51 protein-coding genes (1 of these 51 only partly in view) are annotated in these 56,235 nt (G+C 63.7%); 24 read left to right on the top strand and 27 right to left on the bottom strand.

The window, feature by feature from the left end:
• Both FJ948_RS27345 and FJ948_RS27340 read left to right on the top strand, forming a co-directional pair.
• Positions 1-632 carry the 3' portion of an alpha/beta hydrolase fold domain-containing protein gene (locus FJ948_RS27345; RefSeq protein ID WP_210242292.1) on the top strand. The gene continues 286 nt to the left of window position 1, outside the view, so 632 of the gene's 918 nt are visible here — the last part of the coding sequence; the start codon falls outside the window, past its left edge; the stop codon is at positions 630-632.
• 144 nt (positions 633-776) lie between these two features.
• Positions 777-1,979, top strand: a complete 1,203-nt coding sequence (locus FJ948_RS27340; RefSeq protein WP_140709960.1) for an MFS transporter — start codon at positions 777-779, stop codon at positions 1,977-1,979.
• 50 nt (positions 1,980-2,029) lie between these two features.
• Here the strand turns inward: FJ948_RS27340 and FJ948_RS27335 are convergent, their stop codons facing one another.
• Positions 2,030-4,036, bottom strand: a complete 2,007-nt coding sequence (locus FJ948_RS27335) for an EAL domain-containing protein (protein WP_140709958.1) — start codon at positions 4,034-4,036, stop codon at positions 2,030-2,032.
• Positions 4,037-4,330: 294 nt separating this feature from the next.
• Here FJ948_RS27335 and FJ948_RS27330 point away from each other — a divergent pair, with 294 nt between their 5' ends.
• A complete protein-coding gene (locus FJ948_RS27330; RefSeq protein WP_140709956.1) occupies positions 4,331-5,365 on the top strand; it encodes a class I SAM-dependent methyltransferase in 1,035 nt (344 codons plus the stop codon).
• 81 nt (positions 5,366-5,446) lie between these two features.
• On the opposite strand, the gene FJ948_RS27325 is transcribed toward FJ948_RS27330, so the two are convergent.
• Together FJ948_RS27325 and FJ948_RS27320 are read right to left on the bottom strand one after the other, a co-directional pair.
• Complete coding sequence (locus tag FJ948_RS27325) at positions 5,447-5,740, bottom strand: HlyU family transcriptional regulator (protein ID WP_140709954.1); 294 nt, start codon at positions 5,738-5,740, stop codon at positions 5,447-5,449.
• A gap of 43 nt (positions 5,741-5,783) precedes the next feature.
• Positions 5,784-6,425 carry a TetR/AcrR family transcriptional regulator gene (locus FJ948_RS27320; RefSeq protein ID WP_140709952.1) on the bottom strand — a complete coding sequence of 214 codons (642 nt, stop codon included), beginning with the start codon at positions 6,423-6,425 and terminating at the stop codon, positions 5,784-5,786.
• A 177-nt stretch (positions 6,426-6,602) separates the two neighbouring features.
• Between FJ948_RS27320 and FJ948_RS27315 the strand changes: the two genes are divergently transcribed.
• Positions 6,603-7,280, top strand: a complete 678-nt coding sequence (locus tag FJ948_RS27315) for a PspA/IM30 family protein (protein ID WP_140709950.1) — start codon at positions 6,603-6,605, stop codon at positions 7,278-7,280.
• A 64-nt stretch (positions 7,281-7,344) separates the two neighbouring features.
• Positions 7,345-7,605 carry a YiaA/YiaB family inner membrane protein gene (locus FJ948_RS27310; RefSeq protein ID WP_135898198.1) on the top strand — a complete coding sequence of 87 codons (261 nt, stop codon included), beginning with the start codon at positions 7,345-7,347 and terminating at the stop codon, positions 7,603-7,605.
• 336 nt (positions 7,606-7,941) lie between these two features.
• On the opposite strand, the gene FJ948_RS27305 is transcribed toward FJ948_RS27310, so the two are convergent.
• A complete protein-coding gene (locus FJ948_RS27305; protein WP_140709948.1) occupies positions 7,942-8,640 on the bottom strand; it encodes a PadR family transcriptional regulator in 699 nt (232 codons plus the stop codon).
• Between the two features lie 272 nt (positions 8,641-8,912).
• Here FJ948_RS27305 and FJ948_RS27300 point away from each other — a divergent pair, with 272 nt between their 5' ends.
• Positions 8,913-9,170 (top strand): DUF2798 domain-containing protein, encoded by a 258-nt coding sequence (locus FJ948_RS27300; protein ID WP_140709946.1) that lies wholly within the window; start codon positions 8,913-8,915, stop codon positions 9,168-9,170.
• A 49-nt stretch (positions 9,171-9,219) separates the two neighbouring features.
• On the opposite strand, the gene FJ948_RS27295 is transcribed toward FJ948_RS27300, so the two are convergent.
• From FJ948_RS27295 to FJ948_RS27285, 3 genes are all read right to left on the bottom strand, one after another.
• Entirely contained in the window at positions 9,220-9,588 is a 369-nt protein-coding gene (locus FJ948_RS27295; protein WP_140709944.1) for a DCC1-like thiol-disulfide oxidoreductase family protein, read from the bottom strand.
• 20 nt (positions 9,589-9,608) lie between these two features.
• Positions 9,609-9,872, bottom strand: coding sequence for a DUF333 domain-containing protein (locus FJ948_RS27290; RefSeq protein ID WP_140709942.1), 264 nt, complete (start codon positions 9,870-9,872; stop codon positions 9,609-9,611).
• A gap of 85 nt (positions 9,873-9,957) precedes the next feature.
• Positions 9,958-10,251 (bottom strand): GYD domain-containing protein, encoded by a 294-nt coding sequence (locus FJ948_RS27285; RefSeq protein ID WP_140709940.1) that lies wholly within the window; start codon positions 10,249-10,251, stop codon positions 9,958-9,960.
• A gap of 269 nt (positions 10,252-10,520) precedes the next feature.
• Between FJ948_RS27285 and FJ948_RS27280 the strand changes: the two genes are divergently transcribed.
• A complete protein-coding gene (locus tag FJ948_RS27280) occupies positions 10,521-11,579 on the top strand; it encodes a TauD/TfdA family dioxygenase (RefSeq protein ID WP_140709938.1) in 1,059 nt (352 codons plus the stop codon).
• 59 nt (positions 11,580-11,638) lie between these two features.
• Here the strand turns inward: FJ948_RS27280 and rpoD are convergent, their stop codons facing one another.
• From rpoD to FJ948_RS27255, 5 genes are all read right to left on the bottom strand, one after another.
• On the bottom strand, positions 11,639-13,663 hold the full coding sequence (gene rpoD, locus FJ948_RS27275; RefSeq protein ID WP_140709936.1) for an RNA polymerase sigma factor RpoD: 2,025 nt from the start codon (positions 13,661-13,663) through the stop codon (positions 11,639-11,641).
• Between the two features lie 425 nt (positions 13,664-14,088).
• Positions 14,089-16,023, bottom strand: a complete 1,935-nt coding sequence (dnaG, locus tag FJ948_RS27270) for a DNA primase (RefSeq protein ID WP_140709934.1) — start codon at positions 16,021-16,023, stop codon at positions 14,089-14,091.
• Positions 16,024-16,149: 126 nt separating this feature from the next.
• Positions 16,150-16,437 (bottom strand): HigA family addiction module antitoxin, encoded by a 288-nt coding sequence (locus tag FJ948_RS27265; protein WP_140710041.1) that lies wholly within the window; start codon positions 16,435-16,437, stop codon positions 16,150-16,152.
• Between the two features lie 18 nt (positions 16,438-16,455).
• The gene (locus tag FJ948_RS27260; RefSeq protein ID WP_140710039.1) at positions 16,456-16,734 is read right to left on the bottom strand and encodes a type II toxin-antitoxin system RelE/ParE family toxin; all 279 of its coding nucleotides are present in this window, start codon (positions 16,732-16,734) and stop codon (positions 16,456-16,458) included.
• Positions 16,735-16,888: 154 nt separating this feature from the next.
• On the bottom strand, positions 16,889-17,257 hold the full coding sequence (locus FJ948_RS27255; RefSeq protein ID WP_140709932.1) for an RcnB family protein: 369 nt from the start codon (positions 17,255-17,257) through the stop codon (positions 16,889-16,891).
• 362 nt (positions 17,258-17,619) lie between these two features.
• Here FJ948_RS27255 and FJ948_RS27250 point away from each other — a divergent pair, with 362 nt between their 5' ends.
• Together FJ948_RS27250 and FJ948_RS27245 are read left to right on the top strand one after the other, a co-directional pair.
• On the top strand, positions 17,620-19,284 hold the full coding sequence (locus FJ948_RS27250; RefSeq protein WP_140709930.1) for a Na/Pi cotransporter family protein: 1,665 nt from the start codon (positions 17,620-17,622) through the stop codon (positions 19,282-19,284).
• 150 nt (positions 19,285-19,434) lie between these two features.
• Positions 19,435-20,616, top strand: coding sequence for an MFS transporter (locus FJ948_RS27245; protein ID WP_140709928.1), 1,182 nt, complete (start codon positions 19,435-19,437; stop codon positions 20,614-20,616).
• A 75-nt stretch (positions 20,617-20,691) separates the two neighbouring features.
• Here the strand turns inward: FJ948_RS27245 and FJ948_RS27240 are convergent, their stop codons facing one another.
• Together FJ948_RS27240 and FJ948_RS27235 are read right to left on the bottom strand one after the other, a co-directional pair.
• Positions 20,692-21,249 carry a GNAT family N-acetyltransferase gene (locus FJ948_RS27240; protein WP_140709926.1) on the bottom strand — a complete coding sequence of 186 codons (558 nt, stop codon included), beginning with the start codon at positions 21,247-21,249 and terminating at the stop codon, positions 20,692-20,694.
• A 51-nt stretch (positions 21,250-21,300) separates the two neighbouring features.
• Positions 21,301-22,011, bottom strand: a complete 711-nt coding sequence (locus FJ948_RS27235) for a DNA helicase (RefSeq protein ID WP_140709924.1) — start codon at positions 22,009-22,011, stop codon at positions 21,301-21,303.
• Positions 22,012-22,409: 398 nt separating this feature from the next.
• Here FJ948_RS27235 and FJ948_RS27230 point away from each other — a divergent pair, with 398 nt between their 5' ends.
• Positions 22,410-23,393: a hypothetical protein gene (locus FJ948_RS27230; protein ID WP_140709922.1), complete on the top strand. Its 984-nt coding sequence runs from the start codon at positions 22,410-22,412 to the stop codon at positions 23,391-23,393.
• 22 nt (positions 23,394-23,415) lie between these two features.
• On the opposite strand, the gene FJ948_RS27225 is transcribed toward FJ948_RS27230, so the two are convergent.
• Positions 23,416-24,207, bottom strand: a complete 792-nt coding sequence (locus FJ948_RS27225; RefSeq protein ID WP_140709920.1) for an alpha/beta fold hydrolase — start codon at positions 24,205-24,207, stop codon at positions 23,416-23,418.
• Positions 24,208-24,306: 99 nt separating this feature from the next.
• Between FJ948_RS27225 and FJ948_RS27220 the strand changes: the two genes are divergently transcribed.
• The gene (locus FJ948_RS27220; RefSeq protein WP_140709918.1) at positions 24,307-25,224 is read left to right on the top strand and encodes a LysR family transcriptional regulator; all 918 of its coding nucleotides are present in this window, start codon (positions 24,307-24,309) and stop codon (positions 25,222-25,224) included.
• A gap of 64 nt (positions 25,225-25,288) precedes the next feature.
• Here the strand turns inward: FJ948_RS27220 and FJ948_RS27215 are convergent, their stop codons facing one another.
• Positions 25,289-25,738 carry a GatB/YqeY domain-containing protein gene (locus FJ948_RS27215; protein WP_023781512.1) on the bottom strand — a complete coding sequence of 150 codons (450 nt, stop codon included), beginning with the start codon at positions 25,736-25,738 and terminating at the stop codon, positions 25,289-25,291.
• A gap of 277 nt (positions 25,739-26,015) precedes the next feature.
• Between FJ948_RS27215 and carA the strand changes: the two genes are divergently transcribed.
• Positions 26,016-27,233 carry a glutamine-hydrolyzing carbamoyl-phosphate synthase small subunit gene (carA, locus tag FJ948_RS27210; RefSeq protein ID WP_140709916.1) on the top strand — a complete coding sequence of 406 codons (1,218 nt, stop codon included), beginning with the start codon at positions 26,016-26,018 and terminating at the stop codon, positions 27,231-27,233.
• A 322-nt stretch (positions 27,234-27,555) separates the two neighbouring features.
• Here the strand turns inward: carA and FJ948_RS27205 are convergent, their stop codons facing one another.
• Complete coding sequence (locus tag FJ948_RS27205; RefSeq protein WP_140709914.1) at positions 27,556-28,821, bottom strand: TCR/Tet family MFS transporter; 1,266 nt, start codon at positions 28,819-28,821, stop codon at positions 27,556-27,558.
• A 153-nt stretch (positions 28,822-28,974) separates the two neighbouring features.
• A complete protein-coding gene (locus FJ948_RS27200) occupies positions 28,975-29,901 on the bottom strand; it encodes a neutral zinc metallopeptidase (RefSeq protein ID WP_140709912.1) in 927 nt (308 codons plus the stop codon).
• Between the two features lie 190 nt (positions 29,902-30,091).
• Between FJ948_RS27200 and FJ948_RS27195 the strand changes: the two genes are divergently transcribed.
• Both FJ948_RS27195 and FJ948_RS27190 read left to right on the top strand, forming a co-directional pair.
• Complete coding sequence (locus FJ948_RS27195; RefSeq protein WP_140709910.1) at positions 30,092-32,176, top strand: hypothetical protein; 2,085 nt, start codon at positions 30,092-30,094, stop codon at positions 32,174-32,176.
• A 92-nt stretch (positions 32,177-32,268) separates the two neighbouring features.
• Positions 32,269-33,159: a polysaccharide deacetylase family protein gene (locus tag FJ948_RS27190; RefSeq protein WP_140709907.1), complete on the top strand. Its 891-nt coding sequence runs from the start codon at positions 32,269-32,271 to the stop codon at positions 33,157-33,159.
• Between the two features lie 7 nt (positions 33,160-33,166).
• Here FJ948_RS27190 and FJ948_RS27185 read toward each other — a convergent pair whose 3' ends face one another.
• A complete protein-coding gene (locus tag FJ948_RS27185; RefSeq protein WP_140709905.1) occupies positions 33,167-33,355 on the bottom strand; it encodes a hypothetical protein in 189 nt (62 codons plus the stop codon).
• A gap of 104 nt (positions 33,356-33,459) precedes the next feature.
• Positions 33,460-33,909, bottom strand: coding sequence for a manganese-binding transcriptional regulator MntR (mntR, locus tag FJ948_RS27180; protein WP_140709903.1), 450 nt, complete (start codon positions 33,907-33,909; stop codon positions 33,460-33,462).
• A 220-nt stretch (positions 33,910-34,129) separates the two neighbouring features.
• Between mntR and FJ948_RS27175 the strand changes: the two genes are divergently transcribed.
• The 3 genes from FJ948_RS27175 (at position 34,130) to FJ948_RS27165 (ending at position 37,156) form a co-directional block, all read left to right on the top strand.
• On the top strand, positions 34,130-35,494 hold the full coding sequence (locus FJ948_RS27175) for an Nramp family divalent metal transporter (protein ID WP_140709901.1): 1,365 nt from the start codon (positions 34,130-34,132) through the stop codon (positions 35,492-35,494).
• 54 nt (positions 35,495-35,548) lie between these two features.
• Positions 35,549-36,391: a protein-L-isoaspartate O-methyltransferase gene (locus FJ948_RS27170; RefSeq protein WP_140709899.1), complete on the top strand. Its 843-nt coding sequence runs from the start codon at positions 35,549-35,551 to the stop codon at positions 36,389-36,391.
• A gap of 114 nt (positions 36,392-36,505) precedes the next feature.
• Positions 36,506-37,156: a dihydrofolate reductase family protein gene (locus FJ948_RS27165; protein WP_140709897.1), complete on the top strand. Its 651-nt coding sequence runs from the start codon at positions 36,506-36,508 to the stop codon at positions 37,154-37,156.
• Positions 37,157-37,398: 242 nt separating this feature from the next.
• Here FJ948_RS27165 and FJ948_RS27155 read toward each other — a convergent pair whose 3' ends face one another.
• Positions 37,399-38,268, bottom strand: a complete 870-nt coding sequence (locus FJ948_RS27155; RefSeq protein ID WP_140709895.1) for a LysR substrate-binding domain-containing protein — start codon at positions 38,266-38,268, stop codon at positions 37,399-37,401.
• 91 nt (positions 38,269-38,359) lie between these two features.
• Between FJ948_RS27155 and FJ948_RS27150 the strand changes: the two genes are divergently transcribed.
• Entirely contained in the window at positions 38,360-38,959 is a 600-nt protein-coding gene (locus FJ948_RS27150) for a LysE family translocator (RefSeq protein ID WP_140709893.1), read from the top strand.
• Positions 38,960-39,384: 425 nt separating this feature from the next.
• Here the strand turns inward: FJ948_RS27150 and FJ948_RS27145 are convergent, their stop codons facing one another.
• The gene (locus FJ948_RS27145) at positions 39,385-40,179 is read right to left on the bottom strand and encodes an SDR family oxidoreductase (protein ID WP_140709891.1); all 795 of its coding nucleotides are present in this window, start codon (positions 40,177-40,179) and stop codon (positions 39,385-39,387) included.
• A gap of 183 nt (positions 40,180-40,362) precedes the next feature.
• On the opposite strand from FJ948_RS27145, the gene FJ948_RS27140 reads away from it, so the two are divergent.
• On the top strand, positions 40,363-40,827 hold the full coding sequence (locus FJ948_RS27140; protein WP_140709889.1) for a MarR family winged helix-turn-helix transcriptional regulator: 465 nt from the start codon (positions 40,363-40,365) through the stop codon (positions 40,825-40,827).
• Between the two features lie 46 nt (positions 40,828-40,873).
• On the opposite strand, the gene FJ948_RS27135 is transcribed toward FJ948_RS27140, so the two are convergent.
• The gene (locus FJ948_RS27135) at positions 40,874-42,052 is read right to left on the bottom strand and encodes an MFS transporter (protein WP_140709887.1); all 1,179 of its coding nucleotides are present in this window, start codon (positions 42,050-42,052) and stop codon (positions 40,874-40,876) included.
• Between the two features lie 195 nt (positions 42,053-42,247).
• Between FJ948_RS27135 and FJ948_RS27130 the strand changes: the two genes are divergently transcribed.
• From FJ948_RS27130 to carB, 5 genes are all read left to right on the top strand, one after another.
• Complete coding sequence (locus FJ948_RS27130; RefSeq protein WP_140709885.1) at positions 42,248-42,604, top strand: helix-turn-helix transcriptional regulator; 357 nt, start codon at positions 42,248-42,250, stop codon at positions 42,602-42,604.
• Positions 42,605-42,719: 115 nt separating this feature from the next.
• Positions 42,720-46,520, top strand: a complete 3,801-nt coding sequence (locus tag FJ948_RS27125; RefSeq protein WP_140709883.1) for a caspase domain-containing protein — start codon at positions 42,720-42,722, stop codon at positions 46,518-46,520.
• A gap of 136 nt (positions 46,521-46,656) precedes the next feature.
• Positions 46,657-47,415, top strand: a complete 759-nt coding sequence (locus tag FJ948_RS27120; RefSeq protein WP_140709881.1) for a metallophosphoesterase family protein — start codon at positions 46,657-46,659, stop codon at positions 47,413-47,415.
• 220 nt (positions 47,416-47,635) lie between these two features.
• The gene (locus FJ948_RS30970) at positions 47,636-48,766 is read left to right on the top strand and encodes an SH3 domain-containing protein (RefSeq protein WP_281405380.1); all 1,131 of its coding nucleotides are present in this window, start codon (positions 47,636-47,638) and stop codon (positions 48,764-48,766) included.
• Between the two features lie 207 nt (positions 48,767-48,973).
• Complete coding sequence (carB, locus tag FJ948_RS27110) at positions 48,974-52,465, top strand: carbamoyl-phosphate synthase large subunit (RefSeq protein ID WP_140709877.1); 3,492 nt, start codon at positions 48,974-48,976, stop codon at positions 52,463-52,465.
• 94 nt (positions 52,466-52,559) lie between these two features.
• Here carB and FJ948_RS27105 read toward each other — a convergent pair whose 3' ends face one another.
• The 4 genes from FJ948_RS27105 to FJ948_RS27090 all read right to left on the bottom strand — a co-directional run bounded on the left by FJ948_RS27105 (position 52,560) and on the right by FJ948_RS27090 (position 55,928).
• Positions 52,560-53,207 carry a phage tail protein gene (locus FJ948_RS27105; RefSeq protein WP_140709876.1) on the bottom strand — a complete coding sequence of 216 codons (648 nt, stop codon included), beginning with the start codon at positions 53,205-53,207 and terminating at the stop codon, positions 52,560-52,562.
• A gap of 1 nt (position 53,208) precedes the next feature.
• Complete coding sequence (locus FJ948_RS27100; protein WP_140709874.1) at positions 53,209-54,513, bottom strand: AAA family ATPase; 1,305 nt, start codon at positions 54,511-54,513, stop codon at positions 53,209-53,211.
• 284 nt (positions 54,514-54,797) lie between these two features.
• Positions 54,798-55,190, bottom strand: a complete 393-nt coding sequence (locus FJ948_RS27095; protein ID WP_140709873.1) for a RidA family protein — start codon at positions 55,188-55,190, stop codon at positions 54,798-54,800.
• A 273-nt stretch (positions 55,191-55,463) separates the two neighbouring features.
• On the bottom strand, positions 55,464-55,928 hold the full coding sequence (locus FJ948_RS27090; RefSeq protein WP_140709871.1) for a cupin domain-containing protein: 465 nt from the start codon (positions 55,926-55,928) through the stop codon (positions 55,464-55,466).
• Positions 55,929-56,235: the final 307 nt, after the last annotated feature.

Genomic DNA, 56,235 nt, shown 5'->3' with positions numbered 1-56,235 from the left:
ATTTCGTCAGCCAGATCGTGCTGCGCGCCGGCGCGCCGGCCTTCATTCCCGACTACCGGCTGGCGCCCGAGCACGCTTTTCCGGCCGCCATCGACGATGCGCAAAGTGTATTCACCGGACTTTGCGACCTCGGCCATGAAGCGATCGCGCTTGCCGGCGACTCGGCCGGCGGTGGCCTCGCACTGTCGCTGCTGGCGCTTGTCGCGGCCAAAGCCAGGCAAGGCACCGGCGTCATGCCGCGCTGTGCGGCGTTGATGTCGCCTTGGACCGACCTTGCCCTCGCTGGCGGTTCGATGCTGACAAGGGCGGCCACCGATCCGCTGGTAAGACGCGACGAGCTGAAAAAGGCGGCCGACCTCTATCTCAAAGGCGCCGATCCCATCGATCCACGCGCCTCGCCGCTCTACCAGCACCTGGGCGGGCTGCCGCCGCTGCTGATCCATGTCGGCGATGACGAAATCCTGCTCGACGATTCACGCCGCGTGGCAGAAGCGGCGTCGAGCGCCGGTGGCGAGGCGGCACTGCACATCTGGGAAGGCATGACCCATGTCTTTCCCTCCAACCTTGCCCAATTGCAGGCCGCGCGCCAGGCTGTCGACATGATCGGAGCGTTCATGCGCCAGCACCTCTAGGCGTCGGCGCATACACTTCGCTGGACCCAGAAAAAAATCGATCTGGAATGTCGATTCGAGCGCGCCCCGGGCGTCCTTCGGGCGCAACCGGAATTGCCGGGCGGCGTCGGATGACCGATCCTGCTCCCGGCATGGGAGAAAACCATGAGCCATTCCTACCGTTGGGTCATCGTCGCGGCTGGCGCGCTGATGTCCTGCGTCGCCATCGGCACGATGTTTTCGCTGGCGATCTTCCTCGAACCGATGGCGCTCGACACGCAATGGTCGCGCGCCGGCATTTCGAGCGCCATGACGCTCAACTTCCTGGTGATGGGCCTTGGCGGCTTCGCCTGGGGTGCCCTGTCCGACCGGTTCGGCGCCCGCATCGTGGTCACCATTGGTGCCGTGCTGCTCGGGCTGGCGCTGGTGCTGGCGAGCCGCGCCGGCTCGCTTCTCAGCTTCCAGATCACCTATGGCGTGCTCGTCGGACTCGCCGCCAGCGCCTTCTTCGCGCCGATGATCGCGCTGACCTCAGGCTGGTTCGACACCAATCGCGGACTGGCCGTATCGCTGGTCTCGGCGGGCATGGGCGTGGCGCCGATGACGATCTCGCCCCTGGCCCGCTGGCTGATCTCCACCTATGAATGGCGCACCGCCATGTTCGACATCGGCCTCCTGGCCTGGGTGCTCCTGCTGCCGGCCGTCCTTCTGGTGCGCCAGCCGCCGAAACCCGCCGCCGCCGATGCCGCCGCGGCGCGCGTGGCCGAAGGCGACGGCCTCACGGTCGGCCAGGCGCTGCGCTCGCCGCAATTCATCGTGCTGGGGCTGACCTTCTTCGCCTGCTGCGCGGCCCATTCCGGCCCGATCTTCCACATGGTCAGCTACGCCATGCTGTGCGGCGTCGCCCCGATGGCCGCTGTCTCGATCTACAGCGTCGAGGGCCTGGCCGGCCTTGGCGGCAGGCTGCTCTACGGCGTGCTGGCCGATCGGCTGGGCGTCAAGCCGGTGCTGATCGCCGGGCTGGCGATCCAGGCGATCGTCATTGCCGCCTATCTCTCGATCAGCCAGCTTGACCAGTTCTATATGCTGGCTGTCGTCTTCGGCGCCACCTATGGCGGCGTCATGCCGCTCTACGCCGTGCTCGCCCGCGAATATTTCGGCCAGCGCATCCTCGGCACAGTGTTCGGCGCCGCCACAATGCTCTCCAGCCTCGGCATGGCGCTGGGGCCGCTCGCCGGCGGCATGATCTTCGACGCCTATGCCAGCTACCATTGGCTGTTCATTGGCTCGGCGCTTATCGGCCTGGGGGCGGCGGGCATAGCCATCGCCTTCCCGCCCCTGCCGCGCAGGGCGTTGCAGGCGGCGTAGACGGCAAACGGGGCCTGGCAGGCGGATGGCCGGTCAAGCCACCGGCGCCGTCACGCCGACTTGAGGATCGTGAAGGGCCGTTTTTGAATGGCCCGCTTGCCCTGGAAGCTAGCGGCCGGAGCCGGGCGGCCGACATGAAAGCCCTGGACCTTGTCGATGCCGAATTGGCGCATGAGGGCCATCTGCTCTTCGGTCTCCACCCCTTCGACAAGGATTTTGTGACCGCGATTTCTGACCAGCGCGATGATGTCCTGCAGCATTGCCATGCCCTTGGGAGTGCCGCAGTCATGGAGAAACGAGCGGTCGATCTTGACGGTATCGAAATCGATGAGACGAAGCCATGAAAGGCCGGCGAAGCCCGTCCCGAAATCATCGAGCCAGATCCTGATGCCGAGCAGCTTCAGATCGCTGATGCAGCGCAGGATGTCGGAGTGCATCTCCATCTCCAGGCCTTCGGTGATCTCGAAGGCCAGCCTGTTGCCGGTCACCCCGGTCTCTCCCAGAATGGTTGCGACCGATGTCGCGAAACCGGGCGTCTTGAGCTGGATCGGCGAGACGTTGACGCTGACGACGCGCACATGATCCCGCGCCAGGAGCTCGGCGCATACGGTCCTTATCGCCCAACGCCCGAGTTCGAGGATGGCGCCGGTCCGTTCCGCGACGGGAATGAACAGGCTCGGCGGAACCAGGGTGCCGTCCAGCATTTTCAGGCGCATCAGCGCCTCCACGGCCTCGAACTTGCCCGACGCGACGTCCTGGATGGGTTGATAGACGAGCGAAACCAGGTTCTGGCCGATCGCGATCTTCAGCAAAGCCGCGAGGTTCTCGCTCTCGTCGCTGCTCTGGGGGTCGGTCGGATCGAACAGCCGCGCACAGTTTCGACCGCTGGCTTTCGCCAGATAGAGCGCCCGATCGGCTTCGTGGATGATCTTTTCCAGCTTGGCGGCGGTCTGCTTCCTGGTGAATGCCGCGCCCACGCTTGCCGTCACGATCGAAATGCCATCGCGCCGCAGCTCGTGCGCGATGGCCAGGCTCTCGACCGTGCGGCAAACGGCCTCGGCGAGATCCGCGACCTGGTCTTTCTTGTCGATGCGCGCGAGCACGATGAATTCCTCACCGCCATAGCGGCCGATGGACCCATCATACTGCTTGATCATCTCGCTGAGCGCATTGGCGACCTGGATGAGGCAGCGGTCGCCCTCCTGATGGCCATAGCAGTCGTTGAACTTCTTGAAGAAGTCGACATCGATGAGGATCGCCGCGAAACCGTTGCCAAGCTTTTGCCAATCGCTCCAGTAGTCGCGCAGCTTCTCGTCGATCGCCCGCCGGTTCTCCAGACCTGTCAGCGGATCCGTCCGCGACAGTCTGAGCAAGGCCCGGCCACGCTCGGTTGCCTCATTGTGCTGGATCTTGGCTTCCAGCGCGTTGAGGAAGACGTTGTAGCGCTCTTCGTTCAGCTTCCAGTTCACATAGGACGTGAACGTGAAGCACGAGACGTAGAAGGTGCCAAACACCATCTTGTACGTCAGCGATGCGGGCACAAAGTAGTTGACGACGTACAAGATGCACAAAATTATCGTGGAGGTGACAATGGAAACCCTGAAGCTGAAGGTAAAAAACAGATTGGCACTCATCATGAAAATGGTGCCGAAAACCATATAGTATGCGACGCTTTCCCGGTCCGCGCCGCCCATGGCCGGACACAACCAGCCGATATAGCCGAAGATGATCGCAGCGGCGCAGGTCACGTCGAGCCAGCCCGTGGCCGCTCCCCGGCGCAGCTGTGCTTCCAGGGTCAGGAGCGCGGTCACCCCAACCACGAAGCGCGCCGTGATCGTATAGACCGCCACGTCGGGGATCAGCAGCAGATCCGTTGCCGAAAACAGGAGATAGATGGCGACGGCGATCCAAAGCCCTGGCCTGGCTTCCTTTCTCCGCACCGCCTGAACTTCCTTCTGGAAGAGGCTGCGAAGCTCGTCGGCCCCCGGTTCGTGACGTTGTTCGAACGGTTCCACATGCGCGATATCAGCCGATCCGGATGACACGCGTTCGTTCATGAGGACAAACCCCGTTTGCCGGGGATCCTGTATGCGGACCTCATTTCTCGCCTCTGCCCCCACGCGGGCTGACTCCCTTGGGACGCGACAGGGATCGCGACGCTGCCCTGATCATGCAGTCGCTCGAAACAAGTTTCCGTTAACTCGAACCCGGAATTCGCGCCGGGAAAAGCCCAACGATCCAAGATGGTTACCGGGAAATTAATCATACTGATAAAATGCCCCCGGGCCGACGTTGGCAAAACGGGCATTCTAGGCAATAAGTTAACTGACTGTTAACTATGGAGTTCCGGTGTGCAAACCATCTTCGATGGCCAGAGTCTGATTACCGCCGAGACGATCGCGGGGGGGCTGCGTCGGGGAAAGCCCGAGCATCATGGCGAAGCGTTCGAAACCGCTCGCGTCGAGCTTGCGCTCGTTCTCCACACGACACACCAGCAAATCGAACAGGGAAAAGCCCCCGCCGAGATCATTCGTCGGCTGATGTCGTTTCTCGAAGCGTTGCATGGCAGGCTTCATCCGGACGTCTGGCAGGCCTTGATACCGGTGGCGCAGGGCCACCCGATCATGCAGTACTTTCTGGAAGACCCGCTGACCCGGTGGTCCTTCACCAAGCCCAGGGGTTATTCCGGCGACGCGGAGCTGCTCGACTACATCTATTGCGACCCGCACGTGGCCGAAAGCGTGGCAAATGCATCGGAGCTCGGCAAGGCCCTCTATCGCTACACCCAGGACGTGCCGTCCTGCGTCGCGGCCCGGGAGCGGCGCGATCTTTTGACCCGTTACGTCGATGAGGCCGCGGACAGGAATGGCCCGCAAACCGAGGTGCTGGCGATCGCGGCCGGCCATTTGCGCGAAGCCAACCGTTCGGCCGCGTTGGCGGAAGGCCGCCTCAAGCGTTGGGTTGCGCTCGATCAGGACCCCCAGAGCGTCGGGCTGATCGCGCGCGACTTCCGGGGCACGGCGGTCGAAGCCGTCGACGGCTCGGTGCGAACCGTTCTCACGCGGAGCCACAAGCTTGGCAAGTTCGACCTCATCTACGCCTCCGGCCTCTACGACTACCTTCAGCACAACGTCGCCGTGAAACTCACGAAAACCTGCCTGCAGATGTTGAAGCCGAACGGGACGTTCCTGTTTGCGAACTATGCCGAAGGCAATCCCGACGCGGGATATCGCGAGACCTTCATGGACTGGGTGCTGCTGCTGCGGTCCGAAGTCGACATGTGGAACATCGTCAACGCCAGCGTAGACCGCAACACCGTCGAGGCCCAGGTGTTCTTCGGCGAAAACCGCAACGTGCTATACGCCGTCATCCAAAAGCGCGGGTAAGACTCGCCTCACGGCGGCCAGGGATCTCGAGCGCTTCAAGCGGAGTGCTCGAGACTTCCGCGCTCGCGGGGAGCGGCAGCCCTACCCGAAAATCCGCTCGCCCTGCTCGTCGACGAGCTGGATGCCTTTCTTGATCGAAATGTCGACGGCGTCGTCCAGCCCGGCGAAACGGTCGGCGCGGATGAATTTGTGCTCCCTCACCACGCCATCGACCTCCTTGGAGACGATGCCGCAGGTCTGATACTGGCCGTCGGTCTTGTAGGGCGTGGCGCTGATCGTGAAGCCCTTGTGCTCGACCTGCTTGGCGGGCGCGGCACTTGCAGGCTCGGCCGCTTCGCCGCCACCGCCGCCGAAAAGACGTTTCAGAAAAGACATCGCTCAAATCTCCTTGTCGCCTGTGATCGCCTTCCCAGGCGATTCACGGCGTTGTTTTCCCAGCATGCGCGAATGTGCCGCCGCGTTCCAGCCCCCTGATGAAGACGGAGACCAGGAGCGCGATCTGCTGGTCGATCTCGTCCCCCTGCCGGCGCACGGACCTGGCCGCATAGCCGCTGGTGACGATGCCGTGTACGCTTGACCAGAGGGTTCGCGCCGCGATCCGGCGCGTGTCCTCGTCCAGATCGAAGCCGCCATCGGCAAGGACGCTGGCGATGATCTCGAACAGCTGGTCGAGCCGCGCCTCATAGACATCGGGCTCGGTCAGCACCGGACGCCGCCTGTTGAAGGCAAGCAGCGCCGGCCAGCTGCCGGGATGCGCCTCGACGAAGCGCACATAGGCGCCGGCCAGTGCCAGCAGGCGTTGGCGCACGTCGGTGATGCCGCGCCGGCCGAGATCGGCCATCGCCGCCGCCCCCGCGACACCCAGCCGGTCGAGCAGGCGCATGTTGACGGCGCGGTGCACACCGTCGAGATCGGAAAACAGATTGTAAACCGAGCCGACCGAGATGCCCGCCTGCTCGGCGATGGTCCTGGCCTTCAGATTGTCCATGCCGCCTTCGTTGAGCAACGCTTCCGCGATGGCCAGCACACGCTCGCCCGTCTCTTCCCTGTCCAGTGCCATGCTTTTCCTTCTGGATATGCCCTTGCGAATGGCCTGCCGCTCCGACCCGACGCCCTTTCGTCTACCATATCCAGGACAACGTGAACAGCGTTCAAAAAAATCCTTGAACAATGTTCATTTACTGATATGTTGGCTTCGTGAACATTGTTCACGGGAAAATTCGAAGGGAGAAGAACCATGCTTAGCCTGATCAGGACATTGCTCGACGGCGCCAGCGCACGGGCCGAGGACGGCCTCAAGGATCGCTTCGCCATCGACCTTCTGGCCCAGCGTATCCGCGACGCCGAGGCGGGACTTGCCGCCGCCAAGCAGACACTTGCCTCACTGATCGTGCGCCAGCGTGCCGAGCAGGCCGGTCTCGACCAGCTCGACAGCCGCCACGCCGACCTAGAGACACGCACGCTGAGCGCGCTGGCCGCCGGCAATGGCGGACTTGCCGAAAGCGGGGCCGCGGCCATCGCCGAACTCGAAAATGAGCGCGAGGTTCGCCGCGCCACAGTGCAAAGCCTCGGCGAAAAAACCCTGCGGATGCGCGTTTCGGTGGAGCGGGCGCACCGCCGCATCATCGACCTCAACCAGGGCATGATCTCGGCCCGCGCCATCGATGCCGAGCGCAAGGCGCAGTCACGCCTCGTCAGGTCGATTGGCCATTCGGCGAGCCTCAACGACGCCGAGGAGCTTCTGGCCCGCATCAAGGGCGCCAGCGACCCGTTCGAGGAGGCCGGCATTCTCGACGAGATCGACGGCGAGCTGCGTCACGATGCGATCCGCGACCGCCTTGCCGACGCTGGACACGGCCCGGCGGTGAAGGTGCGTGCCAGGGACGTGCTGGAACGCCTGAAGACCATCAACTGAAGATTTTTGGACCTGACCACAACCCTATCAAATCCAACTTCGATCCGATCAAGGGAACACGACAATGAACGGCAATCAGACCTACATCATGTTCAACACCATCTCGGTTGGCGCAGCCTATTTCATGCTCGGCCTGTCGCTGTGGCTGGCGCCGGTCGACCTGTCGACCAAAGGCTACTGGGGCATGGGCATCCTGCTGCTCACCGGCAGCCTGGTGAACCTGGTCAAATATCGCACCGACGAACGCATCTCGGCCGAAACCACCGCCAAGATCGAAAAGGCGCGGAACGAAAAGCTGATCAGCGAATATGTCGGCAAGGAATGATGCCGGCATGGCCTGACGGGAAAAGCCCGATAGCCGAGCTTTTTTTGCCGCGCGCGGCAGCCTGGCGCGTGCTGAGCTGATCGACCCCCACTCCGTCTCGGCTTCGCCGAGCCACCTCTCCCCCGATCGACGGGGGAGAGGAAGGCGCCAGGTTTTTTTGTGATCGACGCTTATCCAGTAAGGCTCCCTTCCTTTCCCTCCGGAGGAGGGAAAGGTGGCGCTGCAAAGCAGCGACGGATTGGGGGAACCACCTTGGCAATCAAGCCTCACGCCGATCAAACATGCTTGACCTCCCCTGGCGCAAAGTGGGGCGAGGAACCCCGCTCTTGCCGGGTCTCAGCGATGTGTCAGCGCTTCCAGCGCTTCGGCGGCAGCTTCGAGAATAGCGATCGCCTCGGCCTGCTTTTCGGCCGGGGCATCGACGATGTCGCCGAGCGCCGCGCGCAACCGGTGGCGGACGGCGCGGAATTCGTCACGCGTTTCCGAACGCTCGCCACGCCCGCCCCGGCCGCCGCGACGGTCCTCGCCATCATCGTTCCAGCCGAACCAGTCGCGCGCCTTGGCCATCTTGCGGCCGAAGCGTTCGAGGTGTTCGAGCACGCCGTCGATCATGTCTCGGTTGTCGGCCAGATGCGCCTGGCCCGCCTCGGTGATCGAAAACACCTTCTTGTTGCCTTCGCTCGACGAGACGGCATAGCCGGCCTCTTCCAGGAAGGTCAGCGTCGGGTAGACCACGCCTGGGCTCGGGCTGTAGATGCCGCTGGTGCGCTCTTCCAGCGCCTTGATGATGTCGTAGCCATGGCGCGGCGCCTCGGCCAGCAGCGACAGGGTGATCAGCTTGAGGTCGCCGTCGGCCAGCATGCGCCCGGCGCGAAAGAAGTCGCCTGGGCCGCCGCGACCACCACCGCCCCTGCCCCCGAACGGACCGTAACCGCCGCCCCCCCTGCCGCCGAATTTACCGGCCATGTGCATGAACATGCGCTCGCCGAAATGATGATGGCCGGAATGATTGTGCCCAAAATTGTGCTTGTGCATTTGATTGCTCCTTGAGTTCTATCTTACGATATATCTTAATTAGGCGTACCCGATCGCCGAGTCAAGATATATCTTACGATGTATCTAAATGTCGCGCTAGAGGCTTGCTTTCGCCGGAACGCGCGGCTAGAAGGCGCTAGAGGGTCAATGACCGCTCCGTAAGCGTCTGACGTCAAGCAACGCATCCACTCCCGGTCCTCCGGGCAATTTCGCCGAAATCGGCGAACGGATGCCACATGCGAGAGACCGGATGCTTCAGGGAAACTCCACAAATGGCTGCAAGACCTCGGCGCGGGAAGCTGCCCGCGCGCTATGCCGCGATCCTCACCCCACTGGTGCTGTCGCTGCTGATGACCTTCATCGTCTCATTCATCTCGACGTTGAAAAGCCTTGGCTTCGACCCGGACCTGCCCTCCATCTGGATGACCGCCTGGGGCTTGTCCTGGCTGGTGGCGTTTCCGACGCTGATCTTGGTGCTGCCGATGGTGCGCCGCATCGTCGGGGTGCTGTGTGAGCCAGCGAGGCGGTAGAACCAGCGATCAGAGGCCCGGGGATTCTCCGGGCCTTCTCATGTCACCGCTACCAGCGGCCCTTGCGCCGGTTCCAGCCGTAGAGGAGATCGGCGAAGCGATCATAGGCAAGGCGGGTCAGCGGCAGCATGAGCCGATTGCCGAACAGGCTAGCCAGCCAGCCCTCGCCCGGCGTGATCCGCCAGACGGCGATCGCGACATCGGCGCCAACGAGGACTCCACCCTTGGCATCGGTCGCATGCAGCCGGCGGCGGATGTCCTCGAGCGAGGCGCCGTGCAACGACAGCGCATCCGGCTCCAGGTTGATGTCGCGGAACTCGACCCGCCCGGCCTTGACCGCCGCGATCAGCCGCCGCTTCTGCCTGCCGATGCCGGCATCGCAGACCGGACAGCGGGTGTTGTACCAGACGGTCAGCATTGGCCCTGCCCTGCCATCAATCACTTGCCGCGCATCGCGGCCTTTGGCCCGATGCATTTGTTGTCGCGAAACAGCGCCCACTCCTCGCACAGCCGTCCGTTGGGCAGGCGGCAAAACCCGTATTCGTTGCCGGCCTTGTCCCTCCTGACCACGAAGCGGCCGCCGATCGCACCGCAATGGACCGATGCCGGATTGGCCATGCCGAGCTGTTTTGGCGGACCGGCATCGGCCTGGGTCCAGGAGAACGCGGCGAGGCTGATGGCCAATATCGAGACATTTCTCATCGCGGTTCTCCCTAGCTCATGACGCAGATCCGTCTTGCGGCAAGATGCCATAAGCGGCAAGGTCCGGAAACGCCGCCGATTTGCATCATCCAAGCGAAGTGATGATCTCGCGGTAGGCGAATTCGGGGAAGGCCTTCATCGTCCGCGTCCTGATGTTGCCGGAAGCAGCGAGCATCAGTGAGAAACGTGCCAGCACCGCGTCGTCGGGCGCCTCGACCACCGCCACCATGTCGTATTCACCCATGGTCAGGTAGAGCGCCTTGAACGATCCGCCCATCTCGCCCAGTTGCTTCCTGGCGGCATCGAGCCGCTTGGGTGACTCGCGCACATTCTTGGCGCGCTGCTCCGTCCAGCTCATCAGCACGATGTAGCTTGTCATGGCACACCTCCCTCCGGGGCCACGGAGGACGGCGCTCAGGCCGTGGATCTGTCGACACGGCCTCGACCGGGGCGGCTTCCGGGTTGTCGCCCGAAAATGCATCCGACATCGGATTATCCTCCCGCTGCCAACGTCCCGCAAGCACTACCGCGCCGGCACCATGAGGGAACGGCCAATTGAAGCCAGTTTAAAACACAGCTTGATTGCGGCAATCTCCGTCGTGGCCTCAGCCCGGCAAAACGTTCGAGGCCAGCCAGCCGGAGAACCTCATGCGCGAGACAACGGACCTGCCGCCGCAACAGATCGACAGTCCCGCCGCCTGGACCGGCGAGGACATGGCAAGGCACCCTGAACGATGGCTTGTCGAACTGGAGCCGCAGGACGTGGCGGAGTTGGAAGCCGCCGCGGCCGGCTTTCTTGCCGGCTCGCGCGATATCGGCGGCCTGACCAAGGCGGATTTCCCCTTGCCCCGTCTGGCCGGCCATCTTGCCGCCCTTCGCGAAAAACTGATCGCTGGCATCGGCTTCGAGGTTCTGCGCGGTCTGCCGGTCGAAAGATATTCCGCCGAGATGGCGGCAACCATCTTCTGCGGTGTGGGCGCCCATCTGGGAAGCGCCCGCTCGCAGAATGCCCAGGGCCACGTCCTCGGCCATATCCGCGACATCGGCGCCAACGCCAGGGACGCCGCCACCCGCATCTACCAGACGGCGGAGCGCCAGACGTTTCACACCGATTCCGCCGATGTCGTCGGTCTGCTCTGCCTGCAAGACGCCATGCAAGGCGGCGAGTCCCTGCTGGTCAGCACGGTGACGATCTACAATGAGATGCGCGAAAGCCGGCCGGATCTCGCCCGCCTGCTGTTTGATCCGATCGCCACCGACCGGCGCGGCGAAATACCCGAGGGCGAGAAACCCTATTTCGAAATCCCGGTGCTCAACTGGCATGCCGGGCTGCTGACCGGTATCTACCAGCGCCAGTACATCGACAGCGCGCAACGCTTTCCCGATGCGATGCGCCTCACTCCAGCCCATGTCGAGGCACTGGACCTCTTCGACAGCCTTGCCAATGTTCCCCGGCTGAACCTGTCGATGCGGCTGCGGCCGGGCGACATGCAGTTCGTCTACAATCATTCGCTGCTGCACGACCGTATGGGTTTTCGCGATTGGCCTGAAACGGCCAAGCGGCGTCACATGCTGCGTCTATGGCTCTCGATCCCCGGCGACCGCCCGCTGCCGGACTGCTTCCGGCAGCGTTACGGCTCGATCGAGATTGGCGACCGGGGCGGGATCATCGTCAAGGGGACGCGGCTGAACGTGCCGTTGCTTTGACGCCAGAAACGAAAAAGGGCGCCAACCGGCGCCCTTGACTCTTCGTCACAAAAACGAACTCAGCTGTCCAGGAAGCTGCGCAGCTTGCGCGAACGGCTCGGATGCTTGAGCTTGCGCAGCGCCTTGGCTTCGATCTGGCGGATACGCTCCCGGGTGACCGAGAACTGCTGGCCGACCTCTTCCAGCGTGTGGTCGGTGTTCATGCCGATGCCGAAGCGCATGCGCAGAACGCGCTCCTCGCGCGGCGTCAGCGAGGCCAGAACGCGCGTGGTCGTCTCGCGCAGATTGGCCTGGATCGCCGCGTCGATCGGCAGGATCGCCATCTTGTCCTCGATGAAATCACCGAGGTGCGAATCCTCCTCGTCGCCGACCGGCGTTTCGAGCGAGATCGGCTCCTTGGCGATCTTCAAGACCTTGCGCACTTTTTCGAGCGGCATGGCGAGCTTTTCGGCCAGTTCCTCCGGCGTCGGCTCGCGGCCGATCTCGTGCAGCATCTGGCGCGAGGTGCGCACGATCTTGTTGATCGTCTCGATCATGTGCACAGGGATGCGGATGGTGCGCGCCTGGTCGGCGATCGAACGCGTGATCGCCTGCCGGATCCACCATGTCGCGTAGGTCGAGAACTTGTAGCCGCGGCGGTATTCGAATTTGTCGACCGCCTTCATCAGGCCGATATTGCCTTCCTGGATCAGGTCGAGGAACTGCAGGCCGCGATTGGTGTATTTCTTGGCGATGGAGATGACGAGGCGTAGATTGGCCTCGACCATTTCCTTCTTGGCGATCGCGGCTTCGCGCTCGCCCTTCTGCACCTGGTTGACGATCTTGCGGAATTCCAGGATCGAGATCGCCGTTTCGGTGGCCAGGTGCTGGATCTCGGCGCGCAGGTCCTTGATCGCATCCTTCTCATTCTTGGTGAATTCCTTCCAGCCGCGCGAGGTCAGGTTGGCGATCGAGCGCGTCCAGTTCGGATCGAGCTCGGATCCCTGATATTCCTTCAGGAACTCCTCACGACGCACGCCGTAGCTTTCGGCCAGCCGCAGGAGCTTGCCCTCGTTCTGCACCAGGCGCTTGTTGATGTCGTAGAGCTGCTCGACCAGCGCCTCGATGCGCGCGGTGTTGAGCGACAGCGACTTCACCGCCTTGATCAGCTGGTCCTTCAGCTCCTTCAGCCGGCGGTCCTGGCTGGGCGACAGCGTGCCGGCGGCGGCAAGCCTGTTCTCGACCTGCTGGTCCTGCAGCTTGCGCAGCTTCTTGTAGGTGTCGGCGATGACGTCGAGCGTCTCCATCACCTGCGGGCGGAGTTCCGCTTCCATCGCCGCCAGCGACAGGCTCGCCTCGTCCTCGTCTTCCTCGTCGTCGTCGCCAATGCCGCGCGTATCGGCGCCGACATTGGTGATGTCGTCTTCATCGTCGCGTCCGCGACGCGGCTTTTCCTCGGCCTTGGGCGCTTCCTCGACGCGTTCGACCACCGGCGCCTGCTTGGCTTCGGGGCCGGCATAGGTGGCTTCGAGATCGATGATCTCGCGCAGCAGGATCTTGGATTCGTTGAGCTCGTCGCGCCAGATGATGATGGCCTGGAAGGTCAGCGGGCTTTCGCACAGGCCCGCGATCATCGTCTCGCGGCCGGCCTCGATGCGCTTGGCGATGGCGATTTCGCCTTCGCGCGACAAAAGCTCCACCGAGCCCATTTCGCGCAGATACATGCGCACCGGATCGTCCGTGCGGTCGGTCGGCTCTTTCTTGGTGGTGGTGGCCGCGACGGCGGTGCCGGTCTGCTCGGCCAGCTCGTTGGCGTCTTCCTCGGCATCGGCGGCGGTGTCGCCGGCCTCGGTCTCTTCGCCCTGCTCGTCGTCCTCGACGACATTGATGCCCATGTCGGACAGCATCGCCATCGTGTCTTCGATCTGCTCGGAGGTCACTTCCTCGGAAGGCAGCACCGAATTCAGCTCGTCCATGGTGACATAGCCGCGCTTCTTGGCGGCCTTGATCATCTTCTTGACAGCATCATCGGAAAGGTCGAGCAGGGGCCCATCGGTGGCGCCTTCGCGTTCGGTCTCGACCTCTTCCTTTTCCTTTGTCGCCATAGTCTTTATCTTCTCCTAGCGGCCGGCCATCGGGGCCGCTCAAGCTGTCGGACCAGTCAAATCGGATACGCCCGTTTTTCTAAACGCGCTTCACCCGGCCTATGAACTGCATCCACTCTTTTGTTTGCTGCATGCCGTTGCCCCAAAACCGGTTCCACTCTTGGGCGGCATACATTAAGTCCAGATTAACCCTGATATCTGTGGCAGCCGGGCCGCCTGTCCAGTGATCAAGTCCCTTGCATCGCTTGTTTCCCGTCGACGCGGGTGCGGGTTAACGTTTCGAATCGTCCTGATTCCGCCATTCTGTCCGAAGGTCAAGCGCCACTGGCATGATTCGCATGAAAAAAGCGAATCAATTACCCGACTTAGCGCGCCTCGCCCCCAAGGGAAGCGTGGCGGCGCCTTCATTTCTGTACGCAGTTGCACTAGGCTCGCCCGGCCCTGCCCGACGATACGCCGAATCCTTCGATCAGCGCTTCCGTCGCTTGTACATCCTGAAATTGCGCCTGAATTTCGATCAGATGGCGGAAGTTTTCGTCCGAAGGATCCGCCTCGAGCGCCGCTTCCGCCTGTTTCAGCTCCTTATGTAAGGTGCGCGCGCTGCGCTGCAAGTGCAGCGCCTGGTTGAGCGCGTCGCGGGCATCCTCGAGCGCCGCCGTTTCCAGCGCAGGCCACTGCCGCGCCCGCTTGATCAGGCCGACGGCGCGCTCCCAGATTTCGGCGCAGCCGGCACGCTCGATCGTCGCCACCACCGCGTGCCGGTCATTGGCCATGTCGTGCGCCATCGCATCGAGGATCGCGGCGTGCAGCCGCGTCAGGTCGGAATTGGCGAGGTCGAGAAACTCGACATGAGCGAAATTCTCGTCGATCAGCGCCGGATGGTTGACCAATGCGACGATGATGGTCGCCTCGCGCACCGACATTCCCTCGCCGCGCCTGACCAGCGCCGACTGGCCGAGGCTTTCGGTGATCGCCATGCGGCCGCCGCCAGGCTTCGCGAATTGGCCGCCGGGTGCGGCTGCCTTGCCCTGCTGTCCCGGTTTCCAGTCCTGGCGCCCTTGCCGCGTATCGCGCTGCGAGCCGAAGAAGCTCTTTTCGCGTTCGCGCATTTCCTGCTGGTAGTGATAGCGCGTGCTTTCGTCGCGGATGCGGCTGGCGAGTTCGCGCAGCGTCTTTCCAAGTTCCGCCCGCCGTTCCGGCGTGTCGAAGACGCCGCCCGCCGTCTCGCGCATCCAGAGCAGATCGACCAGCGGCCGCGCGTCGGCCAGTACGGCGCGGAAGGCGTCCGGCCCCTCGGCCTTGACCAGGTCGTCGGGGTCCTTGCCTTCCGGCAGCAGCGCGAAGCGCGCCGAGCGTCCGGCCTGGACCGAAGGCAGTGCCAGGTCGGCTGCCCGCCATGCCGCCTTCAGCCCGGCCTTGTCGCCGTCGAAGCACAGCATCGGCTCCGGCGCCATGCGCCACAGAAGTTCGAGCTGGTTTTCGGTGAGCGCGGTGCCAAGCGGCGCCACGACGTTCTCGAAACCGGCCTGCGCCAGCGCGATCACGTCCATGTAGCCTTCGACCGCGATCACCGTGCCGCCTTTCGCCAGCGCCTTGCGGGCGCGGGCGAAATTGTAGAGCACATTGCCCTTGTGGAAGAGCTCGGTATCGGGCGAGTTCATGTATTTGGCGAGCGCATCGGGCGCTAGCGCGCGACCGCCGAAGGCGATGATCTTGCCGCGCGAATCCGGGATCGGGAACATGATGCGGTCGCGGAACCAGTCATAGGAGACCGGAATGTCGTCGCCATGGCGCACCAGGCCGCAGGCTTCGATATCGGCTTTCGGCACGCCCTTGGCCGCCAGATGCTCCTTCAGCGCATTGCGGCTGTCGGGCGCGAAGCCGAGCCGGAACGACTGCTGTGTCGCCGGCGTCAGCCCACGATCCCTGAGATAGGCGCGGGCCTTGGCGCCCTCGGGACCTTGCAGGCGTTCCTGGAAGAAGACGGTCGCCATCTCCATGACATCGGTCAGGCTGGCGCGTTCCTTCTCGCGCCGCTCCTCCTGCGCGTCGCGGACCGGCATCGGCACGCCGGCCATGTCGGCGATCTTCTCGACCGCCTCGGGAAAGCTCAACCCCTCGAGTTCGGTGAGGAACTTGAAATGATCGCCCGAGACCGAGCAGCCGAAACAGTGGTAGCGCCCCTTCTTGTCCTCGCAGTGGAAGGACGGGCTCTTCTCGCCATGGAACGGACAGCAGGCCCAATAGTCGCCGCGCGACGCATTGGTCTTCTTGCGGTCCCACGCGACGCGCTGGCCGATGACCGAGGAAATCGGCACACGGTCGCGTATCTCATCGAGGAAGGCGGGTGGAAAGCGCATATGGCAACTCGTTTCGCCACCATATAATCATGCCCGCGATTTCAGACGACCCCTAATGCGGACGATGCCCGGTTTCCACAGGGGCAACAAAAGCGGTCGCGGCCATATCTCAACAGAGGCGCGATCTTATGCGGCATCCTTGCGTAACGTGCGCACAGCCGGCTGTTCGTGTCTCATCGCCTGAGCCAGATCGTAATTGGTCTGCATTGACAGCCAGGCACGGGCGGTACTGACGCCTGCCATCTCCAATCGGACGGCGAGGTTCGGACTGATTGCCGCGCGACCATTGAGGACACGCGAAAGCGCCACGCGCGACATGCCAAGACGTTCGGCAGCGTCCTTCACCGACAGTTCCAACGGCGCAAGCACGTCTTCGCGGAGCAGTTCACCAGGGTGAGGAGGGTTCTTCATCATCATCATCATCTCTGTCCGTCAGTGGTAGTCCTGGTAGTCAACCAATTCGACATTGGCTCCCGCGAACCGAAAGGTTACGCGCCAATTGCCGTTGACCCACATCGACCAATGTCCTTTCAACTCGCCTTTGAGCGGATGCAGTCTGAAGGCGGGTATGTTCAGGTCCTGAGGGCCGGCGGCCACGTCGAGCAGAGCAAGGATACGGCCGAGCTTGCCAGCATGCGCGGCCTGAATTCCTCGTGTCGAGCCCGTTTGGAAAAAGGCTTCGAGGCCCTTGTGCCGAAACCCGACAATCATGACCACCAATGTATCCCGTAACTATACAAGATACAACCCTTCGCGGCTCGATCGGTCAGGTTCCAGATTTGCGCCGACGTCACCAGCGCCAAGAAGGCGGCCTGCGAGCCGCCTCCTTATGAAAGGCCAGCGAGATGCCGGCGCTCGTCAGTGCTTACTGCGCGGCAAGCGCGCCGAAGATGACGCCGGAGAGGATGCCGACCAGCACATAGTCATTGCCGACGCGAATCCATTCCTGGCCACGGCCGGGGCGGTGCAGGCCGTAGCGGCCATAGTCGCGGATCGGCTGGTGGCGCTTCCAGTTGGAATATTTCTGGCCATTGCGCCAATGGTTGCGCTTCACCACGACCTTCTTCTTGAAGACACGCTTCTTCACATCCCTGTGGTCGCCGGGCTTCTGCCAGTCGACCTTGGTGTAGTTCGACTGCGACGCGACCGGCGCATTCATCGGCGCGGCCTGGCCGGTGAGCGAGGTGGCGGCCAGCATCGAGAAAGCGAGAGCGGAAAGAACAATGCGTTTCATCGGAAGTCTCCTTGGTTGTCGATGCCCGAGGAATAGCCGCCAGCGGATGAACTGAAACTGAACATTCACATTACAATTGCGTAATGATTTCCTCTTCTTATTCCAGAGATTTGAACATCATCGCAAAGATGGCGCCGAAGCGCCGCGGACCGCGCCGATCGACCGTACAAGCCCTTGCAATCAGTTGCGGCCTGTCCATTTCCGACACTGGCCGTCGCCTTGCGGCTGCCCTTGAAATGGACAATTTTTTATTATCCGGCTAAAATATTCCGGCTATATTCCAAGGCTGCCATGACTATGATTCGTACCCTCGCTTTCGCCACCGGTCGCCACGCTGCCCATGCCCGCATGCAGGCACCGCGATGAGTGGCTCCGTCGTCCTTCTGCATCTGGCCGGCGCGGTCGCGCTGATGCTGTTTGCCACCCGCATGGTCAAGACCGGCGTCGAGCGCGCCTATGGCGACGTGCTGCGTCATCGCCTGCGCGCCACCATGCGCAATCCCATCATGGCGGTGCTGGCCGGCACCGGCCTTGCGATCGCCCTGCAAAGCTCCACCGCCGTCACCTTGCTGGTCGGCTCCTTCGCCGGCTCCGGCATCGTCTCGGGCGCCGCCGGCCAGCTCGCCGTGCGTGGCGCCGAGATCGGCTCGGCTTTGGTGGTCAAGCTCCTGACCTTCGACCTCACGCTCCTGGTGCCGCTCTGCCTGATCACCGGCACGGTGATGTTCATGGCCACCGAGCGGCGCGACTGGCGCCAGACCGGCCGTATCCTGGTCGGCATCGGCCTTCTGATCCTGTCGCTGGAGATGATCGGCCAGGCGTCGGAGCCGCTGCGCAACAGCCAGCTCATGCCGGTCATCATCAATTATTTCTCCAGCGATTCCATCACCGCCTATCTGCTGGCGGCGCTGGTCACCTGGCTGTTCCAGTCGAGCATCGCGGCAGTCCTGCTGATGGCGACGCTGGCCGGCCGCGGCCTGATCAGCCCGGAACTCGGCGTCGTGCTCATCCTCGGCGTCAATCTCGGCTCCTCGATCATCGCGCCGATGCTGACCCGCTCGGCCGGGCCCGCCGTGCGCGTCGTGCCGATCGGCAATCTGCTGATGCGCGGGCTGGGCTCGCTGGTCATGCTGATCCTGTTCATGATCGTGCGGCCGCATGTCGGGTTCCTCGGAGCGACGGCTGCCGACCAGATCGTCAACGCCCACATCCTGTTCAACGTCATCATCCTGCTCGCCGGCCTGCCGCTGGCCGGTTTCGTCTACCGCGCCTCCGAAAGGATCGTGGCGCTCGGCACCAAGGCGGCGCCGGCCGCCACGCTCGACGTCGTCGAGCTTTCCGCCCTCAACGAAAGCGCCCTCGACGTGCCGAGCCAGGCCTTGGCCAACGCCACGCGCGAAGTGGTGCGGGTCTGCGAGACGGTCGAGATCATGCTCAAGCGCATCATCGAACTCTACGAGAGCGCCGACATCGACAAGATCAAGGCGCTGGCCGCCCTCGACGACCGTGTCGACCGCAGGCACGCGGCCATAAAACTCTACCTTGCCAAGGTCACCAAGAACCCGCTGACCGAAGACGAGGCACTGCGCTGCCAGGAATTGATCGGCGCCTGCGTCAAGCTCGAGCAGGTGGGCGACATCATCGTGCGCAACATGCTGGTGCATGTGAAGAAGAAGCTAGAACACGGCCTGGAATTCACGCCCGAAGGCTGGCGCGAACTCTGCGCCTTCCACGCCTCGGTGCTGGCCAATGCCCGGCTTGCCTTCAACGTGCTGGTGTCGCGCGACCCCGAGACCGCCCGCCAGCTGGTGCTTGAAAAGGACCAGCTGCGCGACCGCGAGAAGGAAACCAGTGCCAGCCATTTCGTGCGGCTGCGCGAGGGCACCGCCAGGAGCGTCGAGACCAGCTCGATCCACCTCGACACCATCCGCGACCTGAAGCAGATCAACTCGCTGCTGGCGTCGATGGCCTACCCCGTGCTGGAAGAGCGCGGCCTGCTCTTCGGCTCGCGGCTGAAGGCGAGCTAAGGCAAGCGCCGCTTTTTCCCTTCTCCCCCTGTGGGAGAAGGAAGAACCGCCCCGCATCCACTCAATAAAACCTAAACCGGCGGCAAAAATTTCTGGATTGCCTGCCGTCCCCATCCATGGTTTGAGCCCATCATTCCGGGGGTCTTTTTCATGTCGTTGCCGCTCATCGCCCTGTTCATTGCCGCTTTCGCGTTCGGCACCACCGAATTCGTCATCGCCGGCGTGCTGCCGCAGGTGGCGCAAGGGCTCGGCGTTTCGGTTCCGACCTCCGGCTATCTCGTCTCCGGCTATGCCTGCGGCATCGCCATCGGCGGCCCGCTGCTGGCGCTCGCCACCAAGCGCCTGCCGCGCAAGACCTTGCTGCTCGGCCTCGCCGTCGCCTTCACCATCGGCCAGGCGGCCTGCGCGCTGGCGCCCGACTTCACCTCCATGCTGTTGCTGCGCATTGCCGTCGCGGTCGCGCATGGCGCCTATTTCGGCGTCGCCATGGTGGTGGCGGTCGGCCTGGTGCGCGAGGATCAGCGCGGCAGGGCGGTCGCCGTCATCCTGTCGGGCCTCACCGTCTCCAACGTCATCGGCGTGCCGGCCGGCACCGCGATCGGCAACATCTGGGGCTGGCGCGCGACGTTCTGGGTGATGGGCGCGCTGGGCGTGGCGGCAACGCTTGCCATGGCCGCCCTGTTGCCGCGCGCCACCGGATACCAGGCCAAATCGGCCAGCCTTGCCAGCGAGGTCCGCGTGCTGGCGCGCCAGCAGGTCTGGACCTCGCTGATCCTGATGCTGATGCTGATGCTCGGCCAGTTCTGCCTGTTCACCTACATCACCCCGACGCTGCTGGACGTCACGGGGCTCGACGAGAACCTGGTGCCCTGGGTACTGCTGCTCAACGGCGTCGGCGCCACGCTTGGCGTCTTCCTCGGCGGCAAACTGTCGGACTGGAAATTGATGCCGTCGCTGATCACCATGCTGGCCCTGCAGGCGGTGACGCTGGCCGTCATCTATGCCGTCATGCCCTACCCCCTGCCGATGGTTGTCGCGATCATCGTCTGGGGCGGGCTCAACTTCGCCATCGGCACCCCGATCCAGACCCGCATCCTGGCCTGGACGGCGGACGCCTCCGGCCTCGCCGCCTCGCTCATCCCTTCCGGCTTCAATATCGGCATCGCGCTGGCCGCGTCGCTCGGCGCCGCAATGCTCAATGCCGGCTATGGTTACCGCAGCCTGCCGGTTGCTGGCGCCCTTGCCATGCTGGTCGCCGTCATCGTCGCCATTGCCTCGCATGTCTGGGAACGCCGTGCCGACGTGACACCACCCCTGCCGGCCGCCGAATAGAAGGTCGCCCACGCGCCGGTGCGGCAGCCGCAATTCTCGCGCTGGCTCTACGATCAGGTGCAAAGGCGATAGCGCCTACAGATCGATCCGGAACCGCAGGCTTTCCGCTCCGCCATAGGCGGCATCCTCGAAGAAGCGTTCGACCAGCCTGCCGCCATTGGCCAGGATCACCTTGTGGGAGGCCGGATTGCCCGGCTTGGCAGTGATCTCGACATAGGGCAGGCCGATCGCCCTCGCCTCGTCCAGCATCAGCCGCAAGGCCTGCGTGGCATAGCCGCGTCCCCGCTTCCACGGCACCACGGCATAGCCGATATGGCCAAGCACGTGCGATGGCAGTTCGGCCGTTCCCTTCTGCCAGCGAAAGCCGATCGAGCCCGAGGCCTCGCCGTCCCAGATCCAGCGGCGGAATCCCGGCAGGCGCGGCACCTGTGTTCCGTCCGGCAAGGCGATGGGCGGCCCCTTGGCTTCGGTATCATCGAGGCTGGCCAGGAAGGCGGCCGGATCTTCCTCGATGGCCGCGAGTTGTTCGCGCGTCGCTTCCAGCAGCCGCACATTGTCCGGCGACCAGCCGCGTTCGAGCGCCGCCTTGTAGGATGGCAGATGTTCAAGCGCCGGTTTGACGATCTCGACCATGGTCGATGCTTCCTGAAAACGAAGCAGGCATAGCCTTGGACGGCTGGGCGCTCAAGCCGCGTGGAAGCGGATCTCGCCCTTGTTCAGGAAGCAGGCCTTGTTGAACAGCGACAGGTCGAGCGGGTTCGGCAGCCTGATGTCGCCGATATCGGGAACCGGCTTGACCGCGGGATCGTAGGACCGGTCGATCTGCGAGATGAAGACCAGGATGACGCCGTTCTCGCGTGCGAAAGCCTTCAGCGTGCGGACCTGCTGCGCCAGGTCCGGATTCGCCCGCTTCTGGTCGAGCAGTTGCAGATAGTCGATGACCGCCAGCGTGCCGCGCGGCGCCAATGCCAACCGCGCGACGATGTAGTCGGCGCTGATGGTATCGGAATTGTCGAACTCGAACAGTCGGTCGAACCGGGCCGGCTCGACCCCGATCGCGCGGAACCTGTCGAGAATGTCGGCATGCGTATATTCCAGCGTGAAGAACACGCTACGGTGGCCCGACTTCATCGCTTCCACCGCGAGTTCGAGGCTCATCAGCGTCTTGCCGTGCCCCGGACGCGCGCCGACCAGCACGAGGTCGCCGGGCGCCAGTCGGGCAAACAATCCGCCGGCGGGTCCCGCCTCGGCGGCCTTGGCCGCAAGCAGGCTCCAGCTCGCAAAACCTTCTTGCGCAGCGACGCGGTCAAGCGCCTGGTGGAGCGGTATCTTCGTCTCACGAGCCAACAGCCTGGCCTGGCGCTTCAGATGATAGACGGGGGCGGATAGCCTCATCGCAAAAACCTCCTGGTGCGAGCAGTTTTCGCAACCCCTCCTTATGCCATGCCAAACCGCACGGCGGTTTGGCAGATGTGCTCGAACAGTCGGTTCAATGATTGGATGGCCCCGCATGAACGATGCTTTCCCGGCGGAGGGAGGAGGCGCGGGCCGCGCCAGAATCAGATCATAGCGCAATCCCGGCGGATCGAAAATCGTGGATGGAGAGCCTTGCCGCAAGCCTTGAGCCAGCATGGCGGCCTATGACGGCCGCGCGTTGGCCTGGGCACTTCGCGCATACTTGCTCGTGCGCTAAACAAGATGTGTTTCGCCTGATGGCGCGCGGCATTTTATGATTGTCCCCAGGTGATTCACCGTGGGAATCACGAAACGGCTTCGACAGGAGAATGGCTCCGGTGCGGTTGAGATCTGTCCCCTTGGGTGTCGTTGCGCTCCTCGGTCTCCTCGTCGCCGTCATGGCCTTGACGGTATCGGCCCGGTCCTTTGCCGCGCCGTCGGCCGTACCGGCCTGGCTTCAAGCCCATGTCGGCGACGGCGACGGCCAGATCTCGCAAGTGGTGCTGGAGCGGGCGCGCGCGCTTTACCTGAAGAAGGTGGCGCAGGGCGCTGTCAGGAACCCCTGCTACTTCGCCATGGACGCCACCCGTCCCGGCGATCTCGGCAATGGCGTGCTCGGGCGCCGCTACTATGTCGTGTGCGAAGCCAGCCAGTCGTTTCGCGCGATTTCGTCGGGCCATGGCGGCGGCCGAAACCTGAAAGGCACCGTGGACTTTTCAAATGGCAGGCGCTGCGCGAGGAATTTCGGCAATGCCATGGATTCGGAACTGACCGCTGGCGGCGCCTACATGACCCGTGAAGCGAAGACCTCGTTCAAGGGCTTCTATCGCACCGCGGCGAAACAGGACGTGGCTTTCCAGCGCACCTTCATCCAGTTCGACGGCGAAGGCGAGGCCGCCAACGCAAGGCAGCGCGTGATCGGCGGCCACGCGGCGCAGGTGCTGCGCGGCATGTGCCTGCGCAAGAGCCCGAAGAGTTCCTACGCCGATCATGACGGCATGGTGCCGTTCGGCAAGCTGGTGGACTATGCCGGCGGCCGCAGCAATGGCTGCACCAGCTGGTCGCCGACCGATGCCGCGCAGCTCATCGCGATGGTCAAGGACAATCCGACGACGCTCTACATCTACCCTGAATCGCGCGACATCGCCGCCGTCGCGGGCAGCCATTCCTCATCGGGCACCTATTGGAACGCATCCTGCCTGAAGGAAATCGGCACGCCGAAATTCTGGCCGCGAAAGACCCTCGAGCCGGTCATTGCCCAGTACAAGAAGGATCATCCCGCACCACCCGCGCAGCCGCTGCCGATCTGCAAGGAGCCGTGAGCCCACGCCCCCCCGCGCCGGCTCAGCGCAGGAAATCGAGCACGGCCCGCCTGAACTCGGCGGGATATTCCACGTTCGACAGGTGGACCGCGGGCAGCACGACAAGCTTTGCGCCGGGCACCGTTGCCGCGATCAACTCGCTGTGGCTCGCCGCCGTCACCGTGTCGTGCTCGCCGGCGATCACCAGCGTCGGCCGGGAGATCAACGCCACCGTGCGGCGAAGGTCGGCATCGCGAACCGCCGCGAACAGACCGGCCAGGCCTTGCCGGTCGATCGCAAGCAGCATAGCGCGGAATTCCTCGATAACCGGTTCGTTGGCCGTCACCATCCGGGCGGGAAACCAGTTGTTGAGGAACACCTCGGCGGTTTCCGACATGTCCGGCGCCTGCCGCACGACGGCAATCCGCTCGTCGAAGTAACTTGCCGGCGCCAGATGCGACGAAGTGTTGCTCAGGATCAGCCGGTCGATCCGCTCGGGTGCGTGGATGCCGAGCCACTGGCCGACGAAACCGCCCAGCGACAGGCCGAGGAAATGCACGCGTTCAAGGCCGAGCCCATCGATGAGTTCGATTACGTCGCGGCCAAGCCGGTCGAGCGAATAGGCGCCGACTGGCACGCTCGATCCGCCATGGCCGCGAAAATCGTAGCGCAGAACGCGGAAATGCCTGGACAACTCGTCGACCTGCCCATCCCACATGTGCAGCGTGGTGGCGATGGAGTTGGACAGCACCAACACCGGTTTTCCGGCGTCGCCGTCGAAGCGGTAGGCGATGCGCGCGCCGTCGCCTGTTGTCACGAAATTCAGCTCACTCATGATGATGTCCTCTTGGAACGTTGAATGAGGCAAAGCGTAGCTGTGGCCGGTTTTTGGTGATATTACAAAGATAGGACAATCTCTGTAATCAAAGTTGACATGGCCGAATTCACCTTGCACGACCTCCAGTGCTTCGACGCCGTCATCCGTACCGGCAGCTTTCAGCCGGCGGCTGCCATGCTGCATCGCTCGCATCCGGCGGTGTTCGCCGCCGTCGCCAGGCTCGAACGACAGCTCGACCTCGTCCTTTTGGATCGCAGCGGCTATCGCGTGCGTGCGACCGAGGCGGGGCTGTCGTTCCAGCGGCGCGCGCGGCTGCTGCTGCGCGAACTGGACGGCCTGCGCGTCCATGCCGCCCAGCTTTCGATGGGCGAGGAAAGCGAAATCCATGTCGTGGTCGGCGACCTCTGCCCGCGCCCGCAGGTGCTGGGCATGCTCGGACGCTTCTTCGCCCAATGCCCCGGCACCCGGCTGCATCTCCATTTCGAAGCCGTCGGCGGCCCATGGGAGCGCCTTTTCGACGACAAAGCCGATCTGATCCTGCACTGGATCGACAAGGGCGACGCGCGGATCGAATGGATCGACCTCAGCAAGGTGCCGTTCATTCCCGTGGTGGCGCCGGGCTTTTTGCCCGCGCGCATCGAACGACCGATCACATTGGAGGAGATGCAGGCATTCACCCAATGCGTGATGCGCGACACCGCCCTGCATTCGCCACGACAGGACTACTTCGTGGTCGAGGGCGCGCCGCAATGTCTGGTCCCCGATCAAGCCATGAAGAAGGAAATCATCCTGCAAGGCCTCGGCTGGGGCCACCTGCCCCACTTCCTGATCGCGGAAGAGCTGCGCGACGGACAGCTATTATCCATTGCCGGCAGTCATCTGCCGGGCCGCACCGATGAATTGGTCGTGGCGCGCCGCCGCGACCGGCCGCATGGGCCGATCGCCAACCGTCTGTGGGATCACATCCAGCATGAGGCGCCGGCTTTGCGCCGCGCGCTGGAGCCTCGGGCCTAACAGCAAGCCTCCGCTTGGCGTCGAGTGGGCCGTGTTGGAAGCCGACGACGCGAGGGTAGAAACCCTACTGCAACAACCCCTTGACGATGCCGCTTGCCTTGCCGAAATCCATCTGGCCGGCATATTTCTGCTTCAGCGCGGCGATCACCTTGCCCATGTCCTTCTGGCTGGCGGCTCCGGTCGCGGCGATCGCCTCGCGCGCGGCCGCCGTGACCGCCGCATCGTCGAGCTGCGTCGGCAGGAAGCCGCGGATGATCTCCATCTCGCCGCGCTCCTGCGCGGCCAGTTCCGGGCGCTTGCCGTCCTCGAATGCCTTGGCCGATTCCTCGCGCTGCTTCACCATCTTGGCCAGGATCTGCAGGATTTCCTCGTCGCTGGCGGGCTCCTTGCCGGCACCGCGATTGGCGATGTCGCGGTCGTGGATGGCGGCCTGAATCAGCCGCAATGTCGGTAGCCGGTGCTTGTCCTGCGCCTTCATCGCGGTCTTCAGGGATTCGGCGATTTTTGCGCGCATTGGTCTCTCTCCTTCGGTCGGCGCGGACAATAGCGCCCGGGGCAGGCCAACGCAAACCCTGATATGACGAGGCAAGCCTCTGATTTTGCTTGATGAAATAAATCAAAGCCGCATTTCGCATGATCATTGACCGGCCTGCCCCCTTCCCCTATGTACTGGGTCTTGCATGAACTGAAGCTTGAGTGCGTGGAGGCCGCGAATTCGCCGCTTCGCGCCGTTTGCCGCGCGGATGGCCCACCGGGCCGGTTGCAACGCGCGGCCTGATAGGAGTGCCGCCATGGCCGAGATGACGCCCGCGCTGACCCCACCCTGGGCAACCGAAAAGCCGACCGCCCTTCTGGTATTGGCAGACGGCACCGTCATCGAGGGGCGCGGCCTTGGCGCCACCGGCTCGGCCGTCGCCGAAGTCTGCTTCAACACGGCACTCACCGGCTATCAGGAGATCCTCACCGACCCGTCCTATGCCGGCCAGATCGTCACCTTCACCTTCCCGCATATCGGCAATATCGGCACCAATGGCGAGGACATCGAAGACCTCAACCCCGCCTCTCGCGCCGGCGCCGTCGGCGCCGTGTTCAAGGCCGATGTCACCAACCCGTCCAATTATCGCGCAGCCGGCGATCTCGACCAGTGGCTGAAGAAGCGCGGCATCGTCGCGCTCTCGGGCATCGACACCCGCGCGCTGACCGCGCTGATCCGCGAAAAGGGCATGCCCAACGCCGTCATCGCGCATGCGCCCGACGGCGTCTTCGACCTCGCCGACCTGAAGAGCCGCGCCGCGGCATGGTCGGGCCTGATCGGGCTCGACCTCGCCAAGGAGGTCACCTCGGGCCAGTCCTCGGTCTGGCGCGAGATGCCCTGGGTGTGGAACGAAGGCTTTGGCGAACAGGGCGACCCCTCCTTGCACGTCGTGGCGATCGACTATGGCGTCAAGCGCAACATATTGCGCCTGCTTGCCGGCCTCGGCGCCAAGGTGACGGTGGTTCCGGCCAGCACCGGTTCGGAAGAGATCCTTGCCATGCAGCCGGACGGCATTTTCCTCTCCAACGGCCCCGGCGATCCGGAAGCCACCGGCGACTATGCCGTGCCGGTGATCAGGGATTTGCTCAAGACCGAAATCCCCGTGTTCGGCATCTGCCTCGGCCATCAGATGCTGGCCCTGGCGCTGGGCGGCAGGACCGCCAAGATGCATCAGGGCCATCACGGCGCCAACCACCCGGTCAAGGATCACACCACGGGCAAGGTCGAGATCGTCTCCATGAACCACGGCTTTGCCGTCGATGCCGACTCGCTGCCCGAGGGCGTGGAGGAGACCCATGTCTCGCTGTTCGACGGCTCGAACTGCGGCATCGCGCTCACCGGCCGTCCGGTGTTCTCGGTCCAGCATCACCCCGAGGCCTCCCCCGGCCCGCAGGATTCGCACTACCTGTTCCGCCGCTTCGTCAACCTGATCCGGCAAAAGCGCGGCGAGGAATTGCTGGCCGAGCGGGCTTGATCGATCCGTTAGCGCTGCCCCTCATCTGCCTGCCGGCATCTTCTCCCCGTGAACGGGGAGAAGGAAGCGGTGGCGGCCTCGCCGCATTCTCTGCAACGTTTGAAATTGGCGAAAGCTTCGGCTCACGCTTCTTTCTCCCCGTTTACGGGGAGAAATGCCCGGCAGGGCAATGAGGGGCGGCGCAAGCCTCTCATAGCCTCGTGCCGGAAGTGCCGTCTCGCTAGCTTCAAGGACAGCCGATCTCCAGCGCCTTGACCTTGGCCGCACTGAAGCCGCGACAGCGACAGTCCGTCACTGGTCAGCGCGATGCGGCCGTCATGGCTCATGCCTGTGCTCCGTCTTCAGCCACATCGGCCGCGGCGTTTCCGACTGTCGCCGGTCTCGCCACCTTGGTGACGAAGACGACGACCGCCAGCACCAGGAAGCAAGCGCCGACCAGATAGGGCGCGCCGCCGAAGGTGACGGGCGCGCTCGGTCCGGTGAACCAGGAAAAGATCGCGGTATAGAGCAGCGGCGTGATGATCGAGGTGATCGAGAAGATCGAGGTCATCGCGCCCTGCAGCTCGCCTTGTGCCGAGGGCGGCACCTTGGCGGCGGCGAGGCTTCTGAGCGGCGGATCGGCCAGCGCCTCCAGGCAGCCGACGACGATCACCGCATAGACCATCCAGCCTTGCGAGGCGAAGGCGTAGCCGAAGGCGCTGGCCGCCGTGAAGGTCAGACCGATGACCGCCGTTCTCCACTCGCCGAGCCTGGGAATGACACGCGGCAGCACCGTGCCCATGACGATCGCCCCGCACAGGCCGAAAGCGCCGAGCGAGAAGCCGATCTGCTGCTCGCTCCAGCCATAGCGGTAGTTGGAGACGAACGACCACACCGCCGGGTACATCATGTGGCCGAGCGTCATCAGGAAGAAGACGAGCCCGATCCAGCCGATGCCCTGATACTGGCGCATCTGCAGGAGCGTGCCGACCGGATTGGCGCGTTTCCACTCGAAGCGGCGGCGGTGCTTTTCTTCGAGCGTTTCGGGCAGGAAGAACATCGCGATCAGGAAATTCACGAAGGCGAGCCCCGCGGCGAAGAAGAACGGCACGCGCGGCCCGAACGTGCCGAGCAAACCGCCCAGCACCGGCCCGATGACGAAGCCGACGCCGAAGGCGATGCCGAGCAGGCCGAAATTCTTCGCCCGGTTCTCGTCGTTCGATATGTCGGCGATGAAGGCCGACGTCGTCGAATAGCTGGCGCCCGAAATGCCGGCCAGCACACGTCCGATGAACAGCATCGGATAGGACCAGGCGATGGCGCAGATCAGATTGTCGATGGAGAAGGTCAGCACCGAGGCGAGCAGGATCGGCCGCCGCCCGAACCGGTCGCTCAAGCCGCCCATGATGGGCGCGAAAAAGAACTGCATGGCCGCATAGACGAAGAACAGCCAGCCGCCCTCGATCGCCGCTTCGGAGATGCCGACGCCGGTCAATTCCCTGAGAAAGGCCGGCAGCACCGGCATGATCATGCCGAAGCCGATAATGTCGAGCAGCAGCGTGGTGAAAACGAGCGCAAGGCCCCGCTTGGCGGTTTTGGGGTCGATCATGACGGGTCAAATTCCTCCAGCCGCCCAAAGGCGCGGGCGGACGCACCTTATAGGCGAGCCCGCAAAAAGGAACAATGCGGGAACGGTCAGGAACCCTCGATCCTGACACCCCCTGACGACGACTTTCCGTCAGGATGTCGCCGAAACGACTGCTTAGATCGGCCCGCTCATCGTGTTGCAGTCCGATAGCTTGCCGCTCTTATAGCCGCGCGTCAGCCAGGTCTGCCGCTGCTGCGAGGTTCCGTGGTTGAAGCTTTCCGGCACGACATAGCCCTGCATCTTCTTCTGCAGCGTGTCGTCGCCGATCTGCTTGGCCGCGTTCAGGGCGCTTTCAAAGTCGCCCTGCTCCAATATGCCCTTCTGCGCGGTGTAGTGCGCCCACACGCCGGCGAAGCAGTCGGCCTGAAGCTCGATGCGCACCGACAGCTGGTTGGCATCGGCCTCGCTCATGCCTTGCCGCATCTGGTTGAACTTGCCCATGATGCCGGTGAGGTTCTGCACGTGGTGGCCGACCTCATGCGCGACGACATAGGCACGGGCGAACTCGCCGGAAGCGCCGAACTGCTGGTCGAGCTGCTGGAAGAAGGTCATGTCGAGATAGACCTTGTGATCGCCCGGACAATAGAACGGTCCGGCCGCGGCGGAAGCAAAGCCGCAGGCGGAGCGGACCTGGCCGGAAAACAGCACCAGCTTGGGGTCCTCGTAAGTCAGGCCCTGCGACTTGAAGATGCCGGTCCAGGTGTCTTCGGTCTCGGCCAGAACGGTGGCCACGAACTGCTTCATCTCGTCATTGGCGGGTGTACCCGCGCCGCTATCCTGGCCGCCGCCGCTGTTGTCGGTAATCTGGCCACCGCCGCCCGGCAGCAGGCCGCCGTCGCCACCACCCAGGATCGCCGAGGGATCGAAGCCGAAATACCAGCCGGCCAGCACCACCAGGATGACGAGGAAGATGCTGCCGCCGCCACCGGTACGGCCGCCGATGGGGAGCCGGAACTGGCCGCCACCGCCGCCTATCCCGCCGCCGCCGTCGCTGCGGTCGTCCTCGATATTGTCACTCTGACGACGACCTCTCCAGAGCATGGCAACTCCTCGCGCTCCAAACTTCCCCATTGCTCCGGCCAGGCCGGCTCAATCCAACAAACAATTATCGTAATGGTTGCGCCAAGTCACAGCATTTTTCGACGGGGGCGGCAGTGCTGGCAGCGCGTTCACCGCACTGGCCGGCAACGCGCAAGGCCTGTAGCATCGCGGCAATGGAGGGGGGCGAGGCTTGAGGACGATTGCGGGTTTCCTGTCGCTGCTGGCCGCATTGCTGTGGCTTGGGCTGGCAAACGCCGGTGCGGTGACGCTCGATTCCAGCGTCGCCGTCACCGACCCCGCCACCTTGCAGGCGCTGGAGCGCGGTGGCCTGTCGATTAGCCGCCTGCTCGGCCCCGCCCTTGGCCTCACACGCGACGTCGACAATCGCGGCCTGTTTTCGGTGCCGGCGCTGGCCAGCGTGCGCGACACAGTCAAGCGAGAGATATCGGACGAGCCGAAGACCAGCCCCGACCCCTATGTCGCGGCCATGGCCAGATCGAACGACATCAGCCAGAAATTCAATCCGAAATACATCGACGACGACGGCTCGACGCTCGACCTGACAGGCGTCGTCAACCGTATGGACCGTGGCTATCTCGGCCATACTCAATGCGGCGAGATCCGGCTGATCTACCGCTTCCACTATTCGGTCGAGGAGATGCCGGCCAAGGGCAAGCCAGTCGGGGGGAAGACTGCGCAGCGCATTTCCTCGCGCCTGCCGCTGACCATGAGCCTGGTGTTCAACGCCAAGCCCGGCAAGGCCGAGGCGCGCGGCTCGAAAGACCTGCCCAGCGCCACCGACGCCTCCTGCGCCGAAATCGCCCGGCGCTGGCTGGCCGCCGGCAGAAAAGACCTGCCGCCCGAGCAATTGGCCGCCTGGCTGCGCTCCGACGAAGGCCCGCTGTCCGGCGCCATGCTCAATGCCTCGCAGATCATGCGGCTCGAACTCAACATGCAGGTGCTCAGGCTGTCGGCCTCGACGCGGCGCGATTTCGGCGGCCATGCCGAGTATCTCCTGAAGATCTTCAAGTGGAATCCGCAAACCTCGAGCTTTTTTGAATCGAAGATGGAGAACCAGATCGATCGGCCAACGGTGCTGGCCGACGTCAAGGCCTTCGCCAGATGGCTGCTCACCGACCGAAACCTCTACGATCTCGACCACGGCCGGCTGGTGATCGACGAAAAATTCCTGGCCAAAAGCGCCGTCTCCGTCGCGCCCGGTGGCCTCAGCCGCTCGCAAAACAACATCGCCTACGGGCTGATCGACGACACCGACATCGACAAGGCACTGAAGGACTATGTCGCCAGGGGCAACACGCTCGCTACCATCAAGTCCGTCGCCGGCTTCAATCTGCGCCTCAATGAGATGAGCTGCACCGGCTGCCACCAGACGCATGGCATTGCCGGCTTCCACTACACCGGCGCCGATCCGGCGAGCGAGCCGCGCCGCAACGCCGTCTTCGTGCCGGGCTCGGCGGTGTTCTTCGCCGACCTGCCACGCCGCCGCGCCATCGTCGAGGAGTTCGCGGCCGGCGGCCATCCCGATTTCACCAGGGGCTTCGCCGCCCGTCCGGACCAGAAATACGCCGAGGCACTGAAAGGCACCGACCTCTACAATGGCTGGGGCTCGATCTGCTATCGCGGAACGGATAAGAGCTTCAAGGACTGGACTTGCGGCGCCGGCCTGCGCTGCGCCGGTGTGCATGAAAGCGCCATCCATCCCGGCTTCGGCACCTGCGTCAGCGAAAAAGGCACAGCCGTGGGCGACCCCGTCGAGTTCGGCGAGATCAGGATGTCGGCTTGGGGCAACGACAAATATTGCCGACTGTCACCCGCCACCGCCAAGGATTGCGCCATCGATCCGGCGCGCGACAAGAAACCGGTGGTCAAGCTCGCCGGCTATGGCGCGGCACGCCAGCGCTACGACAATCCCGAGCAGAAGACCGGCGGCTTTCCCGGCGGCATGCTGCGCAAGGCGAGCTGCGACAAGCTTCCCGACGAAGCGAGCTGCGGCCGTCTCGCCAAGACCGGCTTCAACGACTGCATCGCGTCGGGCAAGGACCACAAATTCTGCACCCGGGAATTCACCAAGACCGCCGGCCTGCGCGCCTGCGACAAGGCGCATCCCTGCCGCGAGGACTATATCTGCACCGCCGGCTATGACGACCTGCCTCAGGCCAAGCCAGGCGAAGGCACCTGCATCCCGCCCTATTTCATCTTCCAGTTCCGCGTCGACGGCCACCCCAGAAGCTGGGTGCAGGATGTCCGTGAGTGAGCCATCCAGGGTTTGCAGAACGGCCCTCGAAGTAAACCTTCATTAACCATGTCAGGAATAAAAGCGTAGGCGATTCAAGGGGATCTTCTGCCATGGCTTTTGTGTCCGGGCGCCGTCTGGCGCAGCTGCTGGGTATTGTCGCCTTGGGCGCTTTGGCTGCCGGCTGCACGACGACGAAACCCGCGACCGACGCCAAGGGTGGCAAACTCGCCTATGCGGCCGAGCCGAAGGAGGCCGGTACCAGTGGCTTCTTCTCCTCGCATTCCTTCAGCGGCCTTGCCGGCCGCAGCGTTACCGTCAACAGCATCGCCGATCTCAGACTGCGCAACCACGAAGTGGTGCTGACCTTCGATGACGGCCCGATGCCCGGCCGCACCCAAAACATCCTGAAAGTGCTCGACAATGCCGGCGTCAAGGCGACCTTCATGATGGTCGGCCAGATGGCTCGCTCCTACCCTGCCCTGGTGCGCGAGGTCGCCGCGCACGGCCACACGATCGGCACCCATACGCAGAACCACGCCAATCTCACGCATATGAGCGCCGCGGGCGCGCAGGCGCAGATCGAAGGCGGCATCAAAAGCGTCTCGGCCGCGCTGGTGCCGTCCATGCACGGCGTCGCGCCGTTCTTCCGCTTCCCCTATCTCGCATCGACGGCGACGTTGCGCCGACAACTCGCCGCGCGCGGCATCGTCGTCATCGACGCCGACATCGATTCCAAGGATTACTTCCCGTCGAGCCCGGACCAGGTGCGCAAGCGCACCATGGCCCGCATCGAGCAGCGCGGCTCCGGCATCATCCTGATGCACGACATCCACCCGCGCACCGCCCAAATGCTGCCGCAACTCTTGGCCAACCTGAAGGCCAAGGGCTACAAGGTGGTGCGGCTGGTGCCAGGCCACCGCAGCCGCGAATTGCTGGTGTCATCCCTGACGACAGGCACGGCGACGACTGTCCAGCAGACGGCCCTGGCCTATAGCCGCTAGGCGACGGCTACTCTTTCTGCTTGGCGCCGGCGCTCTTGCCGTCGGAACTTTTCGAGCGTTCCTCGAAACGGTCGGCGCCCTTCTTCAGGGGATGGCCCATTTCGGCCTCGGTCTTGCGTTCATCCGTGGCGGCCGACTGCTTCAGTCCTGTGGCTGCCTGCTTGCCTTTCGCGGTCGGTGCCTGGTCGACGCCCATTGCTTCTCTCCCTGGCGCGCAACAAGCGCGCGATGAGAGGCAACGCGCATAAGCGGTGGCGGTTCCAGCGGCTAATACGGTTCGCGACCCCGACAAGCCGCCGCTCAACGCGCCGTCATCGCCTTGCGGAACGCGTCCAGCGTCTCGGCGCTGACATGGTGCTCGATGCCTTCGGCGTCGATGCGCGCCGTCTCGGCGCTGACGCCGAGCGAGCGCAGGAAGGCTTCCACCGTCTGGTGGCGAATGCGGCTTTCCTCGGCGACCTTGCGCCCGGCTTCGGTCAGGAACACGCCGCGATAGGGTTTTCGCGACACCAGCCCGTCGGCGCACAGACGCGTCAGCATCTTGGCCACGGTCGGCTGTGCGACGCCGAGTCGCGCGGCGATGTCGACCTGGCGCGCCTCGTTGCCGTCCTCGATCAAATCGGCGATCAGCTCGACATAATCCTCGACCAGCGCGCTGCGGCGCGCCTGGCGCTGCTGCCGGAACCCTTCCGAATGGACATCGGCATCGAGCAACGGTTCACGCGGGACCGGTCTGTTCTTCAGCGCCAATGCGCGCTCCTCCTCGGGAGTTTGGCCGTCGCTGCTTTTATAGCACGGGCTCTGATTCTTCAGGCCGTTTATTTGCATTCCGCGAGAGGCGCAACCGGCGTCTCCGGTTGCAAGCTTCCGGTGCCGGTGAAAAGCACCGACAATGAAATATAGCCTATTGCATAATGTTGAGCCATGGCATAGCTTATGGATATCTCGCGAAGTCCCGGAAAGCCTTTCCATGTCAGAAGCCGAAGCCACAGCCCCTCGATCCTCATGGCGGTTCGCCAGGAAGGAAGAGGACGACCAGCCCAGCCTGCGCGAGGTCAATTCCACCATCGCGGTGCCGAGTTCGGGCGTCTGGTTCCGGCGCCTGTTCGCCTTCATGGGCCCCGGCTACATGGTCTCGGTCGGCTATATGGACCCGGGCAATTGGGCCACCGACCTCGCTGGCGGCGCCCAGTTCGGCTACACGCTTTTGTTCATCATCATGCTGTCCAACCTGATGGCGATCCTGCTGCAGGCGCTGGCCGCCCGCCTTGGCATCGCCACCGGCCGCGATCTCGCCCAGGCCTGCCGCGCCTATTATCCGCGTCCGGTCAATTTCGTGCTGTGGATCGCCTGCGAACTCGCCATCATCGCCTGTGACCTCGCCGAGGTGATCGGCACCGCGATCGCGCTGCAGCTCCTGTTCGGCATTCCGCTCATCGGCGGCGCCATGCTGACCGCGCTCGACGCTTTCCTCGTGCTGCTGTTGATGAACAAGGGGTTCCGCTACCTCGAAGCCTTCGTCATCGCGCTTTTGATCATCATCTTCAGCTGCTTTGCCATCCAGATCTTCGTCGCCGCCCCGCCGGCCGGCACGATCCTGCATGCGATGTTCGTGCCGTCCTCCGAAATCGTCACCAATCCGGCGATGCTCTACATCGCCATCGGCATCATGGGCGCCACGGTCATGCCGCATAATCTCTATCTGCATTCCTCGATCGTGCAGACCCGCGCCTATGAACGCACCGAGGCGGGAAAACGCGATGCCATCAAATGGGCGACGACCGACTCGACCATCGCCCTGATGCTGGCGCTGTTCGTCAACGCCGCCATCCTGATCGTCGCGGCCGTCGCTTTCCACGAAACCGGCCACCAGGATGTCGCCGAGATCGACCAGGCCTTCAAGCTCCTGTCGCCGCTGCTGGGTCTCGGCATCGCCTCGATCCTGTTCGCCGTGGCGCTGCTCGCGTCGGGCCTGAATTCGACGGTGACGGCAACGCTTGCCGGCCAGATCATCATGGAAGGTTTTCTGCGCCTGCGCATCCCCAACTGGGCACGGCGCCTGCTGACGCGTGGTCTCGCCATCATCCCGGTGGTGGTCGTCACTGCCCTCTATGGCGAGAAGGGCACCGGCCAACTGCTGGTCTTCAGCCAGGTGGTGCTGTCCATGCAACTGCCCTTCGCCGTCGTCCCGCTGGTGCAGTTCGTCTCCGACAAGAAGAAGATGGGCAATCTCGCCATCCCGCGCGGTGTGGCGGCATTGGCCTGGGTGGTCGCGGCCATCATCCTGGTGCTCAATTTCAAGCTGCTCTACGACACCATGTTCGGGGTTGGTTGAAGTTCCGGTTAATCCCGGGACAAATCGCCGGATCGTGCTACCTTTGCCGATGCCATGAGCAACATCGAAGACGTCAGGACATTCTACGCGCGGCTGATGGCGGCCAACGCCGACGCGTCGGACCCGCGTCTGGAAGAAGTGTTCGCCAGCGTGCCGCGCGAAGCCTTCCTCCGTCCCGGGCCATGGACGGTCATTGCCGGCAACGTCAGGCTTATGACACCAAGCGCCGATCCGACCCATATCTACCAGAATGTGCTGGTGGCGCTCGATGCCGACAAGGGCATCAACAATGGCGAGCCCTTCCTGCATGCCATGTGGATCGGCAAGCTGGCACCCAAGCCGGGTGAAACCGTTACTCATATCGGCGCCGGCACCGGTTACTACACCGCTTTGCTCTCCAGGCTCGTCTCGCCGGGCGGCAGCGTCACCGCTTTCGAGCTGGACAAGAACCTTGCCGATCTGGCGCGCGAAAATCTCGAAGCCTACCGCAATACGACCGTCGTCCATGGCGATGCCGTGACCACGTCCCTGCCGCCATCCGACATCGTCTATGTCAACGCCGGCGTCGTGGCGCCTCCCGCGGGCTGGTTGAAAGCATTGCGGCCCGGTGGCCGCATGATCTTCCCTTGGCGCCCGGCCGAGCGCGTCCCGCTGGCGATGCTGGTGACCCGCACCGAAAAGGGCTTTGCCTGCGATCCGTTCATGCGTGCCTGGTTCATCCCATGCTTCGGCGCCTCGCTTGCAGATCTTGCAGCGAAGATCCCGACGCGCGAGCAGGCCACGCGCAGCCGCGCGATCTGGCTGACGAGCGACAAGGCGCCGGACCGCACCGCCACCGCGATCTTCGGCGACGTCTGGTTCTCCTCGGAAGCTCTTGACGCCAAAAACGGCAGCTGACGCGCGATAGCCGGGCTCGCTCAAATTTGCGACCCTGTCGGAATCGTCGCGGGACGGCCGTCCTTGGACCATGATCCAGCCGCGATGGCATGGACGGTGCAAAGGGAGAGTAGAATGAGAAAGATCATCGCCGCGACCTTCGTCAGCCTCGATGGCGTCATGCAGGCGCCGGGCGGGCCGGAAGAAGATCCGGTCGGCGGCTTCGAATTCGGCGGCTGGACCTTCCACTACTTTGACGAAGTGGGAGGCGCGGCAATGGAAGAACTATTCTCCAAACCGTTCGCCTTGCTGCTCGGACGTAGAACCTACGACATCTTCGCCGCGTACTGGCCTTATCAGAAAGATCCGATCGCCGATGCGTTCAACCCCGCGACCAAATATGTGGCGACGCATCGGCCTGACACGCTCACCTGGCAGAACACGCACTCGCTTGGGCCTGATATCGTCGCGGCCTTGCGTTGCCTCAAGCAGGAGGACGGACCCGACCTGCTCATCCAGGGATCTGGCAATCTGATCCAGACCCTGCTCGCCAACGGGCTGATCGACGAGATCCGGCTGATGATCTTCCCGCTGTTGCTGGGCAAGGGCAAGCGGCTGTTCGACGATGCCGCGATGCCGGCTGCCTTCAAGCTTGTCAAGTCGCAGACATCCAGCACCGGCGTCATCATGGCGACCTATGAGCGCGCGGGCGAAATCGAGGTCGGCTCCTTTGTCACGGGCGAGCCATCCGAGGCCGAACTCGAGCGGCGTAGGAACTGGAAATAGCAGACCCGGCCTTGGCACCTTTCCTCTCCCTCCGGAGGGGGGAGAGGTGGCGCTGCGAAGCAGCGACGGAGCGGGGGAAGCCATTCGCCAAACGCACCGCCGTAAGACAGGCAGAAAAGGCGGCAAGAAGACTGAGACCAGCGATAATCTGGCGGGAAAAAGATCGACCCCCACTCCGTCGAGCTTCGCTCGACACCTCTCCCCCGATCGACGGGGGAGAGGAAACCAAGTTCTGCTTGGTCTCAAGCCGCCTGCGCCCGCCTTGCCAGCCCCTCACGGATATGCCGCGCGAACTCCTGCGCCGCCGTACTCACGCCGTGCTTCGGCAGATGCAGATTGATGGCGAAATTCGGCAGCGGCGGCAGGCCAACATCGGGTGGCAAGATGTCGAGATCCGAGGGCACGGTGGAAGCGAGCCATGTGGTGACGGCGAGATCCGAACGCACTGTCGCCGTCGTGGCATCGATGTTGCCGTTCTCGAACACGCTGCGCCATTCCAGCCCATGCGCGTTGAGCGCGGCCAACACCACCGGCCGGAAGGCGCAGGTGTCGGCGACGATCGAGACCGGCAATGGCCGCTTGGCCCGGGCCGCCCCGCCCCTTGCGCCGACCCAGACCAGCCGGTCGATGGCAAGGCACTCGCCCGATGTCGGACCGACACGCTCCTCGATCACCGCGAGGTCGATGGTTCCCGCCGCCAGTGCCGCCGCCAATTCCGGCGAGGAGGCGCAGAGCAGCGATATCTCGACCCGCGGATAGGCTTCGGCATAGGCTTTCAGGACGGGCGCCAGCAAGGTGCCGACAAGGTCATAGGGCACGCCGAGCCGCACCTGTCCGGCCACCGCGTTTCCCGCCATCTCGGTCCAGATCTCGTCATTGAGGCTGAGCAGGCGCCTTGCCTTGTCGAACAGACGCTCACCGGAACGCGTCAGGCGCAGACCGCGCCGGTCGCGCTCGAACAGGCTGCAGCCGAGCGTCTCCTCCAGCCGCTTGACCTGCTGGCTGACCGCGCCCTGGGTCAGGTGCAGCGCGTTGGCGGCTGCCGTCATGCTGGCCTTGTCGGCGACGGTGACGAAAGTACGAACCAGCGCCGTATCGAGATTGCGGATCATATTAACATCATATCTGCTAATGCAGACCATCGCAAACATTGCATTTACTGATGCAAGCTGGCGTCTACCATTGAGCCTCAAAGGACGCCCCATGATCGAACCCATCCTTCCGCTGATCCTGTTTGCCTTCGTGGCGACCGCCACGCCGGGCATCGCCACCACCCTGTCCACCGCGTCGGGCGCTCGGTTCGGCTTCCGAAGATCGCTGCCGCTGATGATCGGCAGCGCCGCAGGTCTCGCGACCGTGACAGGGGCGGCCGCCGCCGGGCTCGCGGGTCTCCTGCTTGCCATGCCGTCGCTGCAGCTTGCCATGAAGATCGCCGGCTCGCTCTATCTCGTCTGGCTGGCGATCAAGATCGGCCGCGCCGGGCCGCCCAATCTCGATGTGACGATGGCCAGGCCGAACAGCTTCTTCGGCGGCGCCGGCATCCAGTGGATGAACCCGAAAGGCTGGGCGATGGGCCTTGGCGCGGCGGCTTCCTTCGCCGCCCTCGCCGACGGCCCTGGACAACTCGCCTTGCTTCTCGGCTCGACCTTCGGCCTCGCCGCCGCCATCTCATTGTCCATCTGGTGCGTGGCCGGCATGGTGCTGGCACGGCTGCTCAAGACCGAATGGCAATGGCGCGCGCTCAACATCGTGCTGGCGCTGGTGCTCGCCGCCTCGATCATCCCGATGTGGCGGACGCATTAGAAGCGTCGGCCTTGCAGAACCAGGGTTTCTTGCCGCCGCTACAGCGCTACGGTACGCACACATTTCTAGGCAGCTGATCTTTGGCGATAGCGTGCATGGCAGCTTGGTGCATGCATTGTCTAATGCTGCGCTGGTCGACCCCACTCCGTCTCGGCTTCGCCGAGCCACCTTGCCGGGGCGAGCCACGGGTCTCGCCCGTCCTTCGGACCCCGCGATCGACGGGGTAGAGGAAAGGCGCCAGGCTTCTTGCCATCAACGCTCGTCCAGCAACGCCCCTTCCTTTCCCTCCGGAGGGGGAAAGGTGGCGCTGCGAAGCAGCGACGGATTGGGGGAACCACTTGGCAATCAAGCCTCAGGCCGATCAGCCACGCCGGTCACGGAAGATGTGCGCGTAGCATAGCGCCAGAGCGGCGCCAGAGGTGGCCTCAGGCCGCGTAGCGCGCCGCCGGCTTGTCGGCGTGCAGGCTGCCATAGAAGGCCTGCCGGGCGCCGAGGAACGTGTCCAGCTTTCCCGTGTCGGCAAGCGCCGGCACGGTGACGGCTTCGCCTCGCGCCAGGCCGACAAGAGCGGCATCGACCATATCGTCGGCGGTCATGATGATCTCCTTCGGAAGTGTATCGATATCGCCACCGGAAAGCTCCCAGAAGTCGGTCCGGGTCGCGCCGGGCAGCACCACCTGCACCTTCACCCCGGTGCCCGCGACCTCGCGATGCAGCGCTTCGGTGAAGTTGACGACATAGGCCTTGGTGCCGCTGTAGATGCCGCCGAACGAGGTGTCGAAAGCCAGTACCGAGGCGATGTTGACGATCCCGCCATGGTTGCGCGCCAGCAATCCCGGCAGCACGGCACGCGTCAGCCGGGTCAGCGCCACGACATTGACCTTGATCATGCGCTCGGCGGCATCCGCGTCGGCCGTTGCCACCACCACCTGTCCGCCAAGGCCGGCATTGTTGACCAGCAGCGTCACGCTATCGTCGGCCGATATCGCCTTTTCGACGCGGCGCACATCGTCGTCGTCTGACAGGTCGGCCGCGATCACGCTGACCTTGCGGCTGTAGGCATGGCGCAATTTCTCGGCCAATTCCTCGAGCCGGTCGGCGCGCCGCGCCACCAGCACCAGATCATAGCCCTGCCCCGCCAGCCGGTCCGCATAAACGGCGCCGATGCCCGAGGAGGCGCCGGTGACGACTGCCGTGCCCTTGTTGTCATTTCTGCTCATTGTCACGTTCCTTGTGTTCGTTGTCTTCGGCTCCGGCGGACACGCTGGCAGCGGAAGTTGTCATTCAATTAGTGGCATGTGCCACTTTCGGCGAAATAGGTATATGCCACTATCTTGTCAACGGCAGCGGCGAAAACTATTTCTGCGGCAGGCTGGCGCATTCCTCGCCGGCGAGGAGTTGACATGACCGACCTTCAGCAGCCTGGATTCAGCCAGTGCAACAATGCCACCTTGCGGCGCACCGCGCGTCGGCTCGGCCGCTTCTACGACGAAGCGCTGGCGCCTTCCGGGCTGAAGGGCACGCAATTTGGCCTGCTTTTCCAGATCAGTGTCGGCAGCGAGCCGGCCATGGGGGCCATTGCCGAGGCGCTGATCATGGATCTCTCGGCGCTCGGCCACACGCTGAAGCCGCTGGTCCGCGACGGCTATGTCGAAACCTTCCCCGACAAGGACGACCGCCGCGTCAAGCGCGTGCGGCTGACGCCATCAGGCCAGGCCAAGCTCGACGAGGCGATCAAGCTGTGGAGCGTTGCCCAGCGGCAATTCGAGGCCATGGTCGGCGCGGAGCGAGCCGCGAAGCTGCGCGCCACGCTCGATGAAGTGGCTGCGTTGAACCTGGAACTGCCCGCGGCCGCTTCTTCCGGTTGAAGAAGCGGCCGCGTAAACAAACAGGATGTAAGCCTCGGGGCCGGTCTTACTCAGCCGGCATCGCTACCGGTTTGGCAAACATCCGCCCCGCCAGCACGATGCCGAGCCCGATGACCGGGAAGGCCGCTGCAATCAGGCCGAGATCGGCCGGCGCGCCGTAGCGCAGCACCGCGCCGCCGACCACCGCGCCCAGCGCCACGCCGAGATAGAGCGCCGAGGCGTTGAGCGACAGCACGATCGGGGCCGCGTCCGGCGCGAGCTTGATGATGCGGCTCGCCTGCGCCGGCGGGAAAGCCCAGCCGACGATGCCCCACGGCACCATCATGCCCATCAGCGCCGGTCCGGCGAGATGATGCGGCAGGAAGGTCGGGATCAGCGAGAAGGTGACGAGCATGGCGGCGGAGAGCGCCAGCGACCATCCGACGGTGCGCGTCGCGCCGAAACGATCGGCGGCCTGGCCGCCGGCAATGTTGCCGATGACGGCGCCGGCACCGAAGGCCAGCAGCATGCCCGGCAGCGCGATCGGCGACAGCCCGGCGCCTTCGATGGCCAGCGGCGCGATGAAGCTGAACACGGTGAACGCGCCGATCAGGGCAACCGCCGTCGTCACCAGGATCGGCATCACGCCGGGGCGCATGGCCGCCGCCAGCCGGCGCTTCAAGGGCAGCTTCGTGCCGATGATGCCGCGCGGCAGCCGGTACCACAGGATGGCGCCGGACAGCGCGCCAAGGCCGGCAATGGCATAGAAGGTGCCGCGCCAGCCGGCGATGGCCGCGACAAGCGCGCCAAGCGGCGCCCCGACCGCGACGGCCACCGTGGTGCCGCCGACGACGACGGCGATGGCGCGAGCCCGGTGATGGTCATCGACCAGCGCCACCGCCGTGCCTTGCGCGGTGGCGGCGAACAGGCCCGACGACAGCGCCATGATGATGCGCGCGGCGAGCAGCACCTCGAAGGAGGAACTCAGGGCCGCGACGACATTGCCGATGACGAAGAACACCAGCGTCCACAGGATGACGCGGCGCCGGTCCCATTCGCCGGTCAGCGTCGCCAGGATGGGCGTGCCGATCGCATAGGCGAGCGCGAAGGCGGTGATCAGCGAACCGGCGAGCGGCACGGAGATGCCCGCATCCCTGGCGATGTCGGGCAGAAGGCTGGAGATGACGAAGCCTTCGGTCGAGATCGCGAACGATCCGAGCGCCAGCCAGAAGATTCTCTTGTCCATGGGAATGCGTCCTTAGTTCAAAAGTTATTGAACAATTGGACATAACAGGCCATGATGTCAATGAAGCCAGGGCAAAATAGCTGAACCATGCTGACAGCTCTGTGTCAGGACGGTCACGAGAAGGAGAAACAGTGTGCATGGGCCGAGCAGGATCGACGCGTTGAAATCGGCCCGAACTGTGCTTAGGTTCCTGCCATGACGCTCCCTCACCCCAATATGGACCAGATCAGCCTGCCCATCGTGCTCGGCGTGCTCGGCGACCCGACGCGGCTCGCCATCGTGCGCTATCTCGCCAGCAAGGAAGGCGTGCCGCTGAACTGCAGCCGCTTCCTCGACCTCGGCTCCAAGACCAATCTCAGCTACCACCTGGCCAAACTGCGCGAGGCCGGCGTCACCCGCGCCGAAGTGGTCGGCACCAACCGCATGATCACGCTGCGCCGCGCCGATCTCGACGCCCGCTTTCCCGGCCTGCTCGACAGTGTCATCGCCGCTGCGGTGGACGATCCCGCATTGCCGGCCGTCGGCGGCCACGATCTGGAAGTGCCTGCCTGACGCAATTTCCGGCCTCGGCGCCTTTGCGGCGCCGAAGGCACCTTGTTCCGTCACACAACGCCCTTATGCTGCCCAAATCCGGGAAAACAATTCGCCAGGGTTTGGGAATTGCGGAATGACGTGGCGGCTTTCCGATCGATCTTGGCTTCATCCGTGTCTCGCTGCCGTCCTGGCCTGCGGCTTCTGGCTTGCCGTGGCCTCGGCCGCCGACGCTGCCGCAAAGCTGCGCGGCGTGGCGCTGGTCATCGGCAACAGCGCCTATGAGCATCTTGCGCGATTGCCCAATCCGCAAAACGATGCCCGCTCCGTCGAGACGATGCTCGAAAGCCTCGGCTTCGATACAGAGATCAGCACCGACCGCGATGCGAGGCGCCTTGCCCGCGACCTCGACCGCTTCGCCGAGGACGCCAGGGATGCCGATGTCGCCATCCTCTATTATTCCGGCCATGGCATCGAAGCCGGCGGTGAGAATTACCTGGTGCCGGTCGATGCCGACTTTTCCGCACTCGACGCGGCCGGCGAACGTCTGGTGCCGGTGTCGGCGCTCATCGCCAAATTGCAGGCGAGCGTGCCGCTGACCATCGTCATGCTGGATGCCTGCCGCGACAGCCCGTTTCCGCCCGGTTCGCTCGTCCGCGCGGCGCCCGGCGTTCAGCCCGCTCCAATCGGCCCCGCCGGATTGAGCGAGGCCCGTGGCGCGACGCCTCTCAAGCCGCCGTCGGATGCCGCCGCGGCTCCGAGCGTCGGCACGGTGATTGCCTTCGCCGCCGAGCCCGGTCACGCCGCGCTCGATGGAAGCCCCGGCGGCGACAGCCCCTATGCGGCGGCCCTGACCAAGCATCTTTCGGCCATGAGCGGCGAGGAATTCGGCACCGTCATGCGCATGGTGGCCCAGGAGGTCTATCTCAAGACCAATGGCCGCCAGCGGCCATGGATCAACGAAAGCCTGCGCCGCCTGCTCTATTTCGGCAAGGCGCCGACTGAGCCGACCGGCGACGACGGCGACATCCTCAAGGAGCGCCGCCAGCTTCTGCTCACCATCGCCGCCCTGCCCGACGCCGACCGCAAGCAGGTGGAAACGACGGCCGCCGATCGTGGCGTGCCGATGGACGCGCTCTACGGCATGCTGAAGACGCTGGGCGCCGGCACGCCGAAGGATCCGGCCGAACTCGACAAGCTGCTGCGCGACCAGGCCGACCGGCTGAAGAGCATCATGGCGGAGCGCGCGGCGCTGCGGAGCGCCGATCCGGAGATCGTGCGGCTGTCCGGCCTGTCGCAGGCCGCCATCGGCGAGGGCGCGCTGTCCACGGCCATTTCGCTCAACGAACGTGCCAAATCCCGGCTGAAGATGCTGGTCTCCACCCTCGATGAAACAGAAGCCAATCTCAAGCAGCGGCGTATGGAAGCCGCCGACGTGTATGCCAGAAGCGCCCAGGCCTATGGCCTCAACTCCGACTATCTCGAGGCCGCCAGCGACTATGAACAGGCATTCGGTCAGGTCGAGCGCTGGGACGACACGCTGGCCCTGCAGTACAAGGGTGGCGAGGTGCTCTCGCTCACGGATCATGGCCGGTACAAGGGCGACAACGATGCGCTTCTCGGTGCGATTTCCGCCGGCAAGGATCTCGTCGGCATCGCAAGCCGTCTCAAGGACCAGGGCAGCCTGGCCAAGGCGCGGCTCAATCTCGGCAATGCTTACCAGACGTTGGGCAAGCGAAAAGGCGATGCGGGGCAATTGCGGCTAGCCGTCGCCGCCTACCGGACGGCGCTGGAGGGACTTCCACGCGAACAGAGTTCCCAAGACTGGGCTCTTGCCCAGAACAATCTTGGCGCGACACTGTCGAATCTGGGCGAACTCGAAACCGGCACCGCGACCTTGCAGGAGGCGGTCACGGCTTTCCGCGCCGCGCTGGAAGTGCGGACACGCCAGACTGCCCCGCTTGACTGGGCCATGACGCAGACCAATCTTGGCAATGCGCTTGCGGAATTCGGCGAGCGCGAAGCGGGCACGGACCACCTGGAGCAGGCCGCTGCCGCTTTTCGGGCGGCCGGCGAAGAGCTGACCCGCGATCGGGCGCCGCTTTATTGGGCGCAGGTGCAAACCAACCTTGGCATCACGCTCTACGCACTCGGTGAGCGCGAGACCGGGACAGCGCACCTGGAAGAATCGGCCGCCGTCCTGCTCGCGGCGCTTGAAGAGCGCACCCGCGACCGCGTGCCGCTCGAATGGGCCAAGACGCAGATGAGTCTCGCCCTCGCCTGGACGGAACTGGGGCACCGCAAACGCGATGCGAACCAACTGCGGGCGGCCGTCGCGGCCTACCGCGCCGCACTCGAGGAATACAGCGCCGATCGGGCGCCGATCGATTGGGCGACCACGCAGGCCGGTCTTGGAAACGCCTTCCGCTACCTCGATCAGGAACAACCGAACGCCGCGGCGGCCGGCACGGCGATGCTGGAACAGGCCCTGACGGCCTATCGTGCCGCCCTCGGCACGTTGACCCGCGAACATACGCCGCTCGATTGGGCGACGGTCGAGATCAATCTCGCCGTCGTGCTGTCGGATATCGGCAAACGCCGCGGCGACGCCGACCAGATCAAGGAAGCCATTGCCACCTTCCGCGCGGCGCTGGAGGAAGCCACCCGCGAACGCATGCCGCTGCTTTGGGCCGGCGCGCAGGGCAATCTGGGGCATGCGCTGGCATGGCTGGGAGAACGCCAGGGCGATACGGCATTGCTTGGGCAAGCCGTCGCCGCCTACAACGCGGCACTCGAGGAAACGACCCGCGCACGGGCGCCGCTCGACTGGGCAGCGATCCAGATCGACATTGGCACGGCGTCGAGAATCCTGGGGACGGCGTTGCCGCGAACCGGCCAATTCGACGAAGGCGCCCGGCAATTGGAGGCCGCCGAATCGGCCTTCCAATCCGCGCTGCTCGAATATGACAGTCAGCGCACGCCGAACGAATGGGCCGCCGCGCAAAGCAATCTGGGGGCGGTCCTGATCACCATCGGGCTTTCCCGGGGCGAACCGGGGCGGCTGCAGGATGCTGTCGCTGCTTTCAATGCGGCGCTTACGCAATACACCCGCGAAAAGGCGCCGCTCGACTGGGCCGCCACGCAAAACAATCTTGGCACCGCGCTGCGCTATCTCGGCCAGCAGCAAGGCGATTCGGCAAAGCTTGAGGCCGCCATTGCCGCCTATCGCGCGGCGCTCGAAGTCCGCACCAGATTGAACGGTCCGCTCGACTGGGCGCAGACGCAGGCCAATCTGGGCAACACGCTGGTGATCCTGGGCGACGTGCTGGCGTCCGCCGGCCAGCCGAATCTGGGGTTGGGGCGGTTGCAGGACGCCGTCACTACCCTTCGCCTGGCGCTGCAGGAATACATTCGCGAAAGGGCGCCGACCCTAGGGGCAGCGACGCAGGTCGACCTTGCGCGAGCCGAGACCAAGCTGGGATTGGCAATGGCCGGTTTCGGCGCTGTCGACAATGGCGTGGCATGGATGCAGGACGCGGTCGCCATCTACCGGCAAGCGCTGCTGCAATACACGCGCGAGACGACGCCCACCGACTGGTCCGACATCCAGAACGAACTGGGCTCCACGCTGATCAAGCTTGCGGGCACAACCATCGACCCGCAATTCGCCAGGGACGCCATCGTCGCCTACCGCGCCGCGCTCGAGATCCGTACCCGCGAACAATACCCGCAATATTGGGCGCAGACCCAAACCAATCTGGGACTGGCGCTTGTCGGCCTGGGCTCCCTCACCCGGTCGCGCGAGGCGATCCTGCTCGGCAAGGAGGCAATCCAGTCCGTATGGGACATGTACCGGGCAGCCGGCTCCAGCCAGTACGACAATTATTACGCGTCCGCCCTCAGTGATGCCGACAATGAACTCGCCAGGTTGAACTGACCGCGGCGAAGCCGAAGCGGACCTTGACGCTCGCCAGTCGTTCAAGGAAGTTGCAGCGTTTTCCGACGTTTCTCGCCGAGACCTTGCGGCTTCGCGAGGCAAGGAAACGCTGCCTCACTGCTGGAGCTTCCCAAAAATGCGCATAGCCGTCCTCGCCGATATCCACGGCAACGTCCTCGCTTTCGATGCCGTGCTCGACGATCTGGCGCGGCGCGGCGGTGTCGATCTTACCGTCAATCTCGGTGACAGCGTTTCGGGGCCGCTCTGGCCGCGCGAAACCATGGAACGGCTGGAAGCGCTCAACCTGCCGACGGTGCGCGGCAACCATGACCGCCGCGTCGCCGTCGATCCCCCTGACGAGACCATGTGGGCGTCCGACGTTTATGCGCAGGAGCGGCTGACGCAGGCGCAGCGCGACGCGCTGTTCGGGCAGCCGCTGACGCTGGAGATCGCGCCCGGCGTCATCGCCTTCCACGCGCGGCCCGATCACGACGAAAAATATCTGCTCGACGCGGTCGTCGAGGGCCGGCTGGTGCGCGCGCCGCTGGCCACGATCCGGCGCCGGCTGGGCGGGTTCGACCCGAAATGCCGCATTGCGCTCTGCGGTCACAGCCACCGGGCGGAGTTGATCCGAATTCCCGACGGTCCCGTCATCTTCAATCCGGGCAGCATCGGCTGCCCCGCCTATGACGACGACACGCCGCCGGCGCATGTTTCCGAACAGGGCTCGCCGCACGCCCGCTACGGCATCGTCACCCTGGGCGGCGCCGGCCACCCGGACCGCTTCGAGATGATCGCGGTCGACTACGACCATGAGGCGGCGGCGCGTCAGGCCGAACAGGCGGGACGCCCGGAATGGGCGCACGGGCTAAGGACGGGGTTCATGCCAGGCTAAAGCCTAGGCTTCATCCCAGGCTGAACCCCTTGGTCATGCCGGGCTGAAGCGTCGGCTTCATGCCCGGGCTGAACGCCATCACATCGGTCGGCAGGTCCGGCCATCTCGGTTGTAGACACGGCGCCGCACCCTCGCTTATAAAACCGGCTTCGCGCGCGGCAGCGTTTTTTTGGGTCTGGCGGTGCCTTTGGTAATGCAATCTATCGCCTACGGCCAAGTGATGAGGCGCCGAATTCCGTTCCGCAAAGCGCTCTACGCACTCATTGCCGCGCCGTCGCTGTTGACGGCGCTGGCGGCGCATGCCGAAGAGGCACCCTTCATCTCCGTCGTCACCGGGCTTGCCCCCGACGACCTGCTCAATGTCCGCGCCAAGCCATCGCCGATCGGCAAGACCGAGGCGCGCCTGGCTGCCGGCGCGAGCGTCAGGAACCTCGGCTGCAACGACATTGACGGCCACCCCTGGTGCAAGGTCGAGTCGGACAATCCCAAGGCAACCGGCTGGGCCCCGGCGCGCTATCTCGTTCCCGTCAATCCGGCGACGATACCCGACCAGGCCGCCGATGCGCCCGCTGCCATTGCCCCAGCGCCTCCCGTCGACGGAACGGCGCCGGCCGCCCAGCCCGCGCAGCCTGTCGAGGCGGCCGCGACGCCTCAGTCACCTCCAGCCGAGGCACCGCCAGCCGATGCACCCCCGCCCGACCTGACAGAGCGGCTGGGCGGCATCGTCCATCCGGTCACTCCCGAGGCGCCTGTCAAGTCCGCCGCCGCCACGGCCATGCAGGATGCCTATGGCCTGGCGCTGGCTGCCACGGAAATGCCGACGACCGCGGAGAGCACGCCACCCACCGCCACGGTGGAGCCACAGGACGACGCCAAGGCATCGCCAGACGCCGCCGCCGCCCAAGGCGATGCCGGCACGGCGGCGGCCGGGGACAATGCCTCGGCGGGGTCGATCCCGGTGCCCACGCCGCGCCCTGGACCGGCAGGTGCCGGCCCGGGACCGGCAGGAGCCGTGCCGCCCGCCGTCGACACGCAGACCGTCGCGGAACTGCCGCCGCCGCCCACGGCCCTCGCCACCGGCGACTCCGTCGAAATCCCCTGCGCCCGCTATGTCGGCCAGCCCATGACGCGCTGCGCGGCGACCATCGTGCACAAGGGCACGGACAAGGCCGACATCACCGTGACCTGGCCCGATGGCGGCACGCGCATCATCTCCTTCCAGGCCGGCATGCCCGCCGGCTCCAACGCCCGCGGCGATTTCCGCTTCACTAGGGAAGGCAGCCTCAACATGATCCGGGTTGGTGTGTCGGAGCGGTTCGAGATCACCGATACGGTGGCGTTCGGGGATTAGGGGAATAAGGCAGTAGGGCAGTAAGGCAGTAAGTGAGGCCGGGACGCGCTCCCCTACTCCCCTACTCCCTTCATTTTCGGGGTTACATCCGCCAAAACTCTTCCCTATAAGGCCCTCCTAGCCTGATACCAGAATCGCGAGCACAACCGGCCGGGTCTTCCCGTCCCGGTTTTTTGTGCAAGCCGCCCGCCGAACGGAATTGTCGCCATGCCAAGACGCACTGACATCAAGTCGATCCTGATCATCGGGGCCGGCCCCATCGTCATCGGCCAGGCCTGTGAGTTCGATTATTCCGGCACCCAGGCCTGCAAGGCGCTGAAGGAGGAAGGCTTCCGCGTCATCCTGGTCAATTCCAACCCGGCCACCATCATGACCGACCCGGAACTGGCCGATGCCACCTATATCGAGCCGATCACCCCCGAAGTCGTGGCCAAGATCATCGCCAAGGAGCGGCCCGACGCGCTGCTGCCGACCATGGGCGGCCAGACGGCGCTCAACACCGCTTTGTCGCTGCGCCGCATGGGCGTGCTCGAGCGCTACAATGTCGAGATGATCGGCGCCGATGCGCAGGCCATCGACAAGGCCGAGGACCGGGCGCTGTTTCGCGAGGCGATGAAGACGATCGGGCTGGAAACCCCGAAGTCGATGCTGGCCAACGCCACCGACGTCAAGAACGCCGACCGCAAGACGCATGAGGCCGAGCGCGCCGCGCTGAAGGCCGAGAAGCCCGACAATCTCGACGCCGCGCTCGATGCGCTGGAAACCCGCTGGAACCTCGGCGAAGGCGACCGCAAGCAGCGCTACATCAGCCATGGCATGGCGATCGCCGCGCAGGCGCTCGACCATGTCGGCCTGCCGGCCATCATCCGCCCGTCCTTCACCATGGGCGGCACCGGCGGCGGCATCGCCTACAACAGGGCCGAATTCTACGACATCGTCCAGTCCGGCCTCGACGCCTCGCCGACCACCGAAGTGCTGATCGAGGAAAGCGTGCTCGGCTGGAAGGAGTATGAGATGGAGGTCGTCCGCGACAGGGCGGACAATTGCATCATCGTCTGCTCGATCGAGAACATCGACCCGATGGGCGTGCACACGGGCGATAGCATCACCGTCGCCCCGGCGCTGACCTTGACCGACAAGGAATACCAGATGATGCGCAACGCCTCGATCGCCGTGCTGCGCGAGATCGGTGTCGAGACCGGCGGCTCCAACGTGCAGTTCGCCGTCAACCCGGCCGATGGCCGCCTCGTCGTCATCGAGATGAACCCGCGCGTCTCGCGCTCCTCGGCGCTGGCCTCCAAGGCGACCGGTTTCCCGATCGCCAAGATCGCGGCCAAACTCGCCGTCGGCTATACGCTGGACGAGCTGGAGAACGACATCACCGGCGGCGCCACGCCCGCCTCGTTCGAGCCGAGCATCGATTATGTGGTGACCAAGATCCCGCGCTTTGCCTTCGAGAAATTCCCCGGCGCCGAGCCGGTGCTGACGACAGCCATGAAGTCGGTCGGCGAAGTCATGGCCATCGGCCGCACTTTTCAGGAATCGCTGCAGAAGGCTTTGCGCGGGCTCGAGACCGGCCTCACCGGCCTCGACGAGATCGAAATCCCCGGCCTCGGCGCCACAAACAGCGCCGACGACCGCAACGCCATCCGCGCGGCGCTCGGCACCCCGACGCCCGACCGGCTGCGCATGGTGGCGCAGGCGATCCGCATGGGCACCTCGCTGGAAGACGTGCACGCGATGTGCAAGATCGACCCGTGGTTCCTCGAACAGATCGCGGGCATTCTGGCCATGGAAGCCCGCATCCGCGAGCACGGCATTCCCCAGGACGCCGTCAACCTGCGCATGCTGAAGGCCATGGGCTTCTCCGATGCCCGCCTCGCGTCGCTGACGAAGACCGACGCCGAAGTGATTCAAAGGATTCGCGAAAAGCTCGACGTTCATCCGGTTTATAAGCGCATCGACACTTGCGCGGCCGAGTTCGCCTCGCCGACAGCCTACATGTACTCGACCTATGAAGTGCCCTTCGCAGGCAGCCTCGCCAACGAGGCGCAGGTCTCGTCGCGCAAGAAGGTCGTCATCCTCGGCGGCGGGCCGAACCGCATCGGCCAGGGCATCGAGTTCGACTATTGCTGCTGCCACGCGGCGTTTGCGCTGCGCGACGCCGGCTATGAAGCGATCATGATCAACTGCAACCCGGAGACGGTTTCGACCGACTACGACACTTCGGACCGGCTCTATTTCGAGCCGCTGACGGCGGAGGACGTGCTGGAGATCCTGCGCGCCGAGCAGGCGTCGGGCGAACTGGTCGGCGTCATCGTCCAGTTCGGCGGCCAGACGCCGCTGAAGCTGGCCGATGCGCTGGAGAAGGCCGGCATACCGATCCTCGGCACCTCGCCGGACATGATCGATCTCGCCGAAGACCGCGACCGCTTCCAGAAGCTCTTGCACAAGCTCAACCTCAGCCAGCCGAAGAACGGCATCGCCTATTCGGTCGAGCAGGCCCGCCTCGTTGCCGCCGAGCTTGGCTTCCCGCTGGTGGTGCGCCCCTCCTATGTGCTTGGCGGCCGCGCCATGCAGATCATCCATGACGAGGGCATGCTGCAGAGCTATCTGCTCGACACCGTGCCCGGCCTGGTGCCGGAGGACATCAAGCAGAAATACCCCAACGACAAGACCGGCCAGATCAACACGCTGCTGGGCAAGAACCCGCTGCTGTTCGACACCTATCTCTCGGGCGCCATCGAGGTCGATGTCGACTGCCTCTGCGACGGCAAGGCCACCTTCGTCTCCGGCATTCTGGAACACATCGAGGAAGCCGGCATCCATTCGGGCGACTCGGCCTGCTCGCTGCCGGTGCACTCGCTGCCTTCGGAACTGGTCGACGAGCTGGAGCGCCAGACGGCGGCTCTTGCCCGCGCGCTCAATGTCGGCGGGCTGATGAACGTGCAGTATGCGATCAAGGACGGCACGGTCTATGTGCTGGAGGTCAACCCGCGCGCGTCCCGCACCGTGCCCTTCGTCGCCAAGACCATCGGGCGTCCCATCGCCAAAATCGCCTCCCGCATCATGGCCGGCGAGACGCTGGAAGACGCCTTCTCCCATTACGGCGCCATGCCCGACCCCAGAAATCCCGGCCACATCGCGGTCAAGGAAGCCGTCTTCCCCTTCGCCCGCTTCCCCGGCGTCGACATATTGCTCGGCCCGGAAATGCGCTCGACCGGCGAGGTCATGGGCCTCGACCGTGATTTCGCGCTCGCCTTCGCCAAGAGCCAGCTCGGCGCCGGCGTCGACCTGCCCCGCTCCGGCACGCTGTTCGTCTCGGTGCGCGACGAGGACAAGAAAGGCATATTGCCGGCGGTCAAGCGCCTCGCCGGCCTCGGCTTCAAGGTGCTGGCCACCTCAGGCACGCAGCGCTTCCTCGCTGAAAACGGCGTCGACGCGCAGAAGATCAACAAAGTCCTGGAAGGCCGCCCCCACATTGAGGACGCCATCCGCAACCGCCAGGTCCAGATCGTGTTCAACACGACGGACGGCCAGAAGGCGGTGTCGGACTCGAAGTCGCTGCGGCGGGCAACGCTGATGCAGAAGGTGCCGTATTACACGACGCTGTCGGGCGCGGCTGCGGTGGCCGAGGCGATCGCGGCGCTGAAGGCGGGGAGTTTGGAAGTCAGGCCGCTGCAGGAGTATTTTGCTTGAGGCGACTAGCTGATCTCACCCCTTGTGGGGGAGATGGTGGACGGCCAGTACGCAAGACCCTTCAGATTCGCAGCCCAAAGGATTGGATCAAAAATCAAGGTAAAGTGTCTAAGAAAGTTTTTAAGCTTTCGCTATGGCGGGCAGCAGATATCACATCTTTTCTCTTTCTAAATGCGCGCGCAAGTTCTCTGTAACTTCTATAGTCCTTTTTATGCTCCAAGTTTCTCTTGCTTAGAGCACGAGACAAATGATCCTCGCAGTTCATTTCGCGGCACTTTCCCGAATAATTCGCAAATAAAGGAAGTAACCAACACTCAAGGGAATGAACGCTGACCGCAAAAAAGATTCTACTTGACATCTGTGTGAAATTTTTCTGCCCAAATTTCGTAATGATTAGAGTCCGCACATCTGCAACGATTTCTGAGGTAGATCGCCGAACCCCGTTCTCGGTTTGACTGACCCCAAAATTCGCATGTTCGGAGCAATCCGTGTCAATCTGAACCACTAGGTAATCATTAACTGCCAGTGCCTCCGTGATCCGCTCGGCAAGGGTACAATATTCAAGCACCCTTTCCCAACCGCCGGCACTCAAAGCTCGCGATGCGTCAGTGGCGTCTCGGATGGGTTGCAAGAAGTTTACATCGATTTCCTCACCTAACGACTCACCACAGTACGCCTCAAGGATGCCCTCGATCACAGCTTGGTCCGTTATACCTTCCGTTATGAGCGCAAATGTTGCCATGTCAAAAAGTCTTCGGAAGCCCGCCAAGACTGCCTCTTAGAAAAGCTTCAGATAGCCTCAATTTAGGCGGCTCGTCGCCCCCGCTTTCCGCAGGTTTTTTGAAGCGCCTGACTCGCGTGTGCCCCTCCCGCCCTCTGGACACTATGAACAACCGTTGATCTTCATCATCTAGATTTAAGCCATCGAGAATCGCCGGGTTGTGGGTAGTGAGCAAGACCTGCTTGCCATTCTCTTTTGCTAGACCAACCAACTCTATGATCAGACGCTCACACAACTTAGGATTCAGAGAAGCATCGATATTATCGATAGCGAAAAAAGATGGAGTCAAATCGCTCGAAAATAAAGTAAAATAGAAAAGCAAGAAAAGAAACCCCTCGTTGGCGCTTCTTTGATCAAATTGATTTCTCTTCGAACTGAGGAAAGTATCAGTAATCGAAATTCTTGCTGCCGGGTTTCTGGTTCCTCTAACCAGTTTGAAATCTTCGAACCATCCTAATAAATGTAGACACTTCTTGACGCCAGTCAACGCCCTCTGGTCTGACTTTTCTGACATCACACTAAGCAATTTTAGCAAACCTTCCCCATTAATCCCCAAGGGTTCAATCTGGCCCTCACGTTCAAATAATCGAAGCGAGGAATTTTCTGGAGAGTAAACTAAGTATTGGCTAAGAACATCACGATGGGCTATAAATGGTGCCGATTTTTTAAGGAGAATTTGAGAGAAAATACTATCCACATCCAAAGAAAGAGGAACCGTTACTTTTTTCTTTTCTCCCTTGCGGGATTTTTCTTTTTTTGCCTTAGGATTGGACAGCTTCTCATCCAGCGCAGAAGTTACCGCAACGCGCAGCGACTCAAGAACCTCCGATATCTTTACATTCCCCCTATTCGGAGTTTTCACCAACTCTTCTAACGCAACTTTAAAATCTTCAAACTTAAAAACTCCTTCTATATTGCCGTCCGTCTCTATATTCATTTCCCAATTAGAGTATGGTGCGTTGTCATTTCGCAGAACATAGGTTAGCTTCGGGTGAAGAGGATCAGTGATAGAAATCTTTACAGATTCATCCGGCTTAAAACCATCAAATGCCGGTCGCATTAATTGCGGATCGGTCACTCGTACACCGCGCGATGAAAGAAATTCATTGTCAAGCTTGTCAGCGCAGGCAGCGCCGGCAAGAGCAATAGCCTCCAATATGTTGCTTTTCCCCGAACCATTCTCACCTATAAAGATATTTACGCGACCAAGATCCAATTGCACCTTTGCGATCGATTTATAATTCTCAATTGTAACCGAATGGATCAAGTTTCTAACCTTCTATGTTTTCTTACTAGGCAGAGCATGTTCGGATACAGGCTCGGTATTTTCGCATTGTCACTTCAGTGGATGAGCCAAACGTGGCATGCCGCGATACGCCTGCGCAGCCAGATAAGTTCCTGAATGTATCTATGCGAAATTCATTCTCGAGTCTCGCTTCGCCTATCAGCCGCTTAGCCGCCATAACCTGATATCGAACGCTAGGAGGACAAGATAGACGCTCATCTGGCATTTTGGCCAATCACCTCCGTTGTGATATCGGCACCGCGCCCTCACGCCACCGCCACGCACTCAATCTCGATATCAAACTCCATCGGCCAGGACGCCACCGGCACAAAACTCCGCGCCGGCGGGTTAGTCGAAAAGTACCGGGCATACACCCTGTTTATGGTGTTGTAGAAGCCGGAATTGACGGCGTAGATGCGCACCATCACCACGTTTTCCAGCGAGGTGCCGGCCGCTTCCAGGCAGTGTTTCAGCGCCTTCAGCGACGCGTCTGTTTGCGTTTCGATGTCGCCGCGCACCATCTCGCCGGTCACCATGTCGACCGGCGGCGTCGCCGAGATGAACACGAAGCCGTTGGCCTTCACCGCCGTCGAACAGGGCAGGCCGAGCGAGCGCACCTTGTCCGACATGACGGGCACTTCGATGACTTGTTTTTTCATGGTGGTACTCCCTGGGTTGGCAAGGTTAGCGCCAGGCCCCCTCACCCAGCCTCCGCTTCGCTCGGCTGACCGTTCGGGGCGAGCCGCGTGTCTCGCCCGTCCTTCGGACCCCCGAGGGGAGAGGAGATTACGAGCGCCAACGCCAAGCTCTTCTCCCCAGCGGGAGGAAGGTGGACGCGAAGCGGCCGGATGAGGGGGCTGGCGCCAACCTCTAATTGCCGGGAGCTTATCCCGACGCTGGCGAAACACCAGCGCCGAACCATGATCCAGCCCTCACCCCTGCCCCGGATACGGCGTGCCGTCCTTGTGCAAAAACCGCCCGTCGGAGTTCGGGCTCATCATGTCGATGTCGGAGCAAGTGATGACATCGTCCATGTTGCGCGAGCCGACCTCGAGGTAGAGCGCCGTCGTCGACGAGCGGTTGATCATGTGGTGGCCGTTGCCGCTGTTCTTGGCGAAGGCAGCGCTATCGCCGGCCTTGAGCAACGTCTCGCCGCCATCCTCGACCAGCACCAGTTCGCCTTCCAGCACATGGACGAACTCGTCCTCATGGCTGTGCCAGTGGCGCTGGCTCGACCAGCCGCTTGGCGGCAGCGTCATCAGGTTGACGCCGAAATCGGTGAGCCCGCCGGCGTCGCCGAGACGCCGGCGCGTGCGGGTGGCGCACGGGGCGTCGAAGGGTGCGGGGTAGCCGGAGCCCTGGCGAACGGGAATGGCTGCGAGGTCGATCTTGGGCATGGGTGGCTCCCGAGGGTGATGGGGGGCAGTGTAGATGATGGCGGAGGCACAGGGCCAGGTTGGGTTTTGCCAGGGAGCGAGAGATATCGGACGTAGCGCCCTACGGCGCCCCCCTCTGTCCTGCCGGACATCTCCCCCTCTTGGGGGGAGATTGGCTGTCATTGCGGCCTTCGCCAATTCTCAACGCTGCAGGAAAAGAGCCGGCGCCCAGGCTGCCAATCTCCCCACTTGAGGGGGAGATGTCCGGCAGGACAGAGAGGGGCGCCGTAGGGCGCTTTTCTTGATCCGTCCTGACTGTCGAATCCTA

The organism is Mesorhizobium sp. B2-3-12 (assembly GCF_006442205.1).
GTDB lineage: Bacteria > Pseudomonadota > Alphaproteobacteria > Rhizobiales > Rhizobiaceae > Mesorhizobium.
This window is presented reverse-complemented; position numbering and strand designations above follow the sequence as displayed.

What these genes read in the sequence shown, in the direction of transcription:
- FJ948_RS30970 (WP_281405380.1), top strand. Translation starts at nt 47,636, where the DNA reads ATGAGGCGCCGAATTCCGTTCCGCAAAGCGCTCTACGCACTCATTGCC.
- FJ948_RS27140 (WP_140709889.1), top strand. Translation starts at nt 40,363, where the DNA reads ATGACCGACCTTCAGCAGCCTGGATTCAGCCAGTGCAACAATGCCACC.
- FJ948_RS27150 (WP_140709893.1), top strand. Translation starts at nt 38,360, where the DNA reads ATGATCGAACCCATCCTTCCGCTGATCCTGTTTGCCTTCGTGGCGACC.
- FJ948_RS27165 (WP_140709897.1), top strand. Translation starts at nt 36,506, where the DNA reads ATGAGAAAGATCATCGCCGCGACCTTCGTCAGCCTCGATGGCGTCATG.
- rpoD (WP_140709936.1), bottom strand. Translation starts at nt 13,663, where the DNA reads ATGGCGACAAAGGAAAAGGAAGAGGTCGAGACCGAACGCGAAGGCGCC.
- FJ948_RS27285 (WP_140709940.1), bottom strand. Translation starts at nt 10,251, where the DNA reads ATGACAAGCTACATCGTGCTGATGAGCTGGACGGAGCAGCGCGCCAAG.
- FJ948_RS27220 (WP_140709918.1), top strand. Translation starts at nt 24,307, where the DNA reads ATGGCCGAATTCACCTTGCACGACCTCCAGTGCTTCGACGCCGTCATC.
- FJ948_RS27175 (WP_140709901.1), top strand. Translation starts at nt 34,130, where the DNA reads ATGTCAGAAGCCGAAGCCACAGCCCCTCGATCCTCATGGCGGTTCGCC.
- FJ948_RS27260 (WP_140710039.1), bottom strand. Translation starts at nt 16,734, where the DNA reads ATGATTGTCGGGTTTCGGCACAAGGGCCTCGAAGCCTTTTTCCAAACG.
- FJ948_RS27290 (WP_140709942.1), bottom strand. Translation starts at nt 9,872, where the DNA reads ATGAGAAATGTCTCGATATTGGCCATCAGCCTCGCCGCGTTCTCCTGG.
- FJ948_RS27240 (WP_140709926.1), bottom strand. Translation starts at nt 21,249, where the DNA reads ATGGTCGAGATCGTCAAACCGGCGCTTGAACATCTGCCATCCTACAAG.
- FJ948_RS27120 (WP_140709881.1), top strand. Translation starts at nt 46,657, where the DNA reads ATGCGCATAGCCGTCCTCGCCGATATCCACGGCAACGTCCTCGCTTTC.
- FJ948_RS27250 (WP_140709930.1), top strand. Translation starts at nt 17,620, where the DNA reads ATGAGTGGCTCCGTCGTCCTTCTGCATCTGGCCGGCGCGGTCGCGCTG.
- FJ948_RS27130 (WP_140709885.1), top strand. Translation starts at nt 42,248, where the DNA reads ATGACGCTCCCTCACCCCAATATGGACCAGATCAGCCTGCCCATCGTG.
- FJ948_RS27295 (WP_140709944.1), bottom strand. Translation starts at nt 9,588, where the DNA reads ATGCTGACCGTCTGGTACAACACCCGCTGTCCGGTCTGCGATGCCGGC.
- FJ948_RS27205 (WP_140709914.1), bottom strand. Translation starts at nt 28,821, where the DNA reads ATGATCGACCCCAAAACCGCCAAGCGGGGCCTTGCGCTCGTTTTCACC.
- FJ948_RS27125 (WP_140709883.1), top strand. Translation starts at nt 42,720, where the DNA reads ATGACGTGGCGGCTTTCCGATCGATCTTGGCTTCATCCGTGTCTCGCT.
- FJ948_RS27320 (WP_140709952.1), bottom strand. Translation starts at nt 6,425, where the DNA reads ATGGCACTGGACAGGGAAGAGACGGGCGAGCGTGTGCTGGCCATCGCG.
- FJ948_RS27145 (WP_140709891.1), bottom strand. Translation starts at nt 40,179, where the DNA reads ATGAGCAGAAATGACAACAAGGGCACGGCAGTCGTCACCGGCGCCTCC.
- FJ948_RS27255 (WP_140709932.1), bottom strand. Translation starts at nt 17,257, where the DNA reads ATGAAACGCATTGTTCTTTCCGCTCTCGCTTTCTCGATGCTGGCCGCC.
- FJ948_RS27095 (WP_140709873.1), bottom strand. Translation starts at nt 55,190, where the DNA reads ATGAAAAAACAAGTCATCGAAGTGCCCGTCATGTCGGACAAGGTGCGC.
- FJ948_RS27325 (WP_140709954.1), bottom strand. Translation starts at nt 5,740, where the DNA reads ATGTCTTTTCTGAAACGTCTTTTCGGCGGCGGTGGCGGCGAAGCGGCC.
- FJ948_RS27090 (WP_140709871.1), bottom strand. Translation starts at nt 55,928, where the DNA reads ATGCCCAAGATCGACCTCGCAGCCATTCCCGTTCGCCAGGGCTCCGGC.
- FJ948_RS27235 (WP_140709924.1), bottom strand. Translation starts at nt 22,011, where the DNA reads ATGAGGCTATCCGCCCCCGTCTATCATCTGAAGCGCCAGGCCAGGCTG.
- FJ948_RS27135 (WP_140709887.1), bottom strand. Translation starts at nt 42,052, where the DNA reads ATGGACAAGAGAATCTTCTGGCTGGCGCTCGGATCGTTCGCGATCTCG.
- carA (WP_140709916.1), top strand. Translation starts at nt 26,016, where the DNA reads ATGGCCGAGATGACGCCCGCGCTGACCCCACCCTGGGCAACCGAAAAG.
- FJ948_RS27335 (WP_140709958.1), bottom strand. Translation starts at nt 4,036, where the DNA reads ATGAACGAACGCGTGTCATCCGGATCGGCTGATATCGCGCATGTGGAA.
- FJ948_RS27215 (WP_023781512.1), bottom strand. Translation starts at nt 25,738, where the DNA reads ATGCGCGCAAAAATCGCCGAATCCCTGAAGACCGCGATGAAGGCGCAG.
- FJ948_RS27310 (WP_135898198.1), top strand. Translation starts at nt 7,345, where the DNA reads ATGAACGGCAATCAGACCTACATCATGTTCAACACCATCTCGGTTGGC.
- FJ948_RS27155 (WP_140709895.1), bottom strand. Translation starts at nt 38,268, where the DNA reads ATGATCCGCAATCTCGATACGGCGCTGGTTCGTACTTTCGTCACCGTC.
- FJ948_RS27225 (WP_140709920.1), bottom strand. Translation starts at nt 24,207, where the DNA reads ATGAGTGAGCTGAATTTCGTGACAACAGGCGACGGCGCGCGCATCGCC.
- FJ948_RS27340 (WP_140709960.1), top strand. Translation starts at nt 777, where the DNA reads ATGAGCCATTCCTACCGTTGGGTCATCGTCGCGGCTGGCGCGCTGATG.
- FJ948_RS27305 (WP_140709948.1), bottom strand. Translation starts at nt 8,640, where the DNA reads ATGCACAAGCACAATTTTGGGCACAATCATTCCGGCCATCATCATTTC.
- FJ948_RS27245 (WP_140709928.1), top strand. Translation starts at nt 19,435, where the DNA reads ATGTCGTTGCCGCTCATCGCCCTGTTCATTGCCGCTTTCGCGTTCGGC.
- FJ948_RS27105 (WP_140709876.1), bottom strand. Translation starts at nt 53,207, where the DNA reads ATGGCAACATTTGCGCTCATAACGGAAGGTATAACGGACCAAGCTGTG.
- FJ948_RS27190 (WP_140709907.1), top strand. Translation starts at nt 32,269, where the DNA reads ATGGCTTTTGTGTCCGGGCGCCGTCTGGCGCAGCTGCTGGGTATTGTC.
- FJ948_RS27170 (WP_140709899.1), top strand. Translation starts at nt 35,549, where the DNA reads ATGAGCAACATCGAAGACGTCAGGACATTCTACGCGCGGCTGATGGCG.
- FJ948_RS27265 (WP_140710041.1), bottom strand. Translation starts at nt 16,437, where the DNA reads ATGATGAAGAACCCTCCTCACCCTGGTGAACTGCTCCGCGAAGACGTG.
- FJ948_RS27300 (WP_140709946.1), top strand. Translation starts at nt 8,913, where the DNA reads ATGGCTGCAAGACCTCGGCGCGGGAAGCTGCCCGCGCGCTATGCCGCG.
- dnaG (WP_140709934.1), bottom strand. Translation starts at nt 16,023, where the DNA reads ATGCGCTTTCCACCCGCCTTCCTCGATGAGATACGCGACCGTGTGCCG.
- FJ948_RS27200 (WP_140709912.1), bottom strand. Translation starts at nt 29,901, where the DNA reads ATGCTCTGGAGAGGTCGTCGTCAGAGTGACAATATCGAGGACGACCGC.
- FJ948_RS27280 (WP_140709938.1), top strand. Translation starts at nt 10,521, where the DNA reads ATGCGCGAGACAACGGACCTGCCGCCGCAACAGATCGACAGTCCCGCC.
- FJ948_RS27185 (WP_140709905.1), bottom strand. Translation starts at nt 33,355, where the DNA reads ATGGGCGTCGACCAGGCACCGACCGCGAAAGGCAAGCAGGCAGCCACA.
- FJ948_RS27315 (WP_140709950.1), top strand. Translation starts at nt 6,603, where the DNA reads ATGCTTAGCCTGATCAGGACATTGCTCGACGGCGCCAGCGCACGGGCC.
- carB (WP_140709877.1), top strand. Translation starts at nt 48,974, where the DNA reads ATGCCAAGACGCACTGACATCAAGTCGATCCTGATCATCGGGGCCGGC.